This window comes from Symbiobacterium sp. (genome assembly GCF_040797425.1).
Lineage (GTDB): Bacteria > Bacillota > Sulfobacillia > Symbiobacteriales > Symbiobacteriaceae > Symbiobacterium.
The window spans coordinates 1-57,671 of the sequence record NZ_JBFNEH010000015.1 but is presented as its reverse complement, the minus strand read 5'-3'; the positions used below and the strand labels follow the sequence as shown (position 1 = coordinate 57,671).

The following is a 57,671-nucleotide window of genomic DNA, read 5'->3' as shown; positions in this document are numbered from 1 at the left end:
GTCCGTCGAGGACGAGTCCGCCAAGTACGAGGCCCTGGTTCCGGGCTACGCCTTCAAGACCGCGCTGATGCGGTCGGTCATCTGCATGTTCGAGTCCGGCTTCACCCTGCCGCAGGGCCGTGAGGTCACCAACTACTACTACCCGCTGCAGTACGGTCTGGACGGCCTGATCCGGATGTGCGAGGAGAAGGCGGGCGAGGTGGCCGGCGAGGCCGGTGGCGACCTCGTGAGCGGCATGGACCGGCTGTACTTCTACCAGGCCGCCAAGCTGGTGCTGGAGGGCATCCAGACCTGGATCCTCAACTACGCCAAGGAAGCCCGGCGCCTGGCGTCCGTCACGGAAGAGCCCGTGCAGAAGAAGGAGTACGAGGAGATCGCCGAGGTCCTCGAGCACATCGCGCACAAGCCGCCTGAGACCTTCCGTCAGGCGCTGCAGATGCAGTACACCATCCACATCGGCGTGCTGAACGAGGACGCCATCTCGGGCCTCTCGCCGGGCCGCATCGGCCAGGTGCTCTATCCGTACTTCGAGCAGGACATCGAAGCCGGCCGCATCACCGAGGAAGAGGTTCTGGAGCTGCTCGAGTGCCACCGCGTGAAGTTCACCTGCATCGACGTGTTCGCCTCCGCGGGCGTCGTGGGCGGCGTGCTCTCCGGCAACACCTTCAACAACGTCTCCCTGGGCGGCCTGACCAAGGATGGCCTGCCGGCTGCCAACCGGCTGGAGATGCTGATCCTCGAGGCCGGCATCACCTGTGCCTGCCCGCAGCCGACCCTGTCGATCCTCTACGACGAGAAGCTGCCAGAGGAGTTCCTCCTGAAGGCGATCGAGTGCGTGAAGACCGGCACCGGCTACCCGGCCTGGATGAACAACCGGGTCGGCATGGAGTTCATGCTGAACCAGTACGGCGCCGAGGGAATGACCCCCGAGGAAGCCCGGGCCTGGGCCATCGGCGGCTGCCTCGAGTCGTCGCCCGGCTCCTGGAAGCCGCTCACCCTGCGGGGCAAGACCTACTGGATCCCGGGCGGCTCCGGCACGCCCACCTCGGTCGGCGTCCACTTCCTGGCGCTGCCGAAGATCCTGGAGTGCGTGCTCTTCAACGGCAAGGACATGCGCACTGGCGAGCAGGTCTTCGAGCCGCACAACCGGGAGATCGACAGCTACGAGACGCTGGTTGAGATCTTCAAGGACTACTTCGAGAAGGCCGTCGATGTCCTGAACAAGTGCAACAACATCCAGCACGACATCTGGCGGAAGAACAACATGGCCATCTGGCACTCCATCCTGAAGCCGGATTGCCTGGATCGGGGCCTCCACATCGGCAACGGCGGCTATCGCTTCATGGCCACCTACAACGTGGAGACCTGCGGCACCGCCAACTTCATCAACTCGCTGGCGGCCATCAAGAAGCTGGTCTTCGACGACAAGAAGTACACCCTCGAGCAGATGAAGGACGCCATCCTGAACAACTTCGGCTTCAAGACGGCCGAGGAGATCGGCTCCTACTCGCTGCTGCAGCAGGAGAAGCGCGAGGGCGGCCAGGTCTACGACGACATCCACGGCGACTGCCTCATGGCTCCGAAGATGGGCAACGACGATCCGTATGTCGACTCCATCCTGAAGGCTTACGAGGAGTACGTCTGCGAGGTCACCCACAAGTACGAGTCCCTGTACGCCCGGCCGCTGTATGTCTGCCAGATCTCCGTCTCGACGCACGCCCCGCAGGGCGCGGCCACCCTGGCCACGGCGGACGGTCGCCTGGCGGGCACCACCTACGCCGACGGCTCGATGTCGCCGTACCCGGGCACCGACGTCAACGGCCCGTACGCCGTGTTCAACTCGGCGACGGTCTGGAACCACGCCGAGTCCCAGAACTCGCAGCTGAACATGAAGGTCCACCCGACGGCCGTCAAGGGCCTGGAGGGCGCCCGCAAGCTGCTTGACCTGACCCGGGCCTACATGCGCAAGGGCGGCTTCCACATCCAGTACAACATCGTCGACTCCCGTGTGCTGCGCCAGGCGCAGGAGAATCCGGAAGAGCACCGTGACCTGATGGTCCGTGTGGCCGGCTTCACGCAGTACTGGGTCGAGATCGGCAAGGCGATCCAGGACGAGGTCATCGCCCGCACCGAGTACGAAAGGGTGTGATTTGAGATGGCATTCAAGCACAACGACTGCTGGAACTTCGCCACGGTGGACGTGAACAAGGGCATCTGCCGCCGTCTCGGCCAGTTGATCCTGATCGACACCGACGTGTGCGAGCACTTCAACGAGCGGCCGAAGTGCCGGAACTGCGCCTGCTACGCCCCCGGCGAGGAGGAGAACCTCGGTGTCTGCCGGGCGGAGAAGGAGGAGCACTGGACCTATCCGGAACTGATGGCGACCGCTTGCACCTGGTACACCCGCAAGTAGAGGGGAAACGAGCCCCGCCGGGGCCGCGACGCGGCGGGCCCGGCGGGGCTCACCGTTTTGGAGAGGAGGATATCCCGTGGGAACGAAGGTTTCCACCGAACAGGAACTCCGGCGCACCGGGTACATGGTTGTGGCGGCCGCTTTCCTGGCGCTCTTCTGCCTCTTTGGCTTCCGTTCCACCTTCTCCGTGCTCCTGGGCCCCATGCGGGAGTCCACCGGCTGGACGACCGCACAGACGTCGCTGGGCTACTCGCTGATGATGACGGTCTACGCGGTCACGGCCTTCTTCAGCGGCATGGTCGTTGACCGCTGGGGCACCCGCCCGGCCTATTGGACCGGTGCCGTTTTCTGCGCCCTGGGCTTCCTGCTGACCTCCCGGGTGCAGAGCTACTATGCGTACCTGGCGGTCTACGCCCTGTTCGCCGGCGTCGGCACGGGCATGCTGTGGGTCTCGTCCACCGTCTCCGTGCGCAAGTGGTACGTTGGCCAGACGTACGCCACCATGTGGGGCATCGCCTTCGCCGGCGCCCCGCTGGCGCAGGTGGTGCTGAGCCAGATCGTCAAGAACGTGCTCAAGACCACCGACTGGCGCGCGGCCATGGTCTACCTGGCTGCCGTGGTGTTCGTGGCGCTGGTCATCGCCGGCTTCCTGGCCCGCCGAAACCCGGCCGATTACGGCGGCAAGCCCTTCGGCCTCGGGAAGAGCGACGCCGCGGCGGCCGCCCGGAACCAGCGCCTCTGGACCATCAAGGAGGCTTTCAGCACGTTCCCGATCTGGGGCGCCATCATTGCGTTCCTCAGCTCGATGCTCGCCGAGTTCCTGATCTGGAGCCAGATCGTGAGCTTCTGGACCATCGACGCCGGCTACGACGCCAACATGGCCACCAACCTGTACGTGGCCATCGGCCTGGCCGGCATCGTGACCATGCCGGTCATGGGCATCGTCGCCGACAAGCTCGTCTCGCGGGTGGGCGACGAGATCAGGGCCCGCAAGAACATGCTGATTTTCGCGCCGGCGATGGGCATCCTGGCCTGCCTGCTGCTCATGGGCTCCGGCCGCTCCATGGCCCTGGCCGTCATCTCCTGCATCCTGTTCGCCATCTACTGGGCGATCGAGCCCGGCGGCGTGGCCGGTTACGTGGGCGCCGTGTACGGCAACAAGTCCATGGGCAAGATCTGGGGCCTCGGCACCCTCATCGTCATGGGCATCGGCCCGGCGGTGGGCAGCTTCATGGGCGGCTTCCTCTACGACATCTCCGGCAGCTACATGAACTCCATCCTGTTCGCCCTGGGCTCCTACGTGGTTTCCGCGGTGGCCGCCCTGATCCTGCCGATGGCCGCCGAGCGGGAGCAGGCTGTGCAGGAGGTTCCGGATATCGGTTAGGGGTCTCGCCAACGCGGGGGTGATGTGATGCGCCAGGTAACGGGGCTGGTATTCGACATTCAAGGTTACTCTGTACACGACGGTCCCGGCTGTCGAACGCTGGTGTTCCTGAGTGGCTGTCCGCTGCGCTGCGCCTGGTGTGCCAACCCGGAAGGAATGGAGCCGCGGAAGCAGCTGTTGTTCCGCGACGCCAAGTGCAAGCACGTGGCCAACGGGTGCACCCAGTGCATCAAGGCGTGTCCCCAGGGTGCCATCACTTCGTCCGGCCACACAGAGGGGCAGCTGGAGATCGACCGCGCGAAGTGCCGCACCTGCACGACCTTCAACTGCGCCCAGGCCTGCCTGTGGGGTGCGCTGGGCGTCGCCGGCCGGGAGATGACGGTCCAGGAGCTCTGGCGCATCATCGACCGGGATCGGCAGTACTGGGGCGGAGACGGCGGCGTCACCTTCTCCGGCGGCGAGCCGCTCTTGCAGCGGGAGTTCATCGTCGCGATGCTCAAGCGCTGCCAGGAGGGTTACGTGCACACGGCAGTCGAGACCAGTGCCTGCGTCGATACGGATCACCTGTTGCAGGCGTTCAAGTACGTGAACTTCGCCTTCATCGATGTAAAGCACATGGACCCTGGGAAGCACAAGGCCGGCACGCAGGTCTCCAACGAGCAGATCCTGACGAACATCCGGGCCCTGGCGGCCTCCTCCTGGGGAGGACGGCTGGTGCTGCGCATCCCGGTGATCCCCGGCTTCAACGACGACATGGAGAACATGGAGGCCACGGCCGACTTCATGCGCGACGTCGGCCTGACGGAGATCAACCTGCTGCCGTTCCACCGCATGGGCGACTCCAAGTACACGCAGCTGGGCAAGGTCTACGAGTACAAGGACGTGGATTCGCTGCCCCTCGAGCACCTGGTGCCGCTGCAGCGGCTGTTCATGGACCGCGGCATCGCCTGTTACATCGGATCCCATACTCCGTTCTGACGGGCGGCCGGACCGGGCACACGAAGCCGGGGCTGTGTCATCCACAGCCCCGGCTTCGTCCTGCACCGGCGCAGCCCGCGCCAGACGCGGCAGCCGGGCGGATCACCTGTCCGGTCCGCCCGGCTGCCTTCTACTGCGCTCCGTTCTTCGCCATGTCCCGCACCTGTGCCACGAACGCCTCCACGGTGAGCGGCGGGTCGGGGAGGCCCAGCTCCCGCCCCAGCACCGTGATCTGCGGCGGTTCGAGGCCGGCCCGCCGGAGCAGGTCGGGCTGGGCGAAGACCGCCTGTGCGGGGCCGTCGGCCAGCACCTGCCCGTCCTGGAAGACCAGGACCCGGTCGAAGTAGCGGGCGACGAAGTCCATGTCGTGGGTGATGGTGATCACCGTGCGCCCCTGGTCCCTGAGCCACGTGACGATCGCGCCGATCTGACGCACGCCCGTCATGTCCTGGGCGATGGTAGGCTCGTCGAGGATTACCACCGGCGTCTCCATGGCCAGCACGCTGGCGATGGTGACCAGCTTCCGCTCCGCGAGCCCCAGGTCGTAGGGGTTGTGGTCTGCGGCGCCGGTAAGGCCCACCCGCTCGAGGGCGGCCTCGGCCCGCTGCCGGGCTTCCTCCTGGCTCAGCCCCAGGTTGAGGGGGCCGAACATCACCTCGTCCAGGACCCGGCTCTTGAACAGCTGGTCGGTGGGGTTCTGGAAGACCAGCCCCACCTTGCGGGCCATGGTGGCCACGGTGGTGGAGCGGGTGGAGACCCCGTCCACCAGCACCTCGCCCGCGGTTGGTTTCAACAGGCCGTTGAGCAGCCGGACGAAGGTCGACTTGCCCGCCCCGTTCTGCCCGATGATGGCCACCGCCCCGGGCGATATCGTCAGGCTGATGCCCCGCAGCACCTCCACGCCGGGCGTGTAGTGGAAGTGCAGGTCGTTAACCCTGATCTCGGCCAAGCGCCGCACCTCCAATCCGAACCGCCGCCTCCACGGTGACGGGGTAGGTTCCGTCGGGCTCCTGCCAGCCCAGTTCCCGGGCGGCGACCGTCACGGCGGGGACGGCCACGCCGCGCTCCTCGAGCCCCTCCCGGCTGAACACCACGCCGGGCGGGCCCCAGGCCAGCACCTGGCCCCGGTCCAGCACCAGCACCTTGTCGGCCCGGGCGGCGATGCGGTCCACCTTGTGCTCGGCCATGACCACCGTCATGCCCTGCCGGCAGAGGTCGGTCACCGCGGCGAAGACCTCGCTTGTCCCCGCCGGGTCCAGCTGCGAGGTGGGCTCGTCCAGGATCAGCACCTCCGGCTGCATCACCAGCACCGAGGCGATGGCCAGCCGCTGCATCTGCCCGCCGGAGAGGGCGAAGGGGTTGCGATCGCGCAGTTCCCAGAGCCCGAGGAGCCGGAGGGCCCACTCGATGCGCCGGAGCATCTCCTCCCGCGGGATGCCGGCGCGCTCCAGGCCGAAGGCGACCTCCTCGTACACGCTGAACTTGGCCCCGGACATCTGCGTGAACGGGCTCTGGAACACGATGCCGGCCTTGCGGCTCACCTCGGCCACCGGTGTGGCGTGCACGTCCAGGCCCGCCACCTCCACCCGGCCGCCGATGGCGCCCTTGTAGAAGTGGGGCACCAGGCCCACCAGCGCCTGGCAGAGGGTTGACTTGCCCGCCTTGTTGGGGCCGACGATACCCACGAACTCCCCCGGCTCCACCGTGAAGCTGATGCCGTCCAGGGCCAGCTCCGTCTGCCGGGGATAGCGGTAGCGCAGGTTCTCGACCTTGATCACGCTCATGACAGCATCACCCGCCCCGCGATGCCGAGCAGGAGCACGGCCAGGGCGGCAATCCGCACCGGCCAGGCGTAGCTCGGGATCGTCTCGTCATTGAGGAACGTGGGTTTCCGGTTTGAGGCGAACCCGCGCACCTCCAGCGCCAGAGCCCGCTCCTCGGTGGCGATGAGCGAGGAGGTGACCAGCGGCCCCATGAGGGGGATAAAGGCGCGCATGCGCACCCAGAGGCTCCCCTCGGTCTCCATGCCCCGGGAGCGCTGGGCGTCGGTGATGCGCCCGGCGGCCTCGACCATGATGGGGATGATCTGGAGCACCGCGATGATGACGTAGCCGAAGCGGGACGGCAGCCCCCGGCGCACCAGGGACTCCACCAGGTCGGAGGGGCGGGTCGTGAGGATCAGGATGAGCGTGGAGGCCAGGATGTTGTAAAGCCGGAAGGTGAGCCGGAGCCCCAGGAGCAGGCCTTCGCGGTAGAACGTGAGCGGGCCCAGCGTGAGCGCCGGGGTCGCGTTGCCGGCGTAGACGAGCCCCTGGACGACGAAGAAGGTGATGGCGATCAGCGCCACCCCGGCGAAGACGGCCCACACCCGGCGCAGGACGCCGGCCGTTCCCAGCAGGACCAGCATGGCGGCCAGGAGGAGGGCCGGGAGGAGGTGGCCCGGCAGCACGAACGTCAGGACCAGGCCCACCACGGTGAGGAGGATCTTGGAGACTGGGTCTAACCGGTGCACCCACGAGTCGCCGGGCACGTAAAGGGTGTTCTGCAAGGGGGGTCACCTGCCTGTTACAATGGCGCCGGGGCTGACAGAGACAGCCCCGGCGTCGTTTTGCCAAGCGGGCCAGAAGCAGGGGAAGGACCGGCTAGAGCTTCTCCACCTGATCCGTGCCGGCAAAGAGGCCGATGAGCCGCTGCGGCAGGGCCTTGAAGATCAGGAAGGAGATGATGACCGTGATCACCTTGTCCAGCAGGTCGACGACCAGCTCGTCGATGAACGAGGCGATCCAGACGGGCGTGCCGCCGTCACGGAGCACCGTGTAGAGCGCGTCGCCCCAGACGTTGCCGGTGGTGCCCTCCCACAGCATGACGTTGATCGGCGTGGAGACGATCGCAGCGGCCAGGGCCACGATGAGGCCCAGCACGACGGCCCGCGGGAAGGTGCGGATCCAGCCCGTCATGGCGAGGTAACCGACCAGCAGACCGATGACGATGGAGGTGATCAGGTACCAGAATGAGACCGGGTCGGCGGTGATGCCGAAGATGATGTTGTTGACGGCACCCGAGATGGCGCCGATCCAGGGCCCGGCCAGCATACCGGCGAGGACGGTGCCGATGGAGTCGAGCCAGAGCGGGAGTTTGAGCGCAGCGGCGAACAGCTTGCCGACGTAGTTGATGCCCACGGCAACCGGAATCAGAACCAGCGAGAGGGTCGTGAACCGGAACGCCCAGACGTTCTTCTGCTGCGAAGCCATGCGAGCACCTCCTAGCGAGTTTCGACCGTCCACAGGGCATGAAGTGCGTGCAGTGCAACCTGAATCTCCGCTGTCTCGCCCTTGTGCGCCGCCTCCTTTCCTGCCACGAGGTCGTTGATCCCTTCCTCCAGCCCGCCTTCGGCCGGCACGACCACATTGAGCACGCTTCCGGCCCGGGCGCCGCGCAGGCGGGCCACGGTGAGGAGCGTGGCTGTCTCCATGTCGGATCCGAGGACGCCCTTGCCCGCCCAGAAGCGGGTGATCTCGTCTTCCCGGTCGGTGTAGAAGCTGTCATGGCTGCGCACCACGCCGGCGTGGGCGGTGACGCCCAGCTTCGCCGCCGCCTCGACCAGCGCGGCGAGGACGCTGTGGTCGCTCACCGCGGGGTAGTGGACGGGAACGTACATGGCGCTGGCCCCTTCCTCGCGCACGGCCCCGACGGCGATCAGCAGGTCGCCCACCCGGATGTGGGGCTGCAGCGCGCCGGCGCTGCCCACGCGGATCAGCACCCGCGCCCCGATGCGGATCAACTCCTCGGCCGCAATGGCGGTGGAGGGGCCGCCGATGCCGGTGGAGGTGGCGGAGACGGGCATGCCCCGGAAGGTGCCGGTGATGGTTCGGTACTCACGGTTGCAGGCGACTGGCTCCCACCGGTCGAGCTGTGCGGCGATCGCGTCGATGCGTCCCGGGTCGCCGGGCAGCAGGACGAAGGGTGCGATGTCGCCCGGGAGGCACTGGATGTGCGGCTGGCGTTCTTCCACGATGGTGTTCCTCCCCGGCTTGAAGTAAGAACACACCAAGTAAATTGTACCATACGCTACCCTTTCTGGTGCTGTGATTTGCCAGCGAAACGGGACCTGCGTTGCGCCCGCAGCCAAAAGCGGGTAGACTGGGGGCATGTGAGGTGAGACGATGGCCGAGTTCCGGATCGATCCCGACCTGGAGCTTCCCGTCCTTCCCAGCCGCGCCCGGGCGGATGTGGGGCGGAAACCCGCGTGGCTGAAGATTCAGCTGCAGACTGACCCGGGCTTCTCCGAGCTGAAGCGGCTGATGCGCGCCCAGGGGCTTCACACCGTCTGCGAAGAGGCCCGTTGCCCGAACATCTTCGAGTGCTGGAACCGGCGCACGGCGACGTTCATGATCCTGGGGGACATCTGCACCCGCAACTGCGGCTTCTGCGCCGTGACCTCCGGCGTGCCCCGCGGGCTCGACCTGGACGAGCCCGAGCGGGTGGCCGACGCCTGCGCCCAGCTCAACCTCCGCCATGTGGTGGTCACCTCGGTGGCCCGCGATGACCTGCCCGACGGCGGGGCACGGGTTTTCGCCGAGACCATCCGGGCCATCCGGCGGAAGAACCCCCTCACCGGCGTCGAGGTGCTGATTCCCGACTTCATGGGCAACTGGGACGCCCTGGCCGAGGTGATGGCGGCAGAGCCCGATGTGCTCAACCACAACATCGAGACCGTGCGCCGCCTCTCGGACCGGGTGCGGTCGAAGGCGAAGTATGACCGCTCCCTGGAGCTGCTCCGGCGCGCCAAGGAGATGAAGCCGCAGGTGCGCACCAAGTCTTCCATCATGGTCGGCCTGGGCGAGACCATGGCCGAGCTCTACGAGGCGATGGACGATCTGCGGGCCGCCCGCGTGGACATCGTCACCTTCGGCCAGTATCTCCGGCCCACAGCCCGCCACCTGGCGGTAGAGAAGTTCTACACGCCCGCCGAGTTCGCACACCTCCGGGAGGAGGCCCTGAAGCGGGGCTTTGCCCACTGTGAGTCTGGCCCGCTGGTGCGCTCCTCCTACCACGCCGACGAGCAGTCGGCGCAGGCCGTGGCCCGGCGCGCCGCCCTTGCCGATACCGCCCGGGCCGGCGACTGAGAAAAGGCCAGGGAGCCGCCCCTCACCGCCAGGACGGCTCCCTGACCACCAAGAATGGGCATAGCAGAGGCGCCGAAATATGGGCTGCCTCTGCTTGCTATTCTGGCCGGAACATGGCGGCGTTATTCACCGCCGCCCAGTGTCTGCATCCACCGCTTCCAGCGCCGCGTTCAGTTCGAGGCGCACGGCCGCAGCCTGCTCCCGGTGCAGCTGCGCCGCCAGGGCGGCCCGGGCCTCCGGTGCGACGGCCGGGGACAGGCGGGCGAGGCGCCCCAGGGCCCATGCGGCATGCGCCCGGATGACCTCGCTCTCGCTCTCCAGTGCCGCCACCAGCGCCGGCAGCGCCGCAGGGTCGCCGCTGTTGCCCAGGGCGATCACGGCGTTGCGCTGGATGGTCGTCTTCCCCCGCCAGCCCGCCGCGGTGGACCCGAACCAGCGGCGGAACTCGCTGCCGGTCATGGCCATCAGCCGGAGGAGGCTGGGCTCGCCGCCCTCCAGGCCGTCTGCCGGGGCGACCTCGGGGTGGGGGGAGGGGCGGGCCCGCCGGTTGTACGGGCAGACGTCCTGGCAGTCGTCGCAGCCGAAGAGCCGGTTGCCCATCGCCGCGCGAAACTCGGCGGGGATGATTCCTTTCATCTGGGTGATGTACGAGAGGCAGCGGTTGGAGTCCAACTGCCACTCGGTGAGCGCCCCGGTCGGGCAGGCGTCGATGCAGAGGGTGCAGCTGCCGCAGGCCGGCGGCTGGGGCTCGTCCGGGGGCAGGGGCAGGGTGGTGACTACCTCGCCCAGGAAGACCCAGGTGCCGTACTCCCGCGTAATCAGGTTGGTGTGCTTGCCGAACTTGCCGATGCCGGCCCGCTCGGCCACGGCCCGGTCCAGCGGCGGACCGGTGTCCACATAGGCCACGTGCCGGTGGCCCGGCGCCCGCTCCTCCAGCCACTCGACCAGCCGCTGCAGCCGGGCGTGGAGGAGCGGGTGATAGTCCAGCCCCCGGCAGTAGCGGGAGAGCCACCCCCGCAGGGCGGCCCGACCGTTGGGCGGCGGTGGGGCGTCGGGGTGGTAGTAGGCGATGCCGCAGGCGATGATCGCCCGGGCGCCGGGCAGCCACCGCTGGGGGTCCACCCGCTCGTCGATTGCCGGATGTTCGTAGGGGTTCGGCCCGTGCCCCCGCGCCCGGCGCGCCTCCAGGCGCTCGGCCTCCTGCAGGAAGGGGTCGGCGGGCGCCACGCCCACCAGATCGAGGCCGATCTCCAGGGCGTAGGCCTTCATCTCCTGTTTTAGCTGGGCCAGGTCGCGCTGGGGAGCCTGAGTGGTGGACATCTCTAACACCCTTGTTCCATCCGGGAGTATCCGCAGAGTATTGTATCCCTTAGCTCCGGGCAAGCGAAGCGCGGCCCAGGTTAAGTCAGCCATTTCGAAGCAGGAAGAAACCGTTCCCAGTGCGGGCCACCACGTCCTGGCGTTCCAGAACAGCGGTTGAGTTTCATGCGAAAAATTGGAAAGCGCAGAATGCGGCATATACGCTGAGGAGAATGATGCCCTGAGCGCGGGTGAGTGTTCCCCGGACCAGGGCTGGAATGGTCGTAAAGGCCATCACGAAAAGCATGAGGGGAGAGTCTACCACCAGCGAGGCGTTCATCCCGGCGATGGTCTTCTCAACCGGAAGGTCGAACGGAGCGATGGCGGCCGCAAGCCCGCTTACAAGTACCAGGTTGAAGAGGTTTGCACCGACAACGTTCCCGAGTGACAGTGCGGAATGTCCCTTCACCAGGGATGTGATGGCGGTTGTAAGCTCGGGAAGGGATGTTCCAACAGCAATAAATGTAAGTCCGATAACGGAATCGGGTACTCCGAGTCCTTCCGCGATCAGCGTCCCGTTGTCAACCACAAGCTCTGCTCCCAGGGCCACCACGGCAGCCCCTGCAATAAGCCCGGCAACGTCGGTTGCAATGCTGTCGGGTTTCTCCCCATGCCCGACCAGGTACAGGACCAACTGCCTTGCTTTGCGTTCTCCATGGTTTTCCGCATGGGGTACCTCTTCCACAGTCTCTGCGTCGGCCCCCGCCTTCAGGTTCTTGTACGCAGAGACCGAAGAACACAACATATAAGCCGCAAAAATCCCGAGGAGCACAAATCCGCTCCATCTGGTAAACCCACCCTTGATATAGGCCATACATTCGTAGAATGCGGCTGCGATGAAGAAAAAGATCACGGGAAGCTCAAAGGTCTTCTTGTCAACCGGTGAAGGCCTTACGGTTATGGTAATCGCCGTGATCAGCGCAGTGTTGCAGATCACCGAGCCTATTGCATTTCCGTAGGCAATGCCGCTGATTCCCTTGACGGCGCTCGTCGTCGTGACCATTACCTCGGGGAGCGTGGTGCCGATGGACACAATCGTGGCTCCGATCAGAATCTCCGGCAGGTGAAAGCGATGGGCTACGCCGCAGGCGCCGTCGACGAACCAGTCTCCGCCCTTGATCAGAAGGATCAGACCTACTGCAAATAGCAAGGTGACGGCAAACATGTCCATATCCTCCAACGCTGCTGGTCTTGCGAGTGCATGTCGAGGGCTTTCTGCCCGAAATGGACATATCTCTATATAATGAACGCTATCATATTTGAGGACTTGCCTCAAGTAATGCACGTAGCTATTTGAGTTGCTCATAAAAAACGATGATCCGCACAAGTCCGATGCGGATCATTCGATATCTAGATTAGCTCTATTCGTTCTTCTCGATCGACAGTGTGGTGTCCACATACGGGGAACCCGCACACGGTAGCTCCAGCATCACTTGCGACTGGCCGCGCCCCGCCCTTGGATGGCCCGCGCAGGTGCGCTAAGATGACTCCGTTGGGAATACGCAAGGCGAAAGGAAGTGGCGCGGGATGGACGAGCAGGTGACAGGGCTCCGGTTGGTGGCGCGGGTGATGGCGTTCAACCCCCGGGGCGAGCTGCTCCTCTGTCGGAGTCGGGACGGGTCCGCCTGGGTTCTGCCCGGCGGTACCTTGGACCCCGGCGAGGACCTGCGAAGCGCCGCCGCACGGGAGGCGCTGGAGGAGGCCGGCGTCGCCGTGCAAGTGGGCGACCTGGCCTTTGTACAGGAGCTTCGCTCGGTCCGTCGCACCGAGCACGTGGTCGAGGTGGCCTTCCGGGCCGGGGCCGAGGCCGAGCGCCCTGCCGCGGGTCTGGACGCCGGCCGGAAGGCGGAACCCGCCGGGCCGGCCGGACGCCCCTGGCGGGCGTGGCGCATCCAGGACGTGGACGGGCCGGTGCGGGAGTGCCGCTGGTTCACCCGGGAGGAGGTGGCCGCCCTGCCCGAACCGGTCTACCCCGCCCAGCTGCGGGGACCGCTCTGGGAGGGCGGCGGCGCCGTCCACCTGGGGGTCATTGACCTGGGGTAACGGGCGCCGGCGGCTCTGCCCCGGGCAGCGGAACCAGGAGCAGATCGGCGGCTGCGCCGTCCCCGTAACGGAGGAGTGCCGCATGGTTCCCGGCCGCCGTCAGCGCCCCCATAGGTTCGGGCGAGTCGACGAGCAGCCGGGGCGCTGCGCCCGGCCGTTGCAAGTAGAGCGCCCGGGCGTCTGCGCTCAGGAAGAGGAGGGACCCGTCCTCCAGGGCGGCGGGGTTCTCGCCCACCGCCCACGGCGGGGTCAGCGGCTGCGGCTCGCCCCCGTCCACAGGCCACAGGGCGGCGCCGGCGGGATCGTGAACGACGAGGCTGGACGTCGCTGGGTGGAAGCCGGTGGCGATGGCACCCTCTGGCAGGGGACCCAGATCGCGCCAGCGACCGTCTTCCACGTCTACCACCCAGAGCCGTGCGGGAGCGGCGGGGGCCTCGGGAGCGGTGTCTCCGGGCTCGCTGGTCAACGTGCCCGAGACCACCGCCAGCCAGGTACCGTCAGGCGACCACCAGGGCCCTGCCACCAGCACCAGGGGCTCCGGCGGTCTGAACTCTTCCAAGCGGCCGGACGCGTCACCCACCGCCAGGTGCGTGCCGCCCTCTTCCAGGTTGGCGCCGACCGGCGCGGGCAGGCCCCTGCCCGGTTCGACGGCCCGCACCGCCCAGCGGCCGCCCGAGGGCGACCAGGCAACGGGGGCGAGCTGCGCCTCGCTGCCGGGCTGCAGAACCGTACCGTCCATGCGCAACAGTCGCACCGCATCGCCCCGGTTGGCGAGCTTGTACGCCAGCACGCCCTCCTGGGCCGAGAAAGCCAGGTCGCCGTCCCGGACCGGGATCGGCCCCTCCCCGAGCGCACGCACCTCGCCGGATGCGAGATCGATCAGCTGTGGACGGTGTCCTTCCACGACCAGCAGCAGGTTGTCGTGCCAGATGGTCGCCCAGACGGGGTAGGCTGCGACGCCCGCGCCGTGCTCCATGCGGGCCACCTGCCGCGGCGGAATGGTCGGACGGGCGAGGTAGGCAGTGGTCACGCCGGGATGCTGCTCCAGGTAGACGATCCCGTCGGCGTAGGGGCCGACCAGGAGCGGGTCGCAGGCCAGGTGGGCCATCAGCACAGGATCAGACCCGTCGGGCCGGATCGACCAGAGCGCCGATTCGGCAATCAGTGCAATCCGGTTCCCGCTTGCGTGCCAGAGATACGAATGCCGGACCCCGGCGATCGCCAAGGCGCCCGGGACGGAGGAGATGTTCAGCGCCGGAGGCGCGTCGTTGACCCTGGCGTCCGTCGACCCGGGGGGACGGGCGGCCTCCGAAGGCACGGGCGAGTCCGGCAACCGGCCCTCGGTCTGCCGCGAGGGCGTCTCCGCAGAACGGGTGCATCCCGCCGTCAGGAGGACGGCGATGAGGAGCGCCCAGGCGACTCTCCGCCCGCCTCCGCCTGCAGCCGGGCGACGGTGGCCAGGTCGGCCGGCGACCACGAGAGCCGCCCGAGGTCGGCCACGGGCAGCCAGCGCAGCTCCGCATGCTCCCGGGGCGTGGGCTGCCCCGCCACCAGTCTGGCGCGGTAGGTCATCAGGCGCACCGTCACCGCAGGGTACTGGTAGACCGCTGTGGCCACCGGTTCGCCCACGGCGATGTCGCAGCCCAGTTCCTCGCGAATCTCCCGGCGAAGCGACTCCTCGGGTCGCTCGCCGGGCTCGGTTTTTCCCCCGGGGAACTCCCACAGCCCGCCCTGGGCCGCGTCCTGGGCCCGGCGGGCGCACAGCACCTCGCCCGCCTCGTTCTGGATGACCGCCCCGACCACGTCGATCTGTCGCATCGGTTGCCTCACCTGCCTGTGTTGCTAGCATGTGCCCACCTGTGGCCCCGTCATCTGCCGGTCACGTGTTGGCGCGGACTCCGGGTCATGGGGCATCCGTGGGGTTCCCCCACGGATGATGGCAATCCCTCATCACCTAGGACTTACCTCAGGCGCCGTTGGTTTGCAACCCGCAGACTGCGGCAACCACGGGAAAAGCCGCCCCTGCACACCCGTGAAAGGGGCCGCCGGAGCGGAACGATGTCAGCGCCGCAAGAGCACGCGCAGCAGGAAGCCGAGGTTGCGGGGCGTCTCCGCGATCCGCCGCACGAAGTAGGGGTACCACTGCCGCCCGTAGGGCACGTAGCACCGCACCCGGTAGCCCTCCCGCGCCAGGCTCTCCTGCCGGGCCATGCGCACACCGTAGAGCATCTGGAACTCGAACCTGTCCCGCGGGATGCCCTCCCGCTCCGCCAGCTCCTGCGTGAAGGCGATCAGCCGCTCATCGTGGGTGGCCACGGCCGTATACAGGCCCTTGCGGAGCCGCTGCTCCACCATTCGCCGGAAGGCGTCGTCCACGTCCGCCTTGCGCCGGTAGGCCACCGTGGGCGGCTCCGCATAGGCGCCCTTGACGATCCGCACATTGGCCTCCCAGCGGTCCAGTTCTTCCAGGTCTGTGAAGGAGCGGTAGAGATAAGATTGGATCACCGGACCGACGTTATCGTACCCCTGCCTGCGAAGGATGTAATAGATGCCCAGCGTCTGCTCCGTATAGGCCGAGCTCTCCATGTCGATGCGGATGAAGCAGTTCTGCTCGTGCGCCCGGCGCACGATGCCGGTGAGCAGTTCCATGGCCAGGTCGCGGTCGAAGGCGAGCCCGAGCTGGCTGAGCTTGAGGGAGACGTTGGCCTGGACACCGCTGGACTGAATGCCGCCCAGCATACGGTGGATCTCCTCGGCGGCATCCCGTGCGGCCTCCCGCGACGCCACTTCCTCGCCCAGGTGATCGAGCGTCACCAGCAGCGAGCGCCGGTTCAGATCGCGCACCACGGCGAGGGCGTCGCTGAGCGTCTCGCCGGCCACGAACCGGGTCGCCCCCAAGCGCAGGCCGACCTGCAGCGCCGCCCGGGCCACCGGCTCCGCACCGGCCACGGCGAGCACGAACTTGCGGTACGCACCAGCCACGAACATCACCCTTTCTCGCAGGAGAGAACTGGAAAAACCGGTGATTCAGTTCCTGAACGAGAAGGATCAAAACGTTATAATGTATAACTCATACATATGTACTTTTCGCTGCAACAGCTGGGCACGAGGGGAGGGGGCCGTCCGCCGCAGTGGATGCGGTGCCCAACTGTTCCTCACCACGGGGGTGTGCGTTTTGTACCGGGTCCCCACGACCGAGATTCGCACGGGCATGCGACTGGGCAAATCCATTTTCTCCGTAAACGGCCAGGTATTGCTGCAGGCGGGAACCGTACTGAAGGAGTCGCTCATCGAGCCCCTGCTTCGTTACGGAATCACCTCCGTGTACATCGTGAACGAGCTGGCTCCCGACGTGGAGCCGGTAGACGTGGTGGCCGAGGAGACTCGGTACCAGCTGCAGGACGAACTGTCCCACACGATGGACGAGGTGAAGGTCGCCATGGCGGAAGCCGCCCATTCCGGAATCCGCCACTTCTCCTTCACCATCCGGACGGAAGGCCTGAGGCAGACCATCGACCAGATCATCGCCGACCTGCTGGCCAACCCGCGGGTGGCCGTAAGCCTCCAGGATATTCGGCTGGTGGATCAGTATACGCTGAGCCATTCCGTCAACGTCTGCATACTGGCCACGCTTCTGGGGATGGAACTGGGCTACCCCTTGACCGATCTGCGCAACCTCGCGCTGGGCACGCTGCTGCACGACATCGGCAAGGTCGCGATTCCGCCTGAGATCCTGAACAAGCCCGGCAGCCTCACGCGTGAGGAGGCCGAGGTGATGAAGCAGCACACGGTGCTGGGATGGGAACTGCTCAAGAACCAGCCCGACATCCCGCCCACCGCCGCTGTGGTGGCCCTGCAGCATCACGAGCGCTGGGCCGGTGGGGGCTACCCCCACAACCTCTCCGGGGACCAGATCTTCCGGTTCTCCCGGGTGTGCGCGATCGTCGACTGCTATGACGCCATGACGTCGGACCGGATTTACCGCAAAGGGCTGAGCCCCGCCATGGCGCTGGAGTCACTCTCGGGTCCGATGCACGGCTTTTTCGATCCGCACATGCTGCTCACGTTCCTCAACTGCATTGCACCGTGGCCGGTGGGCTCCATGGTGGAGCTGACCGGCGGGCGCAAGGCCGTCGTCGTGGCGGCGGAGCGGGGGCGGGCGGACCGGCCCCGGGTGCGGGTTCTCCTTGAGGCCGACGGGACCCGTATCGCCACTCCCTACGAAATCGACCTCTTCCGTGAGCGGCATGTCGAGATCGTGCGGGAAGTGCACGAGGATGCCCTCCAGTACATGAGGGAACTGGCGGTGTGATCACCGACGGGGGAGGCGAATCCGTTTGACGAAAGTGCGTCGGGTGCGCCTGAGTGCGGCAAAGCCGGGGGACTGCCTGGCGAAGGACGTGCTGAGTGAGGACGGACGGGTTCTCCTGTCGAGCGGCGTCCGGCTCACCCGGACGTTCCTGGACCTGCTCGCCGAGCACGGGGTGGAGTCGGTCTACCTCACCGGCCGGCCGCTGCAGCGGGCCGTGCGCGAAGCGTCGCGCCGGGTCCGGCGGGATTTGCTGGTGGAACTCCGGGAAGCGACCCGCTCCGTCTGGGGCGCTCCGTTGGTCGAAGCGAAAGGGGTTCAGCTGCCGCAGGTCCAGCTGGAGGTGAAGGGCCTCCGGCGGGGCGTGCTGCAGGTGGTCCGCGAGGTCTCCCGCCATCCGGCGGTGGCCCTGCCCCTGCAGGAACTGCGGCGGGCCGACGAGTACACCCTGATGCACTCCGTCGAGGTTTGCGTGATTGCGACGCTGCTTGGCCACGCGCTCGGCCTCAGGGGCGACTCCCTGGTCGACCTCGCCATGAGCGCGCTGCTGCACGACGTGGGCAAGGCGGGGATTCCGGCCCACATCCTGAACAAGCCCGGCCCGCTGGCCCCAGACGAGCTGACCGTGATGCGGCAGCATCCCACGCTGGGGTGGATCCTGCTGCGGGAGCATCCCGACCTGCCGCCGGAGACGGCACTGGTGGCCTTGCAGCACCACGAGCGCTGGGCCGGTGGGGGCTACCCGCTGGGGCTGCAGGGCGAGCAGATCCACTACTTCGCCCGCATCTGCGCGGTGGCCGACGTCTACGACGCCCTGACTGCCGACCGGGTCTACCGCGAGGGCATCGACCCCGGCGAGGCGCAGGCGATGATGACGGGCCCGCTGCGTGATGCTTTCGACCCTCACGTGCTCAAAGCCTTCCTCCTGGCCATCGGCCGGGCACAGGAGGAGGCCGGCACGGCCTGACGAAGTGAGGACAGACATGTTTCAGGGGCCGCCACCCGATTCGGGTGGCGGCCCCTGTGCTCAGCAGGCGGCTGTCGACTCGCGGGCTTCCCTGCAGTTGGCCCGGTGTGGGCAGTCCGTACAGTTCTGCAGCGATGAGCAGATCGAACTCCAGGACCGCCGGCTGAAGATGATGGGCACCTGCCTGGCCTTGGCCTGTTCCTTCACCCAGCGGGCCATATTGTGGTTGACGTAATCGATAAGTACGACCACCAACTCGGTGCCGGCGGGAATCTCGACCCGGCGCTCGGTGCGCCCGGTAACGTGCTTGACGGCCTTGAAGCCCATGTTCAGCAGATTCTGTCCGATCGACCCCAGGTGATCGCCGCCGATGACGAGGACCAAAGCCGACACCTCCTCGCATGTTGAGACGTTACAGGAGTACAAACAGGTGCGCCTCAGGGTTGTGTTGGTGTGCGGGCTGGTGTAAGATAGGATGGTCATGAGCAAAGTCACTGCGGGTGCAAACCGCAGCGCGGCCGGGGTGCTACCGGCCCCCGCCGGCGAGGGTTGGATCTGTGGGGAAAGGGGGAGTTCCGGTGGACGTTTGGTCGATCTTGGAGCACGGAGGAGGCAAGACGCTTGCCATCAGCCGCGAGGACGTGCTGAGCAAGTTGGAGGCTCTGGCGCAGAGCCGGGGTTCCTGGTACATCGAGCGGCTCCAGGTCAGCGATTCGGACGGAAACCGTTACACACCCGAGGTGGGCGAGAACGGAACGGTGGAGCTGGTGCTGCGGTCGGGTCCGTCCCGCCGCAGGCGGTAGATATACGAAAGCGAAGAGCCGGTGCTGCGGTGGCAGCGCCGGCTCTTGATCGTTCAGCGTTCCCTTCGGCTCGCCAGGCGGTAGAGGAGGAACGCGGCCACGGCGAGCGCCAGCAGCGCGATGACCACGTCCTGGTAGAGGTTCACCCAGCGGGAGACCGCCGGCCACGCCGCCCCCAGCACGGCCCCGACGCCCGAGAGCAACAGGTTCCAGATGACCGATCCCAGGGCCGTGTAGAGCACGAACACGGCGAGGTTCATGCGCACGAGGCCGCCGGGGATGGAGATCAGGCTGCGCAGCACGGGCACCATGCGGCAGAAGAAGACCGTCCAGATTCCGTACCGGGCGAACCAGTCCTCGGCTCGCTGCACGTCCTGCTCGCCGACGGTGAGCCAGCGGCCGTAGCGCCGCGCAATCCGGTAAATCCGGTCGCGGCCGAACCAGACGCCGACGCCGTAGAGGGCGAGGGCTCCCAGCACCGACCCGAAGGTCGCGGCCACCACCACGCCAAACAACGTGAGGCTACCCTGCGTCGTCATGAAGCCGGCGAAGGGCAGCACAATCTCAGACGGAATCGGGGGGAACAGGTTCTCGATCAGGATCACCAGGACGATGCCCGGGTACCCGAACGCCTCCATGATCTCCGTAATCCAGTTCATGGGCAACCCCTGACTGACGAGCCGATTACGCAACTGATTCTACGGTTCATCCGCCCCGGGTGTCAACCGGTTACGGTTCCACCAGCCCCTGGCGGATCGCGTAGCGCACCAGCTCCGTGCGGTCGTGGATGCCCAGCTTGTCCAGCATGTTGGACCGGTGGGTCTGGACCGTCTTCTCACTGATGAAGAGCCGCTTCGCGATCTCGGCGTTGGTGAGCCCCTCGGCCACCAGAATGAGGATCTCCCGCTCGCGCGGGGTGAGCGGGCACGGCTCCTGGGCGCGTGCGGCAGCCGGGTTGGGCCGGGAGACGTAGCCCGAGACCACGGCACGGGTCACGGCCGGGTCCAGCACGGCCTGGCCTTCCATCACCGCGCGGATCGCGCCCACCAGGTCGGCGGCGGCGGAGCGCTTCACGATGTAGGCGTCGGCCCCCGCCCGCAGGAACTCCAGCACGTAGGGCTCCTCCTCGTGCATGGTGAGGCCGATCACGCGCGTCTCCGGCACCGCCTCCTTGATCCGCTTGGTCGCCTCTATGCCGCTGATGTCGGGAAGCGAGATGTCCATGATCACGACGTCGGGCCTGAGCTGCTTGGTCAGCTCGACGACCTCCTCGCCCCGGCCCGCCTCGCCGACCAGTTCCAGGTCGGGCTCAGACTGCAGCACCATGCGAACGCCCTGCCGCACCATCATGTGGTCGTCGCAGATCAGCACCCGTATAGCCACCATCAACCACTCCTTCCACGGGTAGCTCGGCGTACACGCGGGTTCCTTTATCGGGGCTGGATTCGATCTTCAGCTCGCCACCGGCGAGCGTGACCCGCTCTCGGATGCCCGTGAGGCCGACGCCCTCGCCCCGGCGGCGCGGGTCGAAACCGGCGCCGTCGTCCTTCACCTCCACCGTCACCCACCCGCCCTGCCGCAGCAGGCGGATGTGGATGTTCCGGGCATGGGCGTGCTTCACGGTGTTGGTGCAGGCTTCCTGGATCAGCCGGAACACGGTGATCTCGATGTGGTCGGGCAACCGGTCGTCCAGGCCCTCGGCCTCCAGCGTGATCTTGAGCCCGGCGTGCTCGTAACGCCGGATGAGCCAGCGAATGGCGGCCTCGAGGCCGAGGTCGTCCAGCGCGGTGGGACGCATCTCATGGATGACCCGCCGTACCTCGGCCAGGCTGGCCTCGGCCATCTCCTTCACGCCCGCGAGCCGCTCGCGGAGGGCCGTTTCGTCCATCGGGTGGCGGGCCAGGAAGTCGAGGGTGACCACCAGGGCGGTGAGCGCCTGGCCGGTCTCGTCGTGGAGTTCGCGGGCGATGCGCCGCCGCTCGTCCTCCTGTGCGGTGATGAGCCGCGCCAGCAGGCGGCTGCGCAGGCGCTCCTTCTCCTCCAGCTGGTCGTAGAGCCGCGCCCGGTCGATGGCCAGGCCGATCTGCTCGCCCAGGGCGGTGAGGATCTCCCGGTCGGCGGGGCTCATGTAGCGGGAGGGGGGCACCATCAGCACCATGATGCCGGCCACCTTGCCGTCCTGCCCCAGCGGGATGGTGATGTGCCGCCCGCTGGGGTGGCCCACCTCCATGGTGGCGCGCACGCAGGCGAGGTCCCGCACCTGCGTCACCAGCGCGGACCCGCTCAGGTGGCGCAGGCAGAGGCAGCGGTCGATGGGGAAGTGCTGAGCGCGTACGCCGACCTGCGCCCACTCGGGGAAACCGTAGACCGCACCGATGGTCCAGGTGCCCTCGGGGCCGCCCCGTCCCTCGGTGCGGAGGAGGATCCATCCTTCCTTCACCTGAAGCATGTCCGCCACCAGCCGGAGCGCCTCGTCCAGAGCCCCCTGCAAGCTCAGCGGCCGGTTGAGCCGCTCGAGGGTGCGGGAGAAGAGACGCACGGCCCGTTCGTGCTCCCACGACTGCCAGGCGGCCGCAGCGGAGAAGAGGAGGGAGAAGAGCGCCTGGCCGCCGGCGTCCAGGGCGATCGGGTGCCCGAAGGCGGCAGCGCCCACTGCCCGCAGCGCGCCGACGGCGTAGCCCGCGAACAGCAGCCACTGGGGCAGGCTGTGCCGCTCCTCCGGCTGGACCGGCAGGGCGAGCCACGCCGCCCCGCCCAGTGCGACGGCTACTACGGTGGCCGCCGAGAGCCCCAGCGGGTCGCCCAGCGCGACGCCCACGCCGAAGCCGGCCGCCAGGAACAGCATCCCCACGAGCCCAAGGGGCCGCATGGCCGCCGGCCCCCGCCCGGAGCGTTCCACCTGGCCGCCGAGGAAGCCCAGTGCGGCCGCCGCCAGCGCAATGTCCCGGAGCAGGGGGGCCCCGGAGACGCCCGCCTCGGCCAGGAGCATGCCCAGCACGTGCACGGCAAGCACAAGCCACCCCACGCCCCAGGAGAGCAGCGAGCGCTCACGGGCCTGGTAGTAGCGCCAGAGCAGGGCCCAACTCACCGCCAGGTGAAAGCCCACGCCTGCCGCAATCAGGGGCAGCACCACCGTATCCACGTCGGGCACAATACTCACCCCTGGCAAAATATACTGGTGTTTCCCATTGTAGTCCTGTGCAGGGAAGCGGGGGGAGGCACGAAAGTACTATCCCGGCCGCAGGTCTGACCGCACCCACCGGTGCCCGGGGGGAGGGCAGGGACCCGGTCGCTGTCACCTCCACGGGAGGAGTATTCGTGACGAGTAGTACGATCACCCTACTACTTTACATCATAAATGCGTGCGTTGGTGTCTTGTAATGCGTGCGCAGCCCAAGGTTAAATAGAGGTGAACGATAACGATTCTCAATCCCGAGGATGAGGCAGACATGACACTCGATCAGACCCGGCCAGGACAGGTCTTCATCATCCGTACCATCGATGACCCGCACGCCCGACTGGCGGCCATTCGCTTCGGCATCGCCGAGGGGGCGCGGGCCGCATGCCAGGCCGTGCTTCCCGGCGGCCCGGTGGTGGTGCGCAAGGGCAAGCAGGAGATGGCCCTGGGGCGGAATCTGGCGCACCGCATCACAGTCGAACTGGTGGAGGGATAAGGAGATGGCCAGCGCACACTGCCACGGTGCGGCCGCAGCCGTCGACGTTCCTCCCCGGGCGGCCAAGGTGGTGCTTGTCGGAAACCCCAACGTGGGCAAGTCTGCGATCTTCCACGCCCTCACGGGCGTTTATGTTGAAGTCTCAAATTACCCGGGTACCACGGTCGACATCGCCTCCGGTCGGATGGGCGATGTCGGCATTTTCGATACCCCGGGCGTGTACGGCGTCTCCGCTTTCAATGAAGAAGAGCGGGTCGCGCGGGAGATGATCCTGCAGGCCGACACCATCGTCAACGTGGTGGACGCCGCCCACCTCGACCGGGACCTGTTCCTCACGCTTCAGATCATCGACATGGGCTTCCCGGTCGTGGTGGCGCTGAACCTGATGGACGAGGCGCGGGCGAATGGCCTCGAGATCGACGTGGAGCGGCTGTCGGCGGAGCTGGGTGTGGAGGTGATTCCCACCATCGCCGTGCGGGGCGAGGGCATCGCCGAGCTCAAGGCCGCCATCGGGAGGGCCCGGCGGGGCATCCCGACCCCGGAGGTGGCGGCCCGGCTGCCGGTGGATCTGCCCCCCGCCGACGGCGTGATGTGGCTCGAAGACGACTCCGCCACCTGCGAGCGCCTCGGGCGGCCCGCCCCGGGCCTCCGGGAGGAGATCTATCGGGCGCGCCGGCGCCGGGCTGACGAGATCGCCGAGCGGGTGATCCGGGAGAGCTCCTCCGGCGCCAGCCTCTCCACACGCCTCGGGCGGCTGACGCTCCACCCGCTGGGCGGCCTGGTGCTCCTCGCCGGCTTCCTGCTGCTGATGTACCAGGTGCTGGGTGTGTGGGTGGCCCAGGACGTGGTGGGCGTCACCGAGGAGGTCTGGATGGGCGAGTACTACGTCCCCTGGGTCACCGACCTCGTGGGGCGGTGGATTTTCCCGGAGTCGTTCCTCGGCCAGATCCTGATCGGCGAGTTCGGCCTGCTGACCATGACCGTCGCCTACCTGCTCGGTCTGCTGCTCCCCATGGTGGTGGGCTTCTACCTCTTCCTCGCCCTGGCGGAGGACTCGGGCTACCTGCCGCGCGTTGCCGTTCTCGTGGACCGGCTGATGACCAAGGTGGGCCTGAACGGGCGGGCGATCATCCCGACCATCCTGGGCCTCGGCTGCGTCACCATGGCCACCGTGACCACCCGGCTGATGGGCACGGAGCGTGAGCGGACGATCGCGACCTTCCTGCTCTCCCTGGCGATCCCGTGCTCGGCCCAGCTGGGCGTGATCACGGTCATGCTGGCCCCGCTCGGGCCGGCGTACATCGCCACCTTCATCGCCCTGCTGCTCCTCGTCTACGGCGTCACCGGCGCCCTGCTCAACCGGCTGCTGCCCGGCACCTCCTCCGACCTGATGATCGACCTGCCGCCGCTCCGGCTGCCCCGGATCAAGAACGTGCTGCAGAAGACCTATCTGAAGTCGAAGAGCTTCCTCTCGGAAGCCTGGATGTTCTTCGCCGCGGGTTCGCTGCTCATCTCGGTGATGCAGCAGACCGGCGCCCTGGATGCGCTGGCCCGGTGGTTTGCGCCCGTCACGGAGGGCTGGCTGGGCCTTCCCCGGGCCGCCGCGCAGGCCTTCATCATGGGCTTTGTGCGACGGGACTTCGGCGCCGCCGGCCTGCTCGACATGGGTCTCAACCCGCACCAGGCGCTGGTGGCGGTGATTACCATCACGCTGTTTACCCCGTGCATCGCGTCGATCCTGATCATCTTCAAGGAGCGGGGCAAGAGGCAGGGCGCTGCCATGTGGGTGGCCGACGTGGCTCTGGCGATTCTCCTGGGCGGCCTCCTCCACCGGTTGCTCCCCTGGTAGACGAAGGGGGGGATGAAGGATGGCCGCGACGTGCGACGGCAGCGGCGTCTGCCCCCGCTGCGGATACCCGAACGAACCGGGAGCGACCCGCTGCGTGCGCTGCCTGGCGGCGCTGGCGGTGCCCGCAGGCTGCTCGGGCGAGTGCTCCCGCTGCCTGATCCGCGCCCTCGCCGCCCCGCCGAAGGAATCGGCGTCCCCGGCGCGAACGAAATTCGGGCGGCGAACGTCTAAATAAGTGCCCTAGCTGCCGGGGAGGCGTGTGCGATGGAGACGCTGCAGTTTCTGGTTCTGGTACAGCTTGTGGCCGTGCTTTACCTGATCTACCGGGTGCACCGGCTGGAGCAGGCTCTGAGCGCGCGGGAACGGCTGTCCCGGTCGTCGGGCCGGGGCACCCGCAGAGGCAAGGTCGTGCCGTTGCTGAAAGAAGACATTCCGCCCGGGCCGTTTCGCCGCAGTCCGGACCCACCACCTTCCCGGGACGAAGAGTGAAGCCTGGTCCCCGGCCAGTCGGAACGGCTGGCCGGCTTTCTTGTGTCTGCAGCGCACCGGGGGGTGGGTGGAAGGGGAAGCGAAATTGGATGGCGAAAACAGAACCAAAGCACAGGGATGCCCCGAAAGGGGGGGGACGGCATGGCAGAGAGACAACCGGGCCTCACGGAGGAGATCGCTGGTTTGCGCGGGGGAGCACGGCTCCTGTTCCCGGTTCTCGCGGCACTGGCGACGGCGATCGCCCTCGTGGCCGGCCTCGCCGGCGTGCACGGCCGGCTCTGGTCGGTTGCCTGGTGGGCCTGCCTCGCCGGCACCCTCCTCGGCTGCCTCGGGCTGTTCGACACGGTCTGGCGGCCCCAGCTGCGGGTGACGCCGTGGGCCCTGATCGCCTTGCTGGACGTTCCCTCGGTGCTGCTTTACTGGCTCCTTCCCGCCGTGCCGGCCGGTCCCGTGGCGATGATCCTCGTCTCCGCCGTGGCCGCCGGCCGTTTCCGGAAGCAGTTTCTCACGGCGCACCTGATGATCGTGGGTGTCGCCGTGGTCGGCGCCCACATCGGGGGCACCTCCCCGCTTCTCCAGCTCATGTTCGTCGCAGCGGTGGCGGGAGTGGTGGGGGTCGCCCGGATGCTCTACCTGCGCCACCAGGAGCAGATGATCCAGAACGACCACCTGCGCCGGCTCATGGAACTGCTGCCGGTGCTGAAGGCGCGCGGGGTTCAGGACGTGGTGCAGGCGGCCGTCCGACACATCGTGAGGGCCACCGGCAGCAGCAAGGGCATTGTGCTGCTCCTGGATGAGCAGTCGCAGACCCTGCGGCCCCATTACCTGCACAGCGAGGTTCCGCTCTCCCCGGCGACGCGCGAGGCGATCATGAACGCCACGGTCGCGGTGGGCGTGGGGCTCTCGGGGTGGGTGGCGAAGCACGGCCAGTCCATCTTCACCAACGACGCGATGAGCGACCCCCGCTCGATTCAGGTGCCCGGCACCCCGCGGGAGGACGAGTCGATCCTGGTCGTGCCCCTGATGACCAACGGCCGCCTCTACGGCGTGCTGCGGGTCGACCGGGAGGGCAAGAACCAGTACGAACTGCACGACCTGCAGCTCCTGGAGCTGATGGCGGCCCACGTGTCCGACGCGATCTCGCGGGCCGAACTGGAGGAGCGCCTCGCCCGGCGTGACGCCCTGACGGGGGTCTACAACCGGCACTACCTGAACGAGTGGGCGCAGCGGGTGAAGGACGAGGCCCGCCAGGTGTCGGTGCTGCTCATCGACTGCCGCAAGTTCAAGCAGATCAACGACCGCTGGGGGCATCTGACGGGGGACTGGGTCCTCCAGCAGTGTGCGCGCCTCATCACCAGCAGCGTCCGGTCGGGAGACCTGGTCGTGCGCTACGGCGGCGACGAGTTCCTGGTGGTGCTCGCCGACACGGGCCGCCCGGAGGCCGAGGCCATTGCCGCCCGCATCATGAAGCGGGTGGAGGCCTGGAACGCGGAGCGGGGCCCGGACGAGCCCCGGCTGTATCTGGATATCGGGGTGGACACGGCGCCTCAGTCCGAGTGGCAGCAACTGCTCGATCGGGCGGACGAGCGCATGTACGCCTGCAAACAGGCCTGAGCCCGGGCGCCCGCCGCGTCAGGGCTCTTCTGCATCTGCGCCGCCGGCCAGCGCCTCCTGCACCCGGAGGCGATGGGCCGGGCGCAGGCCTTCCTGCACGATTTCGCTGATCGTCTGGGCCAGGTCGGCGATGGCGGCCTGGTCGTCGCGGCTCAGCGCCTGCGCCACGGCGAGGTGGGCGAGCGCGAGCACGTAGCCGGCCTGGGCGTCGAAGGCCGGGTTCACCGCAGCGCCGGTCGGGACCATCTGCCCCAGCTCATCCCGCTCGTAGCGGGGCCAGAGCAGGCCCTCGGCGTCCAGCGCGGCCAGCTCGTCCAGAAAGCTCGGGAACCAGTCGCCACCGGTGCCGGAGCGGCCCAGCCGGTCCACCAGCTGCTGGATGCGGCGCACGGCGTACTCCTTCTCCTGCAGGTCCGCAAGGGTGATGGCGGCGAGGCTGACGCCCAGCCACCAGTAGTCCTCGGCGGTGAGCGACCGCTCGTACTGAGCTGCAGCCTCTTTCAGCCGTTCGCTCCCCGCGAGCAGATCTTCCCAGTTTGTCGCGGCGTCCACGGGACATCCCTCCAGGCTGGAAACCGGTTAATTCTTTAGTCTGAGGCAGGGGAGCGGCGGACACTCCTCGAAAACTCATTAGGTGTACCACTGCGCTGAGGGGTGAAGTGGTGCCGTACCGCACTGTGGCCGGCCGCGGGCAGGCCGAGATCGTTATCCGCAAATCGCGCTTCATCGCCAACGTGGCCCCGGTGACCTCCGAGGCGGAGGCGTGGGCCTTTATCAATGCGATCCGCACCGAGCACAAGGAGGCGACGCACAACTGCTTCGCCTTCACCGCCGGCGGGGTCCAGCGCATGTCCGACGACGGCGAGCCCAGCGGCACCGCCGGCCGCCCGATCTTCGAGGTACTGGAGAAGCAGGGCCTCTCCGACACGGCGATTGTGGTGACCCGCTACTTCGGCGGCATCCTGCTGGGTGCCGGCGGGCTGGTGCGGGCCTACAGCCAGGCGGCTGTGGCCGGCGTGGAGGCCGCCGGCGTGACCGAGGGCATCCCCGCCGTCGATCTGCGGATCCGGATCGACTACGCGCTGCTCGGAAAGGTGCAGTACCTGCTGCAGCAGCGCGGCGCCCTCACGTTGGACAGCCAGTTCGGCGAGGCCGTGGTACTCGACTTCCGCGTGCGGGCAGCCGACCAGGCGACCGTGACGGCCGAACTGCAGGAGGCTTCGGCCGGTCGGATCGAGGTGGAAGAGATTGGCACCGTGCTCGTAGGCCCCGATCTGCGCCCGATCCACCGTTGAGGGCCGGAAACAGGGCGGAAGAACCATACCACGGGGCTTCTTTGACCGATATAATGTACAAGTATGCTCCGTGAGATGACCTGAAGGAGGGCTCTTTCTTGCGCCTCCCCACTTCGTCGAATGGGAACAGCTTACGTCGCCGGATCTTCGGCGTCGCCCTGGCGACGCTGGTGCTGAGCGGCGTCGGTGCGGCCGGCCGCCCGGCCGCGCTTCCCGCGCAGGCTCCCAACTCCACGTCTTCAGGGGCGGCGAACGATGCCGCCAAGGGAGGGGCCGGCGCGGATGAGGCTAAGACCGCCGCCCGAGTGCCGGACACGGTCGGTGCGGAGGCCGCACTGGCCACCGCACTGCCGCCGGCCGCAGCGGGCGAGGCCGCGTCTCCGGCCGAGGCCGAGGCGCCCAGGCCGAAGGTGATCACCTACACCGTGGTGGAGGGCGACACGATCGAGGCCATCGCCCAGCGTTACGGCGTGTCGACCGAGACGCTCCTTTACGTGAATGACATGTACGCCGACGACATCCTGCAGATCGGGCAGGAGCTGAAGATCCCGACGATGGATGCGCTGGTCTACGAGGTCGTCCCGGGCGACACGATGTGGGGCATTGCCGACGCGTTCGACGCCGACTTCGAGGAGATCGTGGCGGCCAATCCGGACGTGGACGCAGACGCCCTGAAGCCGGGCGACATCGTCTTCGTGCCCGGCGGCACGCCGCCGTCCCGGCGCACGATGGTGGCCAGCCGCGGCGGTTCCCGCACGCCTTCTGTGCCGGGCCGGTTTGACATCTGGCCGGCCTGGGGGCGGGGGACCACGGACGAGTTCGGCTGGCGGACGCACCCGGTCACCGGGGTCTGGCACCTGCACGACGGGCTGGACATCGACGTGGACTATGGCACGCCGGTGGCCGCCGTCGCGGCCGGCACGGTCACCTATGCCGACTGGCTGGGCGGCTACGGGATCGCGGTGAAGATCGACCACGGCAACGGGATCATGACGATGTACGCGCACCTGAGCCAGGTGGCGGTCAGCCCCGGCGAGTGGGTGAACGAGGGCGACCTCATCGGGTACTCCGGAAGCACAGGGAATTCCACGGGGCCGCACCTCCATTTCACGGTTCTGGTCGACGGTGAACCGGTCGACCCGCGGGGGTGGCTGCCCTGAGCCTAGCAGGGGGCGGTGAGATTGCGCAGCGAGCAGAAGCGGGTGTTCGTCATGCTGGGCGCCATCCTGTTGACGATCGGCCTGGCCGGCACCCGTCTCTACCGCCTCACGGTGGTCGAATCGGCGGCGTGGGTAAGCCGGGCCGTCAGCCATCACTATGTGGAACTGCCCAGTTTCGGCCCCCGTGGGGCCATTTACGACAGGGACGGCCGGCCGCTGGCCACCAGCGAGCCGGTCTATGCTGCCATGCTGTATGACCAGACGCCTGAGCACGTGGCCGAGATCCTGCCCGAACTGAGCCTCCTCCTGGCCGAGGGCGATGCCGCGGCGGCCGAGGAGATCCGCGAGTACGTCATGGAGCAGGTGCGCATCCACGAGCGCCAGGGGCGGCAGGCCGAGGACCTGATCATCAAGACCGGCCTGTCGCAGTCGGTGGTCGCCAAGTTCATCGAGCGGCAGGGCGAGTTCCCCGGGGTGACGATCGTCACCCAGTCAGCGCGAAAGTACCCGAACGGCAAGGTGGCCGCCAACGTGGTGGGCTACGTGCAGCCCATCTCGCAGGAGCAGCTGGAGAGCGAGGAGTTCAAGGGCTACCATCCCGATTCCGTGGTGGGCAAGGACGGCATCGAACTCTTCTACGAGAAGCAGCTCCAGGGTCAGCCCGGCAAGCGCGTCAAGATGGTCGACCCCGCCGGCCGTCCGGTGGGCACGGTGGAGGAGACCGAGCCGGAGCCCGGGTACGACCTGACCCTGACGCTTGACCTGGACCTGCAGCAGGTGGCCGAGCAGGCGCTGGTCTCCACCATTGAGTGGATCAAGGCGCAGAACGACCCGGAGGCGCAGCCTATCCGGGGGGCGTTGGTGGCCCTGGACGTGAAGACCGGCGCGGTCCTCGCCATGGCCCAGACGCCCAGCTACGATCCGAACCTGTTCATCAAGGCGATGACCGTCGGCCTCACGGAAGAGGAGTATAACCAGAACATCAACGTGCCGGGGGCGCCGCTCATCAACTGGTCGATCCAGGGCTTCGCCCCGGGCAGCACCTACAAGATGGGCGTCGGCCTCGCCGGCGTCACCGCCGGTGTGATGGGGCCGTACGAGACCGTGCACTGCAACGTGGTCTACGACCGCGACCCGACCCGCGCCAACTGGTACCCGGTGGACCAGGGGTATCTCGCCCTGGACATGGCGCTGGCGCAGTCGTGTAACCCGTACTTCTACGAGACGGGCTACCGCCTGGGCATCGACAAGCTGGCCGAGTTCCTGCAGCAGTTCGGCTTCGGCCAGCCGACGGGCATCGACCTGCCCTACGAGGACCCGGGCGTGCTGCCCACCATGGCCTCCTACGGCGACCGGTGGCAGCCGGGCCATGTGTTCTCGGTGGCCATCGGCCAGGGCGACGTGCAGGTCTCCCCGCTGCAGCTGGCGGTCTACACCGCCACGATCGCCAACCGGGGCGTGCGGTACCAGCCGTACCTGTTGCAGGAGGCCCGCAACGCAGCCGGCGAGGTGGTGTACAGGCACGAGCCCGTCGTGGCCGGCATCGTGGAGGCCACCGAGGAGGCGTGGAACCAGGTCCAGCTGGGCATGCGCAAGGGCGCCAGCCATGCGCTGGGCACGGCCGCATGGGTCTTCAGCGACTTCCCGATCCCGGTGGCGGCCAAGACCGGTTCCGCCGAGACGGGCAAGGCTTATTCCGATGCGATCACGGTGGCCTACGCGCCGTACGATGACCCGCAGATCGCCGTGGCCGTCTTCGTAGAGGGCGGCGCCCACGGCTCGTGGGTGTCGCCGGCGGCCCGGGCAGTCTTCGCCCACTACTTCGGCATTGAGGACAAGGGTCCCGCCCGCATCAACAAGGCGGACTGAGCGTGAGAAGAAGGCGCCTCCAGGTCCGGAATGGGCCGGGGGCGCCTTTGCGCGTCTCCCCTCTGCCGTGCGAACGCGGAATCGGGCGCGCACCCGAGAGGGAGATACCAACCGGACCGGTTTGACAATGCCCGAAATGCACAATACCATCCCAGATATGAGGGGCCAAGAGCAACGGGGAGAGGTGAGTGGGGTAGATGGTCACCATCGCCAACACCGTGCTGGTCGTCCTGTCCCTGCTCCTGGGCGGGCGGTTGCTGTTTCACTATGCGCGCCGGCCGCGGCCGCATTCGCTCTGGTACGGCGTCGGCCTCATCCTGATTGCCTGCGCGGCGTTTCCCGAGCTTTACTTCGAGCTGACCGGACAGATCCCAACGGCGCTCTGGTGGCTGTACTGGTCCACGGCCAGCGGCTGCGTGGCGTACCTGAGCGTGGGCAGTGCGTACCTGCTGCATCAGCGGTTCGGCCAGGTGAGCCTCGCCGTGATGGTGGCGCTCACGGTTTGGGTGGCGGCGGCCACGCTGCTTACCGGCGGCACGGGTCCGGCCGTTGTGGCCACGGAGGCGTTCCGGTCGGCGCCGACGGCGGCCATCAAGCTCCCGTTCCTGCTGCAGAACATCGGCGGCTCCCTGATCATCCTGGCGGGAGCGCTGATCTCCTTCGTCCGCACCCGGGCCGCGTTCACGCTGCTCATCGCCCTGGGTACCTTCGTCTTCGCCAGCGGCGGCGCGGCGGCCGGCCTGATGGAGTTCTCGCAGATTTTCGCCTTTACCCAGACGGCCGGCATCCTGCTCCTCTACGCCGGGGTGTCGCTGTCGCTGCGGCCCCGCAAGGCGGTCTCGCAGCCGTCGACCGTCCCGTCCCGCTGACGGGACGGCGGTGTACCCTTGCCGCGCACCCGCCCGAGACGTGGTGGAAGGCCCTGCGCCGGCTTCCCGTACGGCGTCGCCGCCGACATATTGCCATGATTAAAACTTACACTTGGCAGCAATTACTGGGTTGCGGTAACGACGGATATCGGGTACCATAGAGACCTGCGGGCGGCGCACCGGCGGCGCACGCGAGGGTAGCTCAGCAGGCCAGAGCACACGGCTGATAACCGTGAGGTCCCGGGTTCGAATCCCGGCTCTCGCACCATCGCGGTGGGTTGGCGAAGGGGTAACGCGGCGGTCTGCAAAACCGTTATTCGTGGGTTCAAATCCCACACCCACCTCCAGAATCGAGTGGCCGGGGGAGCCCCGGCGGCGCGGTGCACGTCACCGCGCCTTTTGCGTTTTGCGCAGACCCGGGCCGCGGATGCCCGGCCAGCGCCGCCCGACGTCCGGAGGACAGCCCACTTAGGGAGGGACCGTCATGAACGAGATCCTGCAGTCCCTTCACAGCCGCAAGTCGGTACGCGTCTACGAGGAAAGGCCCGTGGAGCCGGAGAAGAAGCGGGCGATCCTGGAGGCGGCGCTCCAGGCGCCCACCGCCGGTAACATGACGCTCTACTCGGTCATCGACGTGACGGACCCGCAACTGAAGGAGACGCTGGCGATCACCTGCGACCACCAGCCCTTCATCGCCCAGGCGCCCCTGGTGCTGATCTTCTGTGCCGACTACAGCCGCTGGTTCCAGGTGTTCCAGGCGACGAACCCCGAGACCCGGCGCCCGTCGTACGGCGATTTCCTCCTGGCCTGTTGCGACGCCCTGATCGCCGCGCAGAACGCCGTAGTGGCCGCCGAGGCGCTGGGGCTGGGTTCCTGTTACATCGGCGACATCCTGGAGCGGTATGAGGAACACAAGGCGCTCCTGGGGTTGCCGAAGTACGTGGCGCCGGTGACGATGCTCTGCGTCGGCTATCCCACCGAGCAGCAGCGGCGGCGGGCGAAGCCCCCGCGTTTCCGGGTGGAGGACATCGTGCACGCGAACCGCTACCAGAGCCGCGACATGGCGGCGATGGTGGCCGCACGACAGGGTCTCGAGGGGGCGGAATTAGAGCGCTGGCTGGACGCCTTCCGCCGGCGGAAGTGGGAGGCGGACTTCAGCGTGGAGATGTCCCGCTCGGTGCGCGCCATGCTGGCGGACTGGACGTCTCCGTGACGCCAGGCGGTCGCCTCGCATCGCCGGGCGACCGGCCGAGATCGATTCCAGACTGTGGACCTGCCGCACGGGCTGACCCAGGGCCCGTGCGGCTTTTTGTCTGGTCGGCGCGGGCCTGGTGTCTGGCCCGGCGTCGCGGCCCGAAGAGCGGTGTGCTGCCGCACTTAGGTTCCGCACGGTAGGCGGCTACAGCATGAGCCCGAGGAGGGGAACCCCCGGCTCAGGCGCCCGCAGGATGGCAACCGGCGCGTGAAATGCGAGAATAGGCGTAAATGGCAACGCCCACTGGCCTGGTTGCCCTATCCACGTCGCAGGGGGGAGACGCATGAAACTCGACACGGTCCTCGTCCACGCAGGCGTCAGGCGGGACCCCGTCTACGGCGCCCTCTCGGTGCCGATCTACCAGTCGGCGACCTTTCAGCACCCGGCCCTGGGCGAGTCCACCGGGTATGACTATAGCCGGACGGGCAACCCGACCCGAACGGCCCTCGAGGAGGCCCTCGCCCGGGCGGAGGGAGGCGCCCGGGCCCTTGCTTTCACGTCGGGCATGGCTGCGCTGACCTGTGCGCTGCGGCTGTTCGGGCCCGACGACCACCTGGTGGTCACGGAGGACCTCTACGGAGGGACGTACCGGCTGCTGGATCACGTTCTCGGCCTCCCGCGCACGTACGTCGACACCACGGATCTCGCGGCCGTGCGGGCGGCCATCCGGCCCAACACCCGGGCGATCCTGGTCGAGGCGCTCACCAACCCACGCATGAAGCGGGCGGACCTGGCCGCCCTCGCCGGGCTGTGCCGGGAGGTGGGCCTGCGGCTGATCGTGGACAACACCTTCCTCACGCCCTGCCTCTGCCGTCCGCTCGCGCTTGGCGCGGATATCGTGGTCCACAGCGCCACCAAGTACCTGGCCGGCCACAACGACGTGGTGGCGGGTGCGCTGATCGTTCGGGACGCCGCCCTGGGCGAACGGCTCCACTTCATCCAGAACGCGGTGGGGTCGGCGCTGGGGCCGCAGGAGAGCTGGCTGGTGCTGCGCGGGCTGAAGACCCTGGCGCTCCGGATGGAGCGGCACCAGCAGAACGCCGCCCGCATCGCCGCATGGCTGCGGCGCCACCCGCGGGTGGAGGAGGTGCTCTACCCGGGCGTGAGCGGCATGCTCTCGTTCACCGTGAAAGACCCGCGCCTGGTGCCGCAGGTGCTTCGCCGGGTGCGGCTGATCCTCTTCGCCGAGTCGCTCGGGGGCGTGGAGACGCTGATCACCTTCCCCTGGGCGCAGACCCACGCCGACATGCCGGTGGAGGTACGGGAGCGGCTGGGCATCACCGACCGCCTGCTCCGGCTGTCGGTGGGCATCGAGGACGCCGAGGACCTGATCGCCGACCTCGCGCAGGCATTGGAGGGGGAGTGCGATGGAGTTCGGGACGAGGCTTCTGCACACGGGGCATGAGGTGGACCGCACCACCGGCGCGGCGGCCGTGCCCATCTATCAGGTTTCCACATTTGGGCAGCCCGGCCTGAACACCCCGGGGCCGTATGACTACGCCCGCTCCGGCAACCCGACCCGCCAGGCCCTGGAGGCAATCATCGCCGAGGTGGAGGGCGGCGTCAGGGGTTTTGCCTTCGCGTCCGGCCTGGCCGCTCTGACCAGCGCGCTCATGCTCTTCCGCGCGGGTGATCACCTGGTGGTCACCGACGACTGTTACGGCGGCACCTACCGCCTGCTCACCCGGGTGCTGAGCCGCTTCGGCATCACGGCCAGCTTCGTCGACACCAGCGACCCCGTGGCGGTGGAGCGGGCAGTGCGGCCCAACACCCGGGGGCTGCTGGTGGAGACGATCAGCAATCCTTTCCTGAAGCGGACCGACGTGCGGGCGATGGCGGAGATCGCCCGGCAGCACAAGCTGCGCCTGCTGGTGGACAACACGCTTCTCACGCCCTGCTTCTGCCGCCCGCTGGAGGAGGGGGCGGATATCGTGATCCACTCCGCCACCAAGTACCTGGGCGGCCACAGCGACCTGATCGCCGGCGTGGCGGCCGTCCGGGACCCCGCCCTGGCCGACGAACTCTACTTCATCCAGAACGCCGTGGGGGCGGTGCTCGGCCCGCAGGACTGCTTCCTGGTGATGCGCGGCATCAAGACCCTGCAGGTCCGCGTGGAGAGGCAGGCAGCCACCGCCGCCCGCATCGCCGAGTGGCTGCGGGAGCGGGAGGAGGTGGCCGAGGTCTACTACCCGGGGGTGGGCGCCATGGTCTCGTTTCGCCTGGTGAGCGCGGCGATGACGGAGCCCTTCGTGCAGCGGCTGCACCTGCCGCTGCTGGGCGTCTCCCTCGGGGCGGTGGAGAGCCTGGTCGCCGTCCCCGCACGCCACTCGCACGCGTCGATGCCGCCCGAGGAGCGCCTCCGCCGGGGCATCACGGACGACCTGATCCGCTTCTCCGTGGGCATCGAGGAGCCCGCGGACCTGCTGGCGGACCTGGAGCAGGCGCTGGTGTATGCAGCGGCACAGGTGCGGTCCTGAGCCCCCACAGAGATGGCCCGGATGCTGTAAGGCATCCGGCTTTTTTGACTCCTCCGACGGAAAACCAGAACTTTCCCTAATCACCCAGTTGACTGGAAGGCGGAATAATGCTACCCTTCAATGCAACGTATTCCGACCGGAATACATGATATTGCTGGTGAAAGGGGAGTGGTTCTGGTGTCTCTGCGCAGGGCGCAACACGCCCGAGTACTGCTAGCGGGGGTTCTGACGTTTGCGGTGGTGACGGCCGGTTGTAGCCTCGCACCTACGACCCCGTCGGGGGCGCAGGGCCCGGCAGGGGCCCAGAACGCGGCGCAGGGAGAGGTCCTCATCGGCGTCATGGGCCCGCTCACGGGGGACAACGCCGAATACGGGAAGATCTGGCGCCGGGGGTTCGACCTGGCGTTGGAGGAGATCAACGCCGCCGGTGGCGTGCAGGGCCGGCCGCTGAACTACGTGTTCGAAGACACGCAGAGCGACCCGAAGCAGACCCCGGCGGTCGCCCAGAAGTTTGTGAGCGACCCGCGCATCGTGGCGGTGATCGGCGACTTCAGCTCGCCCGCCTCCATGGCCGCCTCGCCCATCTTCCAGCGGGCGGGCCTGGTGCAGCTGGGCATTACCAACTCGCATCCGGACTTCACCAAGACCGGCGACTACATCTGGAGCAACTCCGGCAGCCAGGAGGACGACGCCCCCTTCCTGGCCACCCTGGCCGTGGAGGACCTGGGCAAGAAGCGGCTGGCGGTACTGCATATGAACACGGACTGGGGACAGACCTCGGCCGACCTCTTCATCGCCAAGGCCGAGTCCCTGGGAGCCGAGATCGTGCTGCGAGAGGCATACCTGCTCACGGAGAAGGACTTCCGCCCGGTCCTCACCAAGGCCCGTGACGCCAATCCCGACGCGCTGATCCTGATTTCCTACTACAACGACGGGGCGCTCATCGCCCAGCAGATCGACGATGTCGGGCTGGACGTGACCGTGGTGGCCATCGGCTCGACTTACTCGCCCCAGTTCATCGCCCTGGGCGGCGAGGCGGTGGAGGGCGTCTATACCGCCACCCGCTTCCACCCCGCCGACCCCCGGCCCGAGGCGCAGGAGTTCGTGCGCAAGTATCGGGAGAAGTACGGGGTCGAGCCCGACAACTTTGCAGCGGTGGCCTATGACGGCATCAAGATCCTGGCTGCGGTCCTGAACGAGGTGGGCGTGGACCGCAAGGCCCTGCGGGACGGCCTGGAGAAGGCGGAGAACCTCCAGACCGTGATGTACGGCACCACCGCCTTCGGCGAGGACCGGCGCCTCCGGAACCCCCGTTACCTGAGGCTCGTGGTCCGGAACGGGGCCTTCGAGATCTGGGAGCCGTAGGAGGGGGAGCATGCTGGACCAGCTGATCAACGGTCTGGTGGTCGGCAACCTGTACGCCCTGACGGCGGTGGGCATCACCCAGATCTACGGCGTGGCCAACGTGATCAACTTTGCCCACGGCTCGATCTACATGGTCGGCGCCTTCGTGGGCTGGATGGCGGTCACCTGGTTCGGGCTGCCGCTGCTGCCCACGCTGGGCCTGGTCCTCGCTGCCTCCGCGCTGCTGGGGCTGCTGGTGGAGCGGGTGGCGATTCGCCCCTACACCGGGTCCGGCCGGACGGTGCTCCTGCTCACCACCATCGCCGCCGGGCTCATTCTGGAGCAGGCGGCCCAGCTGATCTGGGGACCCGAGACCAAGGCTTTCCATGCCCCGATTGCCGACGTGCGCTTCCGGGTGGGCGGCGGGTTCATCGGCACGCTGGACCTGGTGATCCTGGCGGTGGGGCTGACCACGGCCCTGGTGCTCTGGCTTTTCCTGAAGCGGTCACGTCTGGGCTGGGCGGTGCGGGCCACCGCCCAGGATCGGGAGGCCGCCCTCCAGATGGGCGTGGACGTGCACCAGGTGAGCCGCATCAGCTTCGCCATGGCGGGCGCCCTGGCGGGGGTAAGCGGGCTGTTGGTGGGGCTCTACTACCACAGCGTCTACCACACCATGGGCTTCTCCGCGAGCCTGAAGGGCTTCACGGCCGCCCTGCTGGGCGGCCTGGGCAACATCCCCGGTGCCATCCTGGGCGCATACCTGCTGGGCACGGCGGAGTCGCTGGCGGTGGCCTGGCTGGGTTCCACCTGGCGTGATCTGGTCGGCATCGCCCTGCTGCTGGGTGTGTTGCTCTTCCGGCCGGGCGGTCTCTTCGCCGCTACCCGGGCGCTGCTGCCAGAGCCCACCGTCGGCACCTTTATCCCGATCGGGCGGCCGCTCCGCAGTCCCCGCTGGGCGCTGCTCGCGGCGGCCGCGGCGGCCCTGGTCCTGCCCCTGGTCGTCCGCAACGGCTACTGGCTCCAGGTGCTGGCCACCGCCTGGATCTTCGGCCTCCTGGCCATCAGCCTCAACCTCATCACCGGAACGGCCGGGCAGATCTCCCTCGGCCATGCCGGCTTCCTGGCCCTGGGGGCCTACGCCTCGGCCATCCTCACCACCCGGCTGCAGCTGCCCTTTCTGCTGGCCCTCGTGGTCTCGCCCCTGATCGCCGCCGCGATCGGCGTGGTGATCTGCTACCCGGCCCTGCGGCTCCGGGGGCAGTACCTGGCCGTGGCCACCATCGGCCTGGGGCAGGGGATCGCCCTGGTGGCGCTCAACTGGACGTCGCTCACGCGGGGGGCCCTCGGCATCAGCAACATCGCCCCGCCTACCCTCTTCGGCGTGGAGATCGCCTCGGCCGCGGGCTTCTACTGGCTCACCCTGCTGCTGCTCATCGGCGGCGTCTGGGTGGCGGAGCGGCTGTCCGGTTCGTACCTGGGCCGCGCCTTCCGGGCCGTGCGGGAGGACGAGGTGGCCGCCCGGGCCTACGGCGTGGGGCTGGAGCGGTACAAGTCCATCGCCTTCGGCCTCAGCGCCTTCATCGCCGCCTTCGCGGGCGTGCTCCTGGCCCACTCGTACACCTATATCGCCCCGGACACCTTCACCCATGCCCTGTCGCTGCAGGTGCTGACCATGGTGGTGCTGGGCGGGCTGGACAGCACCATGGGTGCCGTGGTGGGGGCGCTGGCCCTGATTGCCATCCCCGAGTCCGCCCGGTTCCTGGCCGAGTACCGGTTCCTGGTCTACGGCCTGCTGCTCCTGGCGATGCTCCGGTTCCGCCCCCGGGGCCTTCTGAGCGCCGCATCGTGAGGAGGTGAGCCCCGTGAAGGTGCTTTCGGTGCGGAACCTGACGAAGCGGTTCGGCGGCCTGGATGCTGTGAAGTCCGTCAGCCTGGAGGTGGGCCCGGGCGAGACGGTGGCCATCATCGGCCCCAACGGGGCCGGCAAGACGACCCTGTTCCAGCTCATCACCGGCGCCGAGCGCCCCGACGGCGGCGAGGTCTACCTGGACGGGGAGCGCATCGACGGCCTTCCTGCGCACGTGATCGCCGCGAAGGGGGTCGCCCGCACGTTCCAGAACGGGCGGGTCTACGGGAACCTGACAGTGCTGGAAAACGTGCTCCTGGGCGCCCACAGCCGACTGCAGGCGGAGTTCGGCCGGCCGGCCGGACCCGTGAGCGGGGCGCTCGGGGCCATCCGGGAGGTGGTCACGGCGCTCTCCCGGCCGGCCCGACTGCGGCGCCTGGAAGCCGAGCTGGTGGAGGAGGCCATGGAGATCCTCTCGCTCTTCGGCGACAGGCTGCTCCCCCGGCTGCACCAGCCGGCCTACTCGCTCTCCTACGCTAACCGCCGCCGCACCGAACTGGCCCGGGCTCTGGCCCTCCGCCCCAAGATCCTGCTGCTTGACGAGCCCACCGCGGGCATGAACCCCACCGAGACCGAGGAGATGACCGAGCTCATCCGGCGGCTGCAGGCCCGGGGCCACGCCATCCTCCTCATCGAGCACAAGCTGGACCTGGTGAGCGCCGTGGCGCACTGGGTGGTGGCCCTGGAGGCCGGTCAGGTGCTGGTGGAGGGCACGCCCGAGACGGTCTGGGCCGACCGGCGCCTGGTGGAGGCCTACGTGGGCCGCACGGGCGGCGGTGCACCGAAGGGGGGGACCGCGCGTGACGGCGATTCTGGAGCTGCGGGGGGTCGACACCTTCTACGGACCGGTGCAGGTGCATTTTGACGTGAACCTGACCGTGCGGGAGGGCGAGATTACCTGCCTGCTCGGGGGCAACGCCTCGGGCAAGTCCACCGCCATGAAGGTGATCCTGGGCCTGGTCCGGCCCCGCCGGGGCCGGGTGCTGCTGGGCGGGGAGGATGCCACCGCCTGGTCCACGCCCCGCCGCATCCGCTGGGGGTTGGGGTCGGTGCCGGAGGCCCGGAGGCTCTTCCCGTACATGACCGTGCGGGAGAACCTGCTGATGGGCGCCTATGCCCGTACCGACCGCGAGCAGGTGCAGGCCGACTATGAGGCCATGCTGGAACTGTTCCCGCGGGTGAAGGAGCGGCTCTCCCAGGTTGCGGGGACGCTCTCGGGCGGCGAGCAGCAGATGGTGGCCATGGCCCGGGCCCTGATGGGTCGCCCCCGCCTGCTCTGCATGGATGAGCCGACGATGGGCCTGTCGCCGCTCTGGGTGGACCGGGTCTTGGAGCTGATCCGGCAGGTGAACGCCCGCGGGACGACCATCTTCATGGTCGAACAGAACGCCCGGGCCGCCCTGCAGATCGCCCACCGGGGGTACGTGCTTCAGAACGGGGTGGTTCGCCTGGAGGGGAGCGCGGCCGAACTGATCGGCAACCCGCTGGTGGAGCAGGCCTATCTGGGAGGGCGGTCGGCATGACGGAGCAGACCTGGCGGGGAGGAGTACCCGCCGTGACGGCTGCGGAGCAAGACCTGTTCGTGCAGACGGAGCGGCAGCGGCGGTTCGTCGCCCTGGCCGCCGAACTGGCTGACCGGTTCGCCGGTCGGGCCGCCCTGTATGACCGCGAGAACACGTTTCCTTTTGAGAACTTCAGCGAGCTGAAGGCGGCCGGTTACACCCGCCTCACCGTGCCCGCGGAGTGGGGCGGCGAGGGGGCGAACCTGACCGAGATGCTGCTGGCGCAGGAGCGACTCGCCCGGGGCGACGGTGCCACCGCCCTCGCCGTTGGTTGGCACCTGGCCGTGGTCGGGAAGCTGGCCGAGACGCGAGCCTGGCCCGCTGACGCGACCGAGCGAATCTTCCGCGCCGTGGCAGAGCGGGGGGCCCTGATCAACTCCGCCGCCAGCGAGGTGGAGACCGGCAGCCCGTCCCGGGGCGGCCGGCCGACCACAACCGCCCGGCGTGCGCCCGGCGGTTGGATTCTGACGGGGCGCAAGTCCTTCACCTCGCTGGCACCGGCCCTCGACTATGCCGTGGTCTCGGCCAGCTTCGAGGGGTCCGACCGGGGCGGATGGTTCCTCGTGCGGATGCAGAGCCCGGGGGTGACCGTCGCGGAGACCTGGGACGCGCTGGGCATGCGGGCCACGGGCAGCCATGACCTGATCCTGCAGGACGTGACGGTGGAGGACGACGACCTGCTGGAGGAGTTCGGCCCCGGCAGCACCTGCCAGGTGGGCATGGGGGCGGGCGCCGGCTGGGCCCTGCACATCCCCGCCGTCTACCTGGGCATCGCCCGGGCCGCCCAGGACTTCGCCCTGGCGTATGCCCGGAACCGCCGGCCCAACTCGCTGCCGGGTCCCATCGCCGACCAGCCCCACATCCAGGCTCTGCTGGGTCAGAACGAGGTCGACCTGCTGGCGGGCGGATCCACCCTCTACACGGTGGCCAACCGGTGGGACGCGGAGCCGGGGCGGCGCGGCGACCTGGTGCCCCTGCTCGGGGCCGCCAAGGTGCTGGCTGTGAACCTCGCCCTGCAGGTCGTCGACCGGGCGATGCGGGTGGCGGGCATCGCCGGGCTCTCCCGTCAACTGCCGCTGGAGCGGCTTTACCGGGATGTGCGGGCCGGCCTGCACAACCCGCCCATGGAGGATGCCGTGCTTCGGAGCCCCGCGCGGGCGGCGCTCGCCCGGCGGGCTTCCGCCGCAGAGATTCTGTAACAAGGGGGTCGTGTTATGGCGATCACGCACATCGACCACGTGTTGATTGCAGTGCGCGATCTGGATGAGGCCGCGGACCTTTACCGCCGGCTCCGGTTCTTCATCACGGCGGGCGGAGAGCATCCCGGGCGCGGCACCGCCAACCGGCTGGCGGTGCTGGACCCGGAGTACCTGGAGCTCATCGCCGTCCGGGACCCTGCGGCAGCCTGGCCGGCACTGGTGGACCACCTGGACCGTTTCGGGCCGGGGCTCTTCACCTTCGCCCTGGCCAGCGACGACCTGGAGGCCGACCTGGCCGCCTTCCGCGGTCGGATGGACGAGGGCATCACGCCGCTGCGACCGGAGGAGCCCTGGGACGGGGAACTGGTCACCCCTGGCGGGCGGAGCCGCACCTGGAGGGCGTTCCGGGTCGCAGGCGGAAGGGCGGTCAATCCCTTCCTGATCCAGCACGACAGCGACGGGGAGGAGAAGCGGCGGAAGCTCGCAGGGGATTCCGACCTGTTGCCGCACCCGTTGCAGTACGGCGCTATCAACCGGCTCGCCTTCGCCTTCCCCACGCTGGAGGAGGGGGTGGCCTATTTCCGGGACGGCTACGGGCTGGAGCCGGAGGGCGGCCCGTCGGTCTGCCCGAGCCGGCAGGCCGACCGGATCTTCTTCCCGCTGAAGCGGGGGCTGATCGAGGTGATCGCACCCCGCAGCGCCGATAGCCCGGTGGCATCCTTCGTGGCCGAGCGCGGCTACGGCGTGCACAGCATCGCCATCACCGTTCCCGACACCGCCGCCGCAGCCGATCAACTGGAAGTCCGGGGCGTGGCCGTCAACCGATTGCCTTCCGGCACGGTGCAGGTGGATCCGGCGCACACCCTGGGGGTGCGGCTCTCGCTGGTGAAGGGTTAGGCTACGGGCGGACCAGGTCACGCGCGCGGAACCCGGCGGAACGTTACCGCCGGGTTCCTGCGCGTTCAGCGGGTTTCGCTGCCGGGGCCTTTCTCGCCGGGCTCAGTGCCGGAGCCTCCGTTACCCGGAGTTCCTCCTTGCTGCGGCCCCTGACCGGGGGAGCCGCCCGCCCGGGCCCCTTCAGCGGGCGTGCCCTCGTCGGGAGTCCCCTCGCCCGCCTCTCGACCACTTGGGTGCCCGTTCGCGGGCTGCTCGGGGCCCGGCTCGCCGCTGCCCGGCTCCCCAGTCACGGGTTCCTCCTCCCCCGGCTCGCCCGGTTCCTCACCGCCGGATTCTCCACCGGGCCCCACGTCGCCGGGCTCTTCCTCCCCCGGCTCTTCGGGGCCCTCGTTGCCCGGACCGGGCGGCTCGCCGCCGGGCTCCTCCATCCGCACCTCCACCGGAAGCGGGGCGGAGGGCTGGCCCATCGCACCGGTGGCGGGGTCGACCGCCACGACCCAGTAGACGTAGATGCCGGGCTCGGCCAGCACGTCCAGGAAGGGCGGGCCGGCCACCGTGGCCACCACCTGGGCCTCGGTCGCGGCCGCTGCGGCCGCACTGCTGCGGAGGATCCGGAACTGAGCCCCCGCGGCCGCCGCGTTGCCGCCCTCGGCCCGCCAGGTGAGGTTGACGGAACCGGGCTGCGGCCCGGGGGAGGCCGCAAGGTCCACGATCGCGGGCAGCACCGGCTGCGCCGGCTCCTCCGCCGGCGGCTCGGGCGTTGCGGGTTCCGCAGGTTCCTCCTGCACCGGCGACTCCACGACCTGTGGAGCCCCGCCGTCAGGGCCGGGGAAGGCGAGCACCGGCCGGCCCGCCAGCGCCGTGCCCACGACCTGCCGCCAGATCCAGGTGGGGTAGGTGGAGCCGTTCACCTCGGGCGGCAGGTAGTGCGTCGGGTCCACCTGGTCGTAGCCCACCCAGACGCTGGCGACCACGTCCGGCGTGTAGCCCACGAACCAGGCGGCCGAGTTGCCTGAGAGGCCCGCAAACGCGTCGCCCTGCGGCAGCTCCACAGTGCCGGTCTTGCCGGCCATGGGGCGGTCGAGGAGCGCACCGGTGCCCGTGCCCTGCTGGACGACGGTGGTGAGCATGTCGGTCACCGCGTGGGCCGTCTCCGGCCGCATCACCTGCCGGGCTCGGACCTCCCGGCCGCGCAGGACCCGGCCGTCGGCGGTCTCCACCATCGTGATCAGGTGCGGGGTGCGGTAGGTTCCGCCGTTGGCGAAGGCCTGGTAGGCGCCGGCCAGTTCCAGCGGACTCACCCCCTCGGCCATGGCGCCCAGGGCGAGGGTCAGGCCGCGGTCCGCGTCCGTGACGGGGATGCCCAGGCGCTTGGCGAAAGCCCGGGCCCGCTCCACGCCCACCTGGTCCATCAGCCGGATGGCCGGGATGTTCAGGGAAAGGCGGGCCGCCTCCCGCAGGGTCACCTCGCCGCGGAACTGGTGGTCCCAGTTCTGCGGCTCCCAGCCGTTCACGTTCAGGGGTTCGTCCAGCACGGTGCTCTCAGGCGTCATCCCGGCGTACTCGATGGCCGGGGCGTAGACCACCACCGGCTTCAGCACCGACCCCGGCGACACCCGGCCCCGGCTGGCCCGGTTCAGGCCGCCGCCGGGCGGGTACTCCCGCCCGCCCACCAGGGCCAGCACGTCGCCGCTGCGCGGGTCCACCGCGGCGAAGGCCGCCTCCACACCGTCGGGGGTGTTGGCCGGGAAGATGCGCTCGGCCAGCAGTGCCTCCGCCGCTTCCTGCAGCACCGGGTCCATGCCGGTGTGGATGCGCAGGCCCATGAGGGCGACCTGCTCCGCCTTCAGGCCGAAGCGCTCGCGCAGCTCGCTGCGCACCTCGTCCATGTACCAGGGGTGGGAGGCTGCCGGCTCCACCTCGCCCTGCGACACGGCGAGCGGCTGCGCCTTCTCGGCCTCCGCCTCCTCCGGCGTGAGGTAACCGGCGGCCACCATGCGGTCCAGGACGGCGTCGCGCCGCACCCGGGCCGCCTCGGGATCCCGCAGCGGGCTGAACGCTTCGGGCGCAGGGGCGATGCCCGCGAGCGTGGCCGCCTCGCCCAGGGTGAGTTCGGACGCGTCCTTGTTGAAGTAGAGGCGGGCGGCGGCGCCCACACCGTAGGTGCCGTGGCCCATGTAGAGCTGGTTCAGGTAGAGGGCGAGGATCTCATCCTTCTCAAAGCGCGCCTCCAGCAGCAGGGCGAGCACGGCCTCGCGGACCTTGCGGGTCAGCGTCTGGCGCTGGGTGAGGAACGTGTTGCGGGCCACCTGCTGCGTGATGGTGCTGCCGCCCTCGGCGATGGCCCGCTCCCGCAGGTTGGTGATGATCGCCCGGGCGATGCCCCGAGGGTCCACGCCGTGGTGCTGGTAGAAGCGGATGTCTTCCGAGGCCACGAAGGCCTGGGCCACGGCGGGCGGGAGTTCGTCCAGGGTGACCGGAACCTGGTAGGCGTAGGCAGTGAGCGGTCCGATCTCGCTGCCGTCCGCCGCGTAGACCACCGATGGCTGTCCCGCCGCCAGCCCGCCCCAGGGCAGGGCTGCGAAGGCGACGAGTGCGGAGACGATGCAGAACAGAAGCCATGCAGCGGCGGCCAGCGCGCCTGCCAGGACGGCGCGGCGCGCCCACCGCCGCCACGAAATCTTCACCGGTCGGCGGCTGGCCCGCCGCCGGTTGGTTCCGTCTGTCGAGTGCGACACAGGCTCCACCTCCCGAGTTGCTGCAACCGGTGGAAGCGGGCAGCCGGTCGCGTGAGGGTGCACTCCTTCAGGCGCCGGTGGCCTTCTGCGTCCGCCGGGCCACCAGTTCGAATCGCACGGAGGGGAAGCGCTCCGCCAGCCGGCGGCGCATCATCTCGCCCGTCCGGCCGTATCCCGGGGCGCTGTAAAGCAAGTCGATGTAGCCGTAGCGTACCCGGTCCGTGAAGGCCCGGGCGTAGCCCACCAGGCGGTCGTCCACCCACGCGGACTCCACCGCGGAGGAGAAAAGGATCATGCGCTCGGCCTCGGCGTGATCGAGCCCGATCCCCGGCAGCCCGCCCGCGCGGGCGATCCCCAGGAGCCGGTGCTTCTCGCCGCTGTACTCCACCCCGTCGATCAGCAGGTGGCGGTAATCCTGTTCTCCGGCCAGGGTGAACCCCTGCCCGTCATAGACGATTGGGATGACGCCTGTGTTGCGCGCGATCGCGATCGGCGCGCCCACGGCGCGCTGCAGGAAATGGGCGATCAGCCCGCCGTGGGTCACGATGAGCACCCGCTGGCCCGGATGCCGCCGGGCGATCTCGGTGAAGATCGCCTCGCCCCGCTCCGCCAGCTTTTCGTTGGACTCGACGCCGGGAATCTCCCCCAGCGAGAGCCCGGGCCAGAGCACGTCCCGCTCGACCTTGGTCAGACCCTCCGCAGGGCCGATGAACCGCTCCCGGAGCCGCGGGTCGGTGATGAGTTCGTTTCCGGTCCGGCGGCAGAGCGCCAGCGCGGTTTCACGGGCGCGCACCAGGTCGCTGCTGTAGACCGCGTCCCAGTGCTCCGTCGCCAGGCGGGCGCCGGCCGCTTCCGCCTGCCACTTCCCCTCGGCGTTGAGGGGAATGTCGGTATGCCCCTGGGCCCGGCCGTCGTAGTTCCAGTCGGTCACCCCGTGTCGCATCAGGGCGATGTATGTTTTCACGCGTATGCTCCTTCCTTAAAACGTTGCATAGTTTGAGTATAAATCCGACCTCCGCAACGGTCAAAGTGGGCGGCGTTTCCCACGAATTTCCGCCATTGCCACCGCATATCTGTGTACCGGGCGTGTCCACCACCACGCCCGATGACGGAGAAGAAGGGAGAGGAGACGCATGCCGCTGAGCAAGGAGGCCGAGGCCTTCCTGAAGCAGCTGGCCGAGGTGGGTGGCCCGGCGCTGAACGACCTGCCGCCGGCGGAGGCGAGGGCGATGGCCGCGCAGCTGAGCGCCCACGCCGAGGTGGAGCCGGTGGCGAGCATCGTGGACCGGACGATTCCCGGGCCTGCCGGGGAGATTCCGGTCCGCATCTACACCCCCGCCGGGGAGGGCCCGTTCCCGGTGCTCCTGTACTTCCACGGCGGCGGGTGGGTGATCGGCAGCCCGGACACGGTGCACGCCACCTGTGCGCTGCTGGCGAACCGGGCCGGGGCGATCGTGGTCTCGGTGGACTACCGGCTGGCGCCGGAGCACAAGTTCCCGGCGGCCGCGGAGGACTGTTACGCCGCCACGGCCTGGGCGGCCGAGAATGCCCGCAGCTTCGGCGGCGACCCGCGGCGTATCGCAGTGGCGGGCGACAGCGCCGGCGGCAACCTGGCGGCGGTGGTCTCGCTGATGGCCCGGGAGAAGGGCTATCCGCAGATCGCCTACCAGGTGCTCATCTACCCGGTGACCGACCACAACTTCGAGACCCAGTCCTACCGGGAGAACGGGGCGGACTACTTCCTCACCACGGCCATGATGCAGTGGTTCTGGAACCACTACCTGGGCACCGAGGCCGACGGGAAGGACTGGCGGGCCTCCCCGCTGCAGGTGGCGGACGCCTCCGATCTGCCCCCGGCCTTCGTCATCACCGCCGAGTTCGACCCGCTCAGGGACGAGGGCGAGGCCTACGCACAGAAGCTGGCAGCGGCCGGCAACACCGTCACGGTGAAGCGGTTCCTGGGCCAGATCCACGGCTTCTGCACCCTGCTGGACGCCATGCCGGCCGGCAGGCAGGCGCTGGAGGAGGCGGCGGCCCAGCTGCGTCTGGCCTTCGCCGCCGAGTAGAGGCGCGGCCTGGGAAGGGGGGACCGGAACATGCGGCACTTCGACGCCGTGGTGGTGGGTGCCGGTTTTTCGGGGCTGTACATGCTCTACCGCGTGCGGGAGTTGGGCCTCTCGACCCTGGTCTTCGAGGCGGGCGGCGACGTGGGCGGCACTTGGTACTGGAACCGGTACCCCGGCGCCCGCTGTGACTCGGAGAGCCACGTCTACTGCTACTCCTTCTCCAAGGAACTCCTGAAGGAGTGGGAGTGGTCGGAGCGGTACCCGGCCCAGCCCGAGATCCTGCGGTACCTGCAGCATGTGGCAGACCGGTTCGACCTGCGTCGGGACATTGAGTTCGACACCCGGGTGACCGCGGCCGCCTGGAACGAGGAGAAGAACCTGTGGGAGATCCAGACCGACGACGGCGAGGTGACCACCGCCCGGTTCTTCATCACCGCGGTAGGCTGCCTCTCCGCCGCCCACATCCCGAACTTCCCCGGGCTGGAGTCGTTCCAGGGCAAGTGGTATCACACCGGCGAGTGGCCGCACGAGAAGGTGGACTTCACCGGCCAGCGGGTGGGCCTCATCGGCACAGGGGCGACAGGCATCCAGGTGCTGCCCGAGGTGGCCAGGGAGGCGGCGCACGTCTACGTCTTCCAGCGCACCCCAAACTTCGCCATCCCCGGCCGCAACCGGCCCCTGGACCCGGAGTTCATTCGGGAGGTGAAGGCAAAGTACGACGAGGTGTGGGAGACCGCCCGCCGGTCCCCGGCCGGCCACTACATGGTGCCGCCGGACCTGTCGGCCATGGCCGTCTCGCCCGAGGAGCGGGAGCGGATCTTTGCACAGGCCTGGGAGAAGGGCGGCTTCTGGTTCCTCTTCGCCTTCAATGACCTTACGGTGAACCAGGAGTCCAACGCCGCCGCGGCCGAGTTCATCCGGAACCACATCCGGCAAGTGGTGAAGGAGCCGCAGGTGGCCCAACTGCTCATGCCTTACGACCACCCCTTCGCCACCAAGCGGCCGCCGCTGGAGCACGGCTACTACGAGGCGTTCAACCGGGAGAACGTCACCCTGGTGGACGTGCGCCGCGCACCGATCGTCGCCATTACTCCCACGGGGCTGCGCACGGCCGAGGCGGAGTATGAGCTGGACGCCATCATCTTCGCCACGGGCTTCGACGCCATGACGGGCAGCCTGCTGCGCATGGGCATCCGCGGCCGAAACGGCCTCTCACTCCGGGAGAAGTGGGCGGAGGGCCCCCGCACCTACCTCGGCCTGGCCACGGCCGGCTTCCCCAACATGTTCATGATTACGGGGCCGCAGAGCCCGTCGGTGCTCAGCAACATGCCGGTCTCCATCGAGCAGCACGTGGACTGGATCACCGACTGCATCCGGCACATGCGGGAGCGCGACCTGCAGGTGATCGAAGCGGAGGAGCAGACCGAGGAGGGCTGGGTGAGGCACGTCACCGAGGTGGCCGAGGCGACGCTTTACCCGAAGGCCAACTCCTGGTATGTGGGGGCGAACATCCCCGGCAAGCCCCGCATTTTCTATCCCTATGTGGGAGGGGTGGGCAACTACCGCCAGATCTGCGACGACGTGGCGGCGAAAGGCTACGAGGGCTTCGCCGTGAAGGCGGCGAGCTGAAGCAGGAACCCGGGGCCGCGGGGCCCCGGGTCGCATTCTGTCTGTGGTCACTGGCCCAGCGCCGCCCGCAACCGGGCCGCCAGACCCTTCTCCAGTTCTACCCGGACGTACGTGCCGTCCTCCCGGTGCTCCTCGGCCAGCACCTGTCCCCGCTCGTGGGCCCACGCCAGCCAGGCGGCCTTTGCGTAGGGGATGACGGCCTCCACGATTACCCGGCGCGCCTGCAAGGCCTGCTGAATCGCCCGCTGCAGCCCGTCCAGGTTCTGGCCGAGGGCGGCGGCCACGGCCACGGCGCCGGGGGTGGAGGCCAGCAGGTGCTCCATCTCGGCCGGATCCACCAGGTCAGCCTTGTTGTAGACCACCAGCGTGGGCTTGTCTCCCGCACCCAGGTCGTTCAGCACCGCCTGCACGGTCTGCATCTGCTCTTCCCGCTTGGGGTGGGCGGCATCCACCACGTGCAGCAGCAGGTCGGCTTGGTTCACCTCCTCCAACGTGGAGCGGAACGCCGCCACCAGGTCGTGAGGCAGGTTGTGGATGAAGCCCACCGTGTCCACCAGCAGGTAGGGTTCACCCTCCGCCGGTTCGACCCGGCGGGTGGTGGCATCCAGCGTGGCGAAGAGCCGGTCCTCGGCCAGCACGTCCGAGCCTGCCAGGGCCCGGTGCAGGGTGGACTTGCCGGCGTTGGTGTAGCCGGTGAGCGCCACCACCGGAATCGCCGAGGTGGCCCGTTCCGCCCGCAGCCGGGCGCGGTGGGCCTTGATCTCTTCCAGTTCCCGCCTGAGGGCCGCCATGCGGTCGCGGATGCGCCGACGGTCGACCTCCAGCTTGGTCTCGCCGGGGCCCCGGTTGAAGACGCCCCCGGCCGAGCCCGCCTGGCGGGAGAGCTCGATGCCCTTGCCGGTGAGGCGCGGCAGCCGGTAGCTCAGCTGCGCCAGTTCCACCTGGAGCTTGGCCTCCCGGGTGCGGGCGCGCAGCGCGAAGATGTCCAGAATCACCGCCGTGCGGTCGATTACCTGACAGTCGATGATGCGCTCCAGGTTGCGCTGCTGCACGGGGGTGAGCTCGTCGTCGACAATCACGAAGTCAAATTCCATTTCCCGGCGGAGCAGCTCGACCTCCTCAGCCTTGCCCCTGCCGATGTAGGTGGCGACGTCGGGCGCCGGCCGGCTCTGGATCTCCCGGCCCACCACCCGGGCCCCGGCCGTGTCGACCAGTCGCTCCAGCTCGTCCAGCGACTCGGCCGCGCTCCAGCCGCCCCGCTGGCGGGCGGGCAGCTCCAGGGCCACCAGGAAGGCGGTAGCGGTCCGGTCTCGCAGTCGATTCTCTGTCATGCGTGGCCACTCCTTGTCGTGCGTGATGGATTCTGCTCTCCGGGGCCGTCGGGCGGCCGGCGGACGGCGGGGCTGCGGCGCACGCGCACAGACACAACAAGGCCGCAGCCCTCACCAGGGCCGCGGCCGCATCGCTTGCCTGTGCCAGGCAATGGCTACCGAGGGCGCGCCGGAGAGGGCGTATGAACGGAGCCCAGGCTGCGCAGCCGCCCGGCGATCCAGATCATCACGAACCCCTCCTCTGCGAAGTCTGGCTCCATTCTAGCGCCGGGGGAAAGGGAAGTCAACGCTGGCAGGCAGAACGGTAGCTGTCAACGGTAAGTGGGGTCCAGACCTCTCCCAGAGTCACAGATTCGCACCCAGTTGAGTTCGCCTAGGCACAAAAACACTTCCCCAAACACCGGTCGACTGGGGTTTCTCACGCGCTTGCATGCCCCTCGGACCGCGCCGGTGTTCTCCACGGCATCGGCTGGCTACGCGGGATCAACTCGGAAGTAGGTACACACCGAGCGATTTGCTTCAGGCTGCGCCCCAGTTCGCTGTTCCCGGCCGCAGTCGCCAGCAGCGGCATACGGGCCGCCAGCCACTCCGTTGGATCCGTTGTCGACAGTTTCTCAATCACCCGGCTTGGAGCATGGCGGCGATCAACGGCTTGAATCGCTGGCCAGCGCCGCTTCTGCCATACCGCCAACCAGGCCCTGAGATGTCCTTCTGCGTGCAGGCAGCGCAGTGGCGCCATGTGGTGCGCACCTGTCGCTCGCCAGCTCATCCCCCGCTTCGTCATCCGCACCGCCAGGACGTGGTTAATCTCTGCTTCAGACGCGCCGAGCCCTCTTGCCCCTTCCGGTACAGGCTGCGGACCACTGCGCCAGTCCAGCAGTCCAGCCCAGTTCGCCTTCAAGTACCGTCGCAGTTCTCGTACGCGCCGTGCCTCTTCCTCCCCGGGGGCCGTCGCCAGACCTTCTGACAGCACCTGCTGCAGAGCCTTCAGATCCTGCTGGCCGACCGCTTTCAAGGCTCGCCTGACCAGCTCCGGTGAAAAGCCCAACGCTTCCCGAATCGCCCGGTTCCGGTGGAAGCGGTCCAAGTACAGTTCTGCATCCGCAAAGTACTGCTTTGCCCGCTTGATCCACTCCGCTCCATCCCCGTTGACAACCACCCGACCCACCTTCTCCGAGTCGTACCGCTGCGCAAAACGAATCTGACCGCGCTCCCAAAACTCTTCCGTCGGGAGCAATCCGGCCCATGCCGCCTTGTTCACCAACCGATGGCGTGTGCCGCTGGGGCTTTCCGCTTCCCACCCTTCGTGCATCACGCCCCGTTTCAACTCCATCACTTTCTGCTGTTCTCTCTGTAGCGGCAAGAAGATGCCATCTGCCTCGATTACCACCGCATCCGCACCGCGGCCCTCGCCCTCCAGGACCTGACCGCGTTCAAACACCGCCTGCACCTCTTCCCGGAACTCCCGGTCCCGGTCTTGCCCCGCTTCCTGCAGCCAGCGATGTATCTCCTGGTGGCTGACAGGGATCCCGAAGCGCTCCTGCAAACAGCTGGCTGCTTCGCGGAAAGACATCTTGGTAGCCAGATCAACCGCCAGTTCCTGCACCAGAGGACAAAAGCGCTCCTCTGGCAACAATCCCAGCATTTCGTCCAGCGGGTAACGGTACGCCCACTTCCCGTCCGGCTGCCGTCTCCGGTATCCTCGGCGCCGAAACCGAATTTCCATCCCGAACAGGCTGACCAGCGTTCGCTCCCTTTGCCCGATGGACTCCCAACCCTTCAGGCTCTCGTCCCGCTTGTACTGGCTCTCAATCTCCTCCAGAACCGACTCCACCTGCCGGCACAAGTCTTCTGCCAGCTTCACGAGCAGCCACTGAACAAGATCCTTGAAGGACGTCACCAAATCCGTTACTTTGAACATAGGACCTCCCCCATGGAATCCTTTGGGATTCTGAGTGTCGGGTCACTCAGGGGAGGTCTTTACTATTTCAACTTCCGCGTTCCTGCCCAGCCCAACTTGATGTTACGCGATGGGCAGAACCGTTGCGGCTCCGGCAGGCGGGCCGCGGTGACCTCCCGACCCGTCCCGGTGCACGCCGCCGGTCACGCCGCCTTGCCCCGCGACGGGAGGCCGTCATCGATTGCCCGGATCCCTGCGTTGCCGGCAGAACCATTTCCCCCCCGCACCAACTCTACTAAGGGCGAAGGTGCGCATCCATCCCGCAGCGAATGCTAACCCGTAAGGAGGGCGATCCGATTGGCGAAGCGATCTACCCGCGCCGGTATGCTTGCCCTGATGCTGTCTCTGGTGACCATGCTGTTTCTGATCGCATCGCCGGTGCTGGCGGCCACCAGCCCCGGAGGCGTGGTGGACGACCGCTCGGGCGCCCTCTCCGAGTCGGATTTGGCCGCGCTGGAGGACGCCCTGTCGGGCCGGCGCTTTACCTACCGGGTGATCATCCTGGGGGCGGCGTTCCCCGAGGGCGAGCCGGCCAACGCCGAGGCGCGGTTCCAGGAGATGGCCAACGACCTGCTGGCCGACGTGCCCCGTGACGCCGTGCTGATCACCATCGCCATGGAGGAGGGGCTCGTTGACTTCCGGGTCTGGCAGAACGGCCCCGTTGAGGCGGCCATCCGGCAGGCGACGGGGCGGGGCTTTGACTACTACGCCAACCGGGACATCTTCGATGCCTTTGTCGCCAGGGCGGGCGACGGCGACATCGCCGGGGCCATCGAGGCCGCGGCGGACCGCATCGAGGCGCTGGCGGCAACAACTGCGCCTTCGCCCGCCCCGGGCACCACCAGTCCTTCGCCGCCGACCGGCACCACGCGACCCGCACCGTCGACGGGCGGCACCCCACCGGCCCAGCCCCCCACATCCCGTGGCTCCGCGCCGGGCCGCACGGTGCAGCCGGGCGTGGTGACCGCCCTGCTGGCCGGTCTCGTGGCGCTGGCTGCCGCACTCATGGAGCTTTCCTTCTATCTGCGCTACCGCCGGGCCCGTCGGGAGTGCCTGGCGATCCGTGACGGCTTCGTCGCCGGCCTGGTGAAGATGCACGAGCAGGAGTTGCCCCTCGCCCGCAACTACGACGGCGAGGAGACCCGCGGCCACGTCGAGGTCGCCGCACAGGCGGCGGACCGGGCCTTTGACGCCTACCGCCGCGGCGGGGAGCGGCTGGCCGAGGCGGAGAAGTTTGCCCGCCGCTGGCGGTTCCGCGCCGCGGCCAGGGCGCTGGCGGCGGTGCGGGCCGCCTACGAGGAAGCGGCAGCCGCCCACGGCGAGGCGGAAAAGGCTTTCGCCCCGGTTGCCGAGGCCATCCACGCCTGGGAAGGGGATGCGGCGACGACCGCAGGCCTCCGCCAGACCGCCGAGAAGGGCATCGCCGACCTGCAGGGCCGCACCGGCTGGGCCCTTACCCGGCTGCATGACCGGGTGGCCGCCGCCGCACGGACGCAGCGCGACGCGGACGAGGCCCGGGCCGAGGATCCGGTGCGGGCGCTCCGCCTGGTCCGGGAGGCCGCCGAGGCATTCCGGGGCATCGGCACCGACGTGGCGAAGCTCAGCGAGCAGCAACAGACGCTCGAGGCGCAGCGGCAGGACAGCGAGAAGGCCCGCGACGAGATCGCCGAGACCCGTGTGAGCCTGGGCCTCCGCTTCGTCGAGGAGGATCCGACCGCCGCGCTGGAGCGGGCCCTGCGGCACCAGGCGACCGCCGCCCAGCGGCTGCCCACGGGCGACGTGGCGGGGACCCAGAAGGCCCTGGAGAGTGGGCAGGCCGCCCTGGACGAGGTGCGGGCGATTCTCACCCGCTACCGGGAGGCGGTGACGCAGTATGCCGCACGGCGCCAGGCGCTGACGGAAGGGGTGGCCCGCCTGAGCGCCGACCAGGCCGCCGCAAGGGGGATCCTCGAGCAACTGGCCGGGCGGTATGCCGCCGAGGACTGGGCCGACGTCCGGGACCTGCCCGCGGCCCTGGCCGACCTGGAGGGACGGGCCCGGGCGGGCCTCGACGAGGTGGCCCGTCTCACCCGGCCCGAGGAGCAGCGGTACCTGCAGGCCTACCGGATGCTGAACGGCTGGCTGGCGGAACTGGGCGCCCTGCAGGAGCGCATGAAGCTCCTGACCGCGCTCCCCGACCGGCTGGCGGAGGCGGAGCGGGCGGCGCAGGACCAGCTCGCCCGTGCCGAGTACGAGCTGGCCGGGGCGCAGCAGGAGGTGTCGCAGCACGGGTTGGTGCTGCCCCGGGACCTCTCGGAACGCTGGCGGCGGGTGGAGGTCGCCCTGGGCGAGTTGCGCCGGGCCCTGGGCGTGCGGCCGGTCGCCGTCGGGAAGGCCGGCCGGCAGGCGGCGCAGGCGCTGGAACTGGCCGGAAGCCTCCGGCGGGCCGTGGCGGATCTCCGCCGGCAGGCGGAGGCGGCGCGGAGCCGGCTCCGGCAGGCGCAGGCCGAGGCGGCCGCCGCCCTGGTCCACACCCGGTTCAACCCTGCAGCGGCGATGGCCCTGCAGCGGGCCTTGGGCGCCGGCGAGCAGGCCTTGGCCGCGGGACGGTACGAGCAGGCGCTGGCCGAGGCGGAGTCGGCCCTGCGCAGCGCGCGCATGCTGATCGCCGCCTACCAGGCGCACCTGGCTGCGGAGCGCCGCCGGGCCGCTGAGGCAGCCGCGGCCGCCGCACGCCGGCGCGGCGGTGGCGGGGGGTTTGGCGGCGGGGGAGGCTTCGTCGGCGGCGTGGGTGGCGGGGGCCGGTTCGGCGGTGGTGGCCTGGGCGGCGGCGGTCGCTTCGGCGGCGGCCGCGGCTCGGGCGGCGGCGGAAGGTGGAAGTAACGATTGCGCATCCTACGGGGGGAGCCAGGAATGGCTTCCCCTTGTGGTTTCCGTGGTGGTAAGGTAATGTCTGTAGATGGATAGACAGTCCAGGTAAGGAGGATTTCGTCGCCGTGCGAGTTGCCAACCTCTCTCCGGAACTGCGGCAGGCTGCCGTGAACACCATCAAGATGCTGGCAGTGGACGCCATCGAGAAGGCCAAGTCGGGTCATCCCGGCGCGCCGATGGGCTGTGCCGACATGGCCTTCGTGCTCTGGACCCAGTTCCTGCGCTTCGACCCTGAGAATCCAGACTGGCCCAATCGCGACCGCTTCATCCTCTCCAACGGCCACGGCTCGATGCTGCTCTACGCGTTGCTCCACCTGGCCGGGTACGACCTGGACATGGAGCAGCTCAAGGCGTTCCGCCAGTGGGGCAGCCGCACCCCGGGTCACCCGGAGTACGGCCACACCCCGGGCGTTGAGGTGACCACCGGTCCCCTCGGTCAGGGCTTCGCCCACGCAGTGGGCATGGCGGTGGCTGCAGAGATGTTGGCCGCGCGGGTCAACAGCGATGACTTCCGTCCCGTCGACCACTACATCTACGGCATCTGCGGCGACGGCGACCTGATGGAGGGCGTGGTCGCCGAGGCCGCCTCGCTGGCTGGGCGCTGGAAGCTGGGCCGGCTGATCTTCCTCTACGACGACAACGACATCTCCATCGAGGGGCCCACCGACATCGCCTTCACCGAGGACGTGGCCAAGCGCTTTGAGTCTTATGGCTGGCACGTCGACCACTGCGACGGCCACGACCACCTGGCGATCGCGGCGGCCATCGAGCGGGCGCAGGCGGTCACCGACAAGCCCTCGCTGATCATCTGCCGCACTGTCATCGGCCACGGGGCGCCCACCAAGGGCGGCACCGAGAAGGTCCACGGCGCCCCGCTGGGGCCCGAGGAGACCCGGCTGACCAAGGAGGCCCTGGGCTGGCCGCTGGAGCCCACGTTCTACGTGCCCGACGAGGTGCGCACCTTCTTCGCTGAACTGAAGGCGGAGAAGCAGGCCGAGGCGCGCCGGTGGCAGGCCGCCTTCGAAGCCTGGCGGGCGGCCAACCCCGAGAAGGCGAAGGTCTGGGATGCGCATAAGAACCTGCTGGTGCCGGCCGACCTGGACGCGCAGCTGGTGGAGGCGGCCAAGACGGAGAAGCCGCTGGCCACCCGCAAGCTGTCCGAGATGGTGATCCAGCGGGCGGCGGCGCTCGTGCCCGGCCTGGTGGGCGGCTCGGCCGACCTGGCGGAGTCGAACCTCACCAGCATCAAGGGCGGCGGCGACGTGGGGCCCTGCGCCAAGATCGGCCAGTACGACTGCTCGTGGGCGGGCCGGACCCTGCACTTCGGGGTGCGGGAGCACGCCATGGGCTCCATCGTGAACGGCATGGTGCTCTATGGCGGCTTCCGGGCCTACGGCGGGACCTTCTTGGTCTTCTCGGACTACATGCGGCCGCCGATCCGGCTCGCAGCGCTCATGCAGGTGCCTTCGATCTTCGTCTTCACCCATGATTCCTTCTTCCTGGGCGAGGACGGGCCGACACACCAGCCCATCGAGCACCTCTGGTCGCTGCGCCTGATCCCGCACGTCACGCTCTTCCGCCCGGCGGACGGTGTGGAGACGGCCATGGCCTGGGCCTACGCCCTGATGGAGGCCAAGGAGCCGACGCTCCTCGCCCTCACCCGGCAGAACGTGCCGATCCTCACCCGCCCGGCGGACTTCCAGATCCGGGACGTGTGGAAGGGCGGCTACGTGATCGCCGACGCCGAGAACCCCGTCGCCACCCTCATCGCCACTGGCTCGGAGGTGGGCCTCGCTCTGGAGGCGCAGAAGCTGCTGGCCGGGCAGGGGATCGCCGTGCGGGTGGTCTCGATGCCCTCGGTGGAACTCTTCCTGCGGCAGCCGGAGGAGTACCGCAACCGGGTCCTGGTGGGCCGGCTGGCTGCCATCGAGGCGGGCCGGACGGACGGCTGGTACCGGCTCATCGGCCGGGACGGCCTCGCCATCGGCCTCGAGGACTTCGGCGCCTCCGCCCCCGCCGGGGTGCTGGCGGAGAAGTTTGGCTTCACGCCGACCCAGGTGGCGGCCCGGGTGGCGGAGTGGCTGGCGAAGTAGCTTTCCTTGCGTGGGGAACTGCGGCGGCCCCGGGGGGGGGGAGACCCCGGGCCCCCCCCAGGGCGCCAGCCGCGGGGGGGCGGGGGGGGGGGCCCGCCGACCC

49 protein-coding genes and 2 tRNA genes (1 of these 51 running past the window's edge) are annotated in these 57,671 nt (G+C 68.7%); 32 read left to right on the top strand and 19 right to left on the bottom strand.

Going from position 1 to position 57,671, the window contains the following annotated elements; genetic code table 11:
• The 4 genes from hpdB to hpdA form a co-directional block, all read left to right on the top strand.
• Nucleotides 1-2,149 carry the 3' portion of a 4-hydroxyphenylacetate decarboxylase large subunit gene (hpdB, locus tag AB2385_RS06830; RefSeq protein ID WP_367654203.1) on the top strand. The gene continues 569 nt to the left of window position 1, outside the view, so 2,149 of the gene's 2,718 nt are visible here — the last part of the coding sequence; its start codon lies beyond the left edge, outside the window; the stop codon is at nucleotides 2,147-2,149.
• A 6-nt stretch (nucleotides 2,150-2,155) separates the two neighbouring features.
• The gene (hpdC, locus tag AB2385_RS06825) at nucleotides 2,156-2,413 is read left to right on the top strand and encodes a 4-hydroxyphenylacetate decarboxylase small subunit (protein WP_367654202.1); all 258 of its coding nucleotides are present in this window, start codon (nucleotides 2,156-2,158) and stop codon (nucleotides 2,411-2,413) included.
• Nucleotides 2,414-2,489: 76 nt separating this feature from the next.
• Nucleotides 2,490-3,797 (top strand): nitrate/nitrite transporter, encoded by a 1,308-nt coding sequence (locus AB2385_RS06820; RefSeq protein ID WP_367654201.1) that lies wholly within the window; start codon nucleotides 2,490-2,492, stop codon nucleotides 3,795-3,797.
• Between the two features lie 27 nt (nucleotides 3,798-3,824).
• A complete protein-coding gene (gene hpdA / locus AB2385_RS06815) occupies nucleotides 3,825-4,775 on the top strand; it encodes a 4-hydroxyphenylacetate decarboxylase activase (RefSeq protein WP_367654200.1) in 951 nt (316 codons plus the stop codon).
• A 130-nt stretch (nucleotides 4,776-4,905) separates the two neighbouring features.
• On the opposite strand, the gene AB2385_RS06810 is transcribed toward hpdA, so the two are convergent.
• From AB2385_RS06810 to AB2385_RS06790, 5 genes are all read right to left on the bottom strand, one after another.
• Nucleotides 4,906-5,733, bottom strand: coding sequence for an energy-coupling factor ABC transporter ATP-binding protein (locus tag AB2385_RS06810; RefSeq protein ID WP_367654214.1), 828 nt, complete (start codon nucleotides 5,731-5,733; stop codon nucleotides 4,906-4,908).
• Nucleotides 5,705-6,559, bottom strand: coding sequence for an energy-coupling factor ABC transporter ATP-binding protein (locus AB2385_RS06805; protein ID WP_367654199.1), 855 nt, complete (start codon nucleotides 6,557-6,559; stop codon nucleotides 5,705-5,707). The genes AB2385_RS06810 and AB2385_RS06805 overlap by 29 nt, the downstream gene beginning before the upstream one ends.
• On the bottom strand, nucleotides 6,556-7,323 hold the full coding sequence (locus AB2385_RS06800; protein WP_367654198.1) for an energy-coupling factor transporter transmembrane protein EcfT: 768 nt from the start codon (nucleotides 7,321-7,323) through the stop codon (nucleotides 6,556-6,558). Before AB2385_RS06800 ends, AB2385_RS06805 begins: the two co-directional genes overlap by 4 nt.
• 94 nt (nucleotides 7,324-7,417) lie before the next feature.
• Complete coding sequence (locus tag AB2385_RS06795; RefSeq protein WP_367654197.1) at nucleotides 7,418-8,026, bottom strand: ECF transporter S component; 609 nt, start codon at nucleotides 8,024-8,026, stop codon at nucleotides 7,418-7,420.
• 11 nt (nucleotides 8,027-8,037) lie between these two features.
• Nucleotides 8,038-8,787: a nucleoside phosphorylase gene (locus tag AB2385_RS06790; protein WP_367654196.1), complete on the bottom strand. Its 750-nt coding sequence runs from the start codon at nucleotides 8,785-8,787 to the stop codon at nucleotides 8,038-8,040.
• 151 nt (nucleotides 8,788-8,938) lie between these two features.
• On the opposite strand from AB2385_RS06790, the gene lipA reads away from it, so the two are divergent.
• Nucleotides 8,939-9,901, top strand: coding sequence for a lipoyl synthase (gene lipA / locus AB2385_RS06785; RefSeq protein ID WP_367654195.1), 963 nt, complete (start codon nucleotides 8,939-8,941; stop codon nucleotides 9,899-9,901).
• 126 nt (nucleotides 9,902-10,027) lie between these two features.
• Here the strand turns inward: lipA and queG are convergent, their stop codons facing one another.
• Together queG and AB2385_RS06775 are read right to left on the bottom strand one after the other, a co-directional pair.
• Nucleotides 10,028-11,221, bottom strand: coding sequence for a tRNA epoxyqueuosine(34) reductase QueG (gene queG, locus AB2385_RS06780; protein WP_367654194.1), 1,194 nt, complete (start codon nucleotides 11,219-11,221; stop codon nucleotides 10,028-10,030).
• A gap of 163 nt (nucleotides 11,222-11,384) precedes the next feature.
• Entirely contained in the window at nucleotides 11,385-12,425 is a 1,041-nt protein-coding gene (locus AB2385_RS06775) for a calcium/sodium antiporter (protein WP_367654193.1), read from the bottom strand.
• A gap of 362 nt (nucleotides 12,426-12,787) precedes the next feature.
• Here AB2385_RS06775 and AB2385_RS06770 point away from each other — a divergent pair, with 362 nt between their 5' ends.
• Nucleotides 12,788-13,303 (top strand): NUDIX domain-containing protein, encoded by a 516-nt coding sequence (locus tag AB2385_RS06770; protein ID WP_367654192.1) that lies wholly within the window; start codon nucleotides 12,788-12,790, stop codon nucleotides 13,301-13,303.
• Here the strand turns inward: AB2385_RS06770 and AB2385_RS06765 are convergent.
• The 3 genes from AB2385_RS06765 to AB2385_RS06755 form a co-directional block, all read right to left on the bottom strand.
• Entirely contained in the window at nucleotides 13,287-14,621 is a 1,335-nt protein-coding gene (locus tag AB2385_RS06765; protein ID WP_367654191.1) for a hypothetical protein, read from the bottom strand. The genes AB2385_RS06770 and AB2385_RS06765 overlap by 17 nt on opposite strands.
• A 68-nt stretch (nucleotides 14,622-14,689) precedes the next feature.
• Entirely contained in the window at nucleotides 14,690-15,121 is a 432-nt protein-coding gene (locus AB2385_RS06760) for a (deoxy)nucleoside triphosphate pyrophosphohydrolase (protein ID WP_367654190.1), read from the bottom strand.
• A 243-nt stretch (nucleotides 15,122-15,364) separates the two neighbouring features.
• Entirely contained in the window at nucleotides 15,365-16,285 is a 921-nt protein-coding gene (locus tag AB2385_RS06755) for a proline dehydrogenase family protein (protein ID WP_367654189.1), read from the bottom strand.
• A gap of 193 nt (nucleotides 16,286-16,478) precedes the next feature.
• Between AB2385_RS06755 and AB2385_RS06750 the strand changes: the two genes are divergently transcribed.
• Nucleotides 16,479-17,615, top strand: coding sequence for an HD-GYP domain-containing protein (locus AB2385_RS06750; protein WP_367654188.1), 1,137 nt, complete (start codon nucleotides 16,479-16,481; stop codon nucleotides 17,613-17,615).
• A 34-nt stretch (nucleotides 17,616-17,649) separates the two neighbouring features.
• Nucleotides 17,650-18,579 (top strand): HD-GYP domain-containing protein, encoded by a 930-nt coding sequence (locus AB2385_RS06745; protein ID WP_367654213.1) that lies wholly within the window; start codon nucleotides 17,650-17,652, stop codon nucleotides 18,577-18,579.
• A gap of 60 nt (nucleotides 18,580-18,639) precedes the next feature.
• Here the strand turns inward: AB2385_RS06745 and AB2385_RS06740 are convergent, their stop codons facing one another.
• Entirely contained in the window at nucleotides 18,640-18,963 is a 324-nt protein-coding gene (locus AB2385_RS06740) for a DUF2325 domain-containing protein (RefSeq protein ID WP_367654187.1), read from the bottom strand.
• A 194-nt stretch (nucleotides 18,964-19,157) separates the two neighbouring features.
• Here AB2385_RS06740 and AB2385_RS06735 point away from each other — a divergent pair, with 194 nt between their 5' ends.
• The gene (locus AB2385_RS06735) at nucleotides 19,158-19,382 is read left to right on the top strand and encodes a hypothetical protein (protein WP_367654186.1); all 225 of its coding nucleotides are present in this window, start codon (nucleotides 19,158-19,160) and stop codon (nucleotides 19,380-19,382) included.
• Between the two features lie 53 nt (nucleotides 19,383-19,435).
• Here AB2385_RS06735 and AB2385_RS06730 read toward each other — a convergent pair whose 3' ends face one another.
• The 3 genes from AB2385_RS06730 to AB2385_RS06720 all read right to left on the bottom strand — a co-directional run bounded on the left by AB2385_RS06730 (nucleotide 19,436) and on the right by AB2385_RS06720 (nucleotide 22,533).
• A complete protein-coding gene (locus AB2385_RS06730) occupies nucleotides 19,436-20,041 on the bottom strand; it encodes a DedA family protein (RefSeq protein ID WP_367654185.1) in 606 nt (201 codons plus the stop codon).
• A gap of 70 nt (nucleotides 20,042-20,111) precedes the next feature.
• A complete protein-coding gene (locus tag AB2385_RS06725) occupies nucleotides 20,112-20,765 on the bottom strand; it encodes a response regulator (protein ID WP_367654184.1) in 654 nt (217 codons plus the stop codon).
• Nucleotides 20,692-22,533 carry a GAF domain-containing sensor histidine kinase gene (locus AB2385_RS06720; protein WP_367654183.1) on the bottom strand — a complete coding sequence of 614 codons (1,842 nt, stop codon included), beginning with the start codon at nucleotides 22,531-22,533 and terminating at the stop codon, nucleotides 20,692-20,694. The genes AB2385_RS06725 and AB2385_RS06720 overlap by 74 nt, the downstream gene beginning before the upstream one ends.
• 298 nt (nucleotides 22,534-22,831) lie before the next feature.
• On the opposite strand from AB2385_RS06720, the gene AB2385_RS06715 reads away from it, so the two are divergent.
• The 4 genes from AB2385_RS06715 (at nucleotide 22,832) to AB2385_RS06700 (ending at nucleotide 27,008) form a co-directional block, all read left to right on the top strand.
• Nucleotides 22,832-23,056: a ferrous iron transport protein A gene (locus AB2385_RS06715; protein ID WP_367654182.1), complete on the top strand. Its 225-nt coding sequence runs from the start codon at nucleotides 22,832-22,834 to the stop codon at nucleotides 23,054-23,056.
• 4 nt (nucleotides 23,057-23,060) lie between these two features.
• On the top strand, nucleotides 23,061-24,905 hold the full coding sequence (feoB, locus tag AB2385_RS06710; RefSeq protein WP_367654181.1) for a ferrous iron transport protein B: 1,845 nt from the start codon (nucleotides 23,061-23,063) through the stop codon (nucleotides 24,903-24,905).
• Between the two features lie 264 nt (nucleotides 24,906-25,169).
• The gene (locus tag AB2385_RS06705; RefSeq protein ID WP_367654180.1) at nucleotides 25,170-25,394 is read left to right on the top strand and encodes a hypothetical protein; all 225 of its coding nucleotides are present in this window, start codon (nucleotides 25,170-25,172) and stop codon (nucleotides 25,392-25,394) included.
• 141 nt (nucleotides 25,395-25,535) lie between these two features.
• Nucleotides 25,536-27,008: a diguanylate cyclase gene (locus AB2385_RS06700; protein WP_367654179.1), complete on the top strand. Its 1,473-nt coding sequence runs from the start codon at nucleotides 25,536-25,538 to the stop codon at nucleotides 27,006-27,008.
• A gap of 18 nt (nucleotides 27,009-27,026) precedes the next feature.
• On the opposite strand, the gene AB2385_RS06695 is transcribed toward AB2385_RS06700, so the two are convergent.
• A complete protein-coding gene (locus AB2385_RS06695; protein ID WP_367654178.1) occupies nucleotides 27,027-27,560 on the bottom strand; it encodes a hypothetical protein in 534 nt (177 codons plus the stop codon).
• Nucleotides 27,561-27,670: 110 nt separating this feature from the next.
• On the opposite strand from AB2385_RS06695, the gene AB2385_RS06690 reads away from it, so the two are divergent.
• The 15 genes from AB2385_RS06690 (at nucleotide 27,671) to AB2385_RS06620 (ending at nucleotide 42,841) form a co-directional block, all read left to right on the top strand.
• Nucleotides 27,671-28,303 carry a YigZ family protein gene (locus AB2385_RS06690; protein WP_367654177.1) on the top strand — a complete coding sequence of 211 codons (633 nt, stop codon included), beginning with the start codon at nucleotides 27,671-27,673 and terminating at the stop codon, nucleotides 28,301-28,303.
• 98 nt (nucleotides 28,304-28,401) lie between these two features.
• The gene (locus AB2385_RS06685) at nucleotides 28,402-29,463 is read left to right on the top strand and encodes a peptidoglycan DD-metalloendopeptidase family protein (protein ID WP_367654176.1); all 1,062 of its coding nucleotides are present in this window, start codon (nucleotides 28,402-28,404) and stop codon (nucleotides 29,461-29,463) included.
• 21 nt (nucleotides 29,464-29,484) lie between these two features.
• Complete coding sequence (gene mrdA / locus AB2385_RS06680) at nucleotides 29,485-31,332, top strand: penicillin-binding protein 2 (RefSeq protein ID WP_367654175.1); 1,848 nt, start codon at nucleotides 29,485-29,487, stop codon at nucleotides 31,330-31,332.
• Nucleotides 31,333-31,529: 197 nt separating this feature from the next.
• Complete coding sequence (locus AB2385_RS06675; RefSeq protein WP_367654174.1) at nucleotides 31,530-32,201, top strand: hypothetical protein; 672 nt, start codon at nucleotides 31,530-31,532, stop codon at nucleotides 32,199-32,201.
• 191 nt (nucleotides 32,202-32,392) lie between these two features.
• Nucleotides 32,393-32,469, top strand: a tRNA-Ile gene (locus tag AB2385_RS06670).
• A 4-nt stretch (nucleotides 32,470-32,473) separates the two neighbouring features.
• Nucleotides 32,474-32,548 (top strand) — tRNA-Cys (locus AB2385_RS06665).
• Nucleotides 32,549-32,685: 137 nt separating this feature from the next.
• Nucleotides 32,686-33,414 carry a nitroreductase family protein gene (locus AB2385_RS06660; protein ID WP_367654173.1) on the top strand — a complete coding sequence of 243 codons (729 nt, stop codon included), beginning with the start codon at nucleotides 32,686-32,688 and terminating at the stop codon, nucleotides 33,412-33,414.
• Between the two features lie 325 nt (nucleotides 33,415-33,739).
• Nucleotides 33,740-34,861, top strand: a complete 1,122-nt coding sequence (locus tag AB2385_RS06655) for a PLP-dependent aspartate aminotransferase family protein (protein WP_367654172.1) — start codon at nucleotides 33,740-33,742, stop codon at nucleotides 34,859-34,861.
• A complete protein-coding gene (locus tag AB2385_RS06650; RefSeq protein ID WP_367654171.1) occupies nucleotides 34,824-35,933 on the top strand; it encodes a PLP-dependent aspartate aminotransferase family protein in 1,110 nt (369 codons plus the stop codon). Before AB2385_RS06655 ends, AB2385_RS06650 begins: the two co-directional genes overlap by 38 nt.
• Nucleotides 35,934-36,110: 177 nt before the next feature.
• Nucleotides 36,111-37,298, top strand: a complete 1,188-nt coding sequence (locus AB2385_RS06645; RefSeq protein ID WP_367654170.1) for an ABC transporter substrate-binding protein — start codon at nucleotides 36,111-36,113, stop codon at nucleotides 37,296-37,298.
• A gap of 10 nt (nucleotides 37,299-37,308) precedes the next feature.
• Nucleotides 37,309-39,126, top strand: a complete 1,818-nt coding sequence (locus tag AB2385_RS06640) for an ABC transporter permease (protein WP_367654169.1) — start codon at nucleotides 37,309-37,311, stop codon at nucleotides 39,124-39,126.
• 13 nt (nucleotides 39,127-39,139) lie between these two features.
• Complete coding sequence (locus AB2385_RS06635) at nucleotides 39,140-40,048, top strand: ABC transporter ATP-binding protein (RefSeq protein ID WP_367654168.1); 909 nt, start codon at nucleotides 39,140-39,142, stop codon at nucleotides 40,046-40,048.
• Nucleotides 39,984-40,706 (top strand): ABC transporter ATP-binding protein, encoded by a 723-nt coding sequence (locus AB2385_RS06630; protein ID WP_367654167.1) that lies wholly within the window; start codon nucleotides 39,984-39,986, stop codon nucleotides 40,704-40,706. The genes AB2385_RS06635 and AB2385_RS06630 overlap by 65 nt, the downstream gene beginning before the upstream one ends.
• Nucleotides 40,703-41,944: an acyl-CoA dehydrogenase family protein gene (locus AB2385_RS06625; RefSeq protein ID WP_367654166.1), complete on the top strand. Its 1,242-nt coding sequence runs from the start codon at nucleotides 40,703-40,705 to the stop codon at nucleotides 41,942-41,944. The genes AB2385_RS06630 and AB2385_RS06625 overlap by 4 nt, the downstream gene beginning before the upstream one ends.
• Nucleotides 41,945-41,959: 15 nt before the next feature.
• Nucleotides 41,960-42,841 (top strand): VOC family protein, encoded by an 882-nt coding sequence (locus tag AB2385_RS06620; RefSeq protein WP_367654165.1) that lies wholly within the window; start codon nucleotides 41,960-41,962, stop codon nucleotides 42,839-42,841.
• Between the two features lie 65 nt (nucleotides 42,842-42,906).
• Here AB2385_RS06620 and AB2385_RS06615 read toward each other — a convergent pair whose 3' ends face one another.
• Both AB2385_RS06615 and AB2385_RS06610 read right to left on the bottom strand, forming a co-directional pair.
• On the bottom strand, nucleotides 42,907-45,579 hold the full coding sequence (locus tag AB2385_RS06615) for a transglycosylase domain-containing protein (protein ID WP_367654164.1): 2,673 nt from the start codon (nucleotides 45,577-45,579) through the stop codon (nucleotides 42,907-42,909).
• 67 nt (nucleotides 45,580-45,646) lie between these two features.
• Entirely contained in the window at nucleotides 45,647-46,543 is an 897-nt protein-coding gene (locus tag AB2385_RS06610; RefSeq protein ID WP_367654163.1) for a histidine phosphatase family protein, read from the bottom strand.
• 169 nt (nucleotides 46,544-46,712) lie between these two features.
• Here AB2385_RS06610 and AB2385_RS06605 point away from each other — a divergent pair, with 169 nt between their 5' ends.
• Both AB2385_RS06605 and AB2385_RS06600 read left to right on the top strand, forming a co-directional pair.
• Nucleotides 46,713-47,645 carry an alpha/beta hydrolase gene (locus AB2385_RS06605; RefSeq protein WP_367654162.1) on the top strand — a complete coding sequence of 311 codons (933 nt, stop codon included), beginning with the start codon at nucleotides 46,713-46,715 and terminating at the stop codon, nucleotides 47,643-47,645.
• A gap of 30 nt (nucleotides 47,646-47,675) precedes the next feature.
• Nucleotides 47,676-49,274: a flavin-containing monooxygenase gene (locus tag AB2385_RS06600; protein ID WP_367654161.1), complete on the top strand. Its 1,599-nt coding sequence runs from the start codon at nucleotides 47,676-47,678 to the stop codon at nucleotides 49,272-49,274.
• Nucleotides 49,275-49,321: 47 nt separating this feature from the next.
• Here AB2385_RS06600 and hflX read toward each other — a convergent pair whose 3' ends face one another.
• Together hflX and AB2385_RS06590 are read right to left on the bottom strand one after the other, a co-directional pair.
• Complete coding sequence (hflX, locus tag AB2385_RS06595; protein ID WP_367654160.1) at nucleotides 49,322-50,605, bottom strand: GTPase HflX; 1,284 nt, start codon at nucleotides 50,603-50,605, stop codon at nucleotides 49,322-49,324.
• A gap of 418 nt (nucleotides 50,606-51,023) precedes the next feature.
• The gene (locus AB2385_RS06590) at nucleotides 51,024-52,526 is read right to left on the bottom strand and encodes an ISLre2 family transposase (RefSeq protein ID WP_367654159.1); all 1,503 of its coding nucleotides are present in this window, start codon (nucleotides 52,524-52,526) and stop codon (nucleotides 51,024-51,026) included.
• Nucleotides 52,527-52,862: 336 nt separating this feature from the next.
• On the opposite strand from AB2385_RS06590, the gene AB2385_RS06585 reads away from it, so the two are divergent.
• Both AB2385_RS06585 and tkt read left to right on the top strand, forming a co-directional pair.
• Nucleotides 52,863-55,427, top strand: a complete 2,565-nt coding sequence (locus tag AB2385_RS06585; protein ID WP_367654158.1) for a septation ring formation regulator EzrA — start codon at nucleotides 52,863-52,865, stop codon at nucleotides 55,425-55,427.
• Nucleotides 55,428-55,540: 113 nt separating this feature from the next.
• On the top strand, nucleotides 55,541-57,568 hold the full coding sequence (gene tkt, locus AB2385_RS06580; RefSeq protein ID WP_367654157.1) for a transketolase: 2,028 nt from the start codon (nucleotides 55,541-55,543) through the stop codon (nucleotides 57,566-57,568).
• The last annotated feature ends 103 nt before the right edge of the window (nucleotides 57,569-57,671 follow it).

Bases quoted from the DNA above. Each gene is read 5' to 3' on its own strand.
- hpdC (WP_367654202.1), top strand. From the start codon at position 2,156: ATGGCATTCAAGCACAACGACTGCTGGAACTTCGCCACGGTGGACGTG.
- hpdA (WP_367654200.1), top strand. From the start codon at position 3,825: ATGCGCCAGGTAACGGGGCTGGTATTCGACATTCAAGGTTACTCTGTA.
- AB2385_RS06805 (WP_367654199.1), bottom strand. From the start codon at position 6,559: ATGAGCGTGATCAAGGTCGAGAACCTGCGCTACCGCTATCCCCGGCAG.
- AB2385_RS06795 (WP_367654197.1), bottom strand. From the start codon at position 8,026: ATGGCTTCGCAGCAGAAGAACGTCTGGGCGTTCCGGTTCACGACCCTC.
- lipA (WP_367654195.1), top strand. From the start codon at position 8,939: ATGGCCGAGTTCCGGATCGATCCCGACCTGGAGCTTCCCGTCCTTCCC.
- queG (WP_367654194.1), bottom strand. From the start codon at position 11,221: ATGTCCACCACTCAGGCTCCCCAGCGCGACCTGGCCCAGCTAAAACAG.
- AB2385_RS06775 (WP_367654193.1), bottom strand. From the start codon at position 12,425: ATGTTTGCCGTCACCTTGCTATTTGCAGTAGGTCTGATCCTTCTGATC.
- AB2385_RS06770 (WP_367654192.1), top strand. From the start codon at position 12,788: ATGGACGAGCAGGTGACAGGGCTCCGGTTGGTGGCGCGGGTGATGGCG.
- AB2385_RS06760 (WP_367654190.1), bottom strand. From the start codon at position 15,121: ATGCGACAGATCGACGTGGTCGGGGCGGTCATCCAGAACGAGGCGGGC.
- AB2385_RS06730 (WP_367654185.1), bottom strand. From the start codon at position 20,041: ATGAACTGGATTACGGAGATCATGGAGGCGTTCGGGTACCCGGGCATC.
- AB2385_RS06715 (WP_367654182.1), top strand. From the start codon at position 22,832: ATGACACTCGATCAGACCCGGCCAGGACAGGTCTTCATCATCCGTACC.
- feoB (WP_367654181.1), top strand. From the start codon at position 23,061: ATGGCCAGCGCACACTGCCACGGTGCGGCCGCAGCCGTCGACGTTCCT.
- AB2385_RS06705 (WP_367654180.1), top strand. From the start codon at position 25,170: ATGGAGACGCTGCAGTTTCTGGTTCTGGTACAGCTTGTGGCCGTGCTT.
- AB2385_RS06700 (WP_367654179.1), top strand. From the start codon at position 25,536: ATGGCAGAGAGACAACCGGGCCTCACGGAGGAGATCGCTGGTTTGCGC.
- AB2385_RS06675 (WP_367654174.1), top strand. From the start codon at position 31,530: ATGGTCACCATCGCCAACACCGTGCTGGTCGTCCTGTCCCTGCTCCTG.
- AB2385_RS06660 (WP_367654173.1), top strand. From the start codon at position 32,686: ATGAACGAGATCCTGCAGTCCCTTCACAGCCGCAAGTCGGTACGCGTC.
- AB2385_RS06655 (WP_367654172.1), top strand. From the start codon at position 33,740: ATGAAACTCGACACGGTCCTCGTCCACGCAGGCGTCAGGCGGGACCCC.
- AB2385_RS06650 (WP_367654171.1), top strand. From the start codon at position 34,824: ATGGAGTTCGGGACGAGGCTTCTGCACACGGGGCATGAGGTGGACCGC.
- AB2385_RS06640 (WP_367654169.1), top strand. From the start codon at position 37,309: ATGCTGGACCAGCTGATCAACGGTCTGGTGGTCGGCAACCTGTACGCC.
- AB2385_RS06625 (WP_367654166.1), top strand. From the start codon at position 40,703: ATGACGGAGCAGACCTGGCGGGGAGGAGTACCCGCCGTGACGGCTGCG.
- AB2385_RS06620 (WP_367654165.1), top strand. From the start codon at position 41,960: ATGGCGATCACGCACATCGACCACGTGTTGATTGCAGTGCGCGATCTG.
- AB2385_RS06605 (WP_367654162.1), top strand. From the start codon at position 46,713: ATGCCGCTGAGCAAGGAGGCCGAGGCCTTCCTGAAGCAGCTGGCCGAG.
- AB2385_RS06600 (WP_367654161.1), top strand. From the start codon at position 47,676: ATGCGGCACTTCGACGCCGTGGTGGTGGGTGCCGGTTTTTCGGGGCTG.
- hflX (WP_367654160.1), bottom strand. From the start codon at position 50,605: ATGACAGAGAATCGACTGCGAGACCGGACCGCTACCGCCTTCCTGGTG.
- AB2385_RS06590 (WP_367654159.1), bottom strand. From the start codon at position 52,526: ATGTTCAAAGTAACGGATTTGGTGACGTCCTTCAAGGATCTTGTTCAG.